Source organism: Bradyrhizobium sp. CCBAU 51745, from assembly GCF_028128715.1.
Taxonomy (GTDB): Bacteria; Pseudomonadota; Alphaproteobacteria; order Rhizobiales; family Xanthobacteraceae; genus Bradyrhizobium; species Bradyrhizobium manausense.
Map to the genome: position 1 here is coordinate 1 of NZ_LBJP01000059.1, position 40,772 is coordinate 40,772.

The 40,772-nt window shown below is 58.9% G+C and carries 43 protein-coding genes; 21 read left to right on the top strand and 22 right to left on the bottom strand.

Annotated elements, in window-relative coordinates; all coding sequences use genetic code 11:
• Positions 1-2,370 precede the first annotated feature (2,370 nt).
• Positions 2,371-5,091, top strand: a complete 2,721-nt coding sequence (locus tag XH98_RS14290; RefSeq protein WP_271618975.1) for a cation-translocating P-type ATPase — start codon at positions 2,371-2,373, stop codon at positions 5,089-5,091.
• Positions 5,092-5,230: 139 nt separating this feature from the next.
• Here the strand turns inward: XH98_RS14290 and XH98_RS14295 are convergent, their stop codons facing one another.
• Positions 5,231-6,316, bottom strand: coding sequence for an SbmA/BacA-like family transporter (locus tag XH98_RS14295; protein ID WP_271618976.1), 1,086 nt, complete (start codon positions 6,314-6,316; stop codon positions 5,231-5,233).
• 185 nt (positions 6,317-6,501) lie between these two features.
• Positions 6,502-7,026, bottom strand: a complete 525-nt coding sequence (locus tag XH98_RS14300) for an Hsp20/alpha crystallin family protein (protein WP_271618977.1) — start codon at positions 7,024-7,026, stop codon at positions 6,502-6,504.
• Positions 7,027-7,242: 216 nt separating this feature from the next.
• Here XH98_RS14300 and XH98_RS14305 point away from each other — a divergent pair, with 216 nt between their 5' ends.
• The gene (locus tag XH98_RS14305; RefSeq protein WP_271618978.1) at positions 7,243-7,434 is read left to right on the top strand and encodes a hypothetical protein; all 192 of its coding nucleotides are present in this window, start codon (positions 7,243-7,245) and stop codon (positions 7,432-7,434) included.
• A 54-nt stretch (positions 7,435-7,488) separates the two neighbouring features.
• Here the strand turns inward: XH98_RS14305 and XH98_RS14310 are convergent, their stop codons facing one another.
• The 5 genes from XH98_RS14310 to XH98_RS14330 all read right to left on the bottom strand — a co-directional run bounded on the left by XH98_RS14310 (position 7,489) and on the right by XH98_RS14330 (position 10,401).
• Complete coding sequence (locus XH98_RS14310; protein ID WP_271618979.1) at positions 7,489-8,025, bottom strand: flavin reductase family protein; 537 nt, start codon at positions 8,023-8,025, stop codon at positions 7,489-7,491.
• Between the two features lie 60 nt (positions 8,026-8,085).
• Complete coding sequence (locus XH98_RS14315; protein ID WP_271618980.1) at positions 8,086-8,493, bottom strand: universal stress protein; 408 nt, start codon at positions 8,491-8,493, stop codon at positions 8,086-8,088.
• Positions 8,494-8,616: 123 nt separating this feature from the next.
• Positions 8,617-9,126, bottom strand: a complete 510-nt coding sequence (locus XH98_RS14320; RefSeq protein ID WP_333931941.1) for a YbhB/YbcL family Raf kinase inhibitor-like protein — start codon at positions 9,124-9,126, stop codon at positions 8,617-8,619.
• Positions 9,075-9,731 (bottom strand): dienelactone hydrolase family protein, encoded by a 657-nt coding sequence (locus tag XH98_RS14325; protein ID WP_271618982.1) that lies wholly within the window; start codon positions 9,729-9,731, stop codon positions 9,075-9,077. Before XH98_RS14325 ends, XH98_RS14320 begins: the two co-directional genes overlap by 52 nt.
• Before the next feature lie 16 nt (positions 9,732-9,747).
• Positions 9,748-10,401 carry a DUF2267 domain-containing protein gene (locus XH98_RS14330; RefSeq protein WP_271618983.1) on the bottom strand — a complete coding sequence of 218 codons (654 nt, stop codon included), beginning with the start codon at positions 10,399-10,401 and terminating at the stop codon, positions 9,748-9,750.
• A gap of 94 nt (positions 10,402-10,495) precedes the next feature.
• On the opposite strand from XH98_RS14330, the gene XH98_RS14335 reads away from it, so the two are divergent.
• Together XH98_RS14335 and XH98_RS14340 are read left to right on the top strand one after the other, a co-directional pair.
• On the top strand, positions 10,496-11,062 hold the full coding sequence (locus XH98_RS14335) for an HPF/RaiA family ribosome-associated protein (RefSeq protein ID WP_271618984.1): 567 nt from the start codon (positions 10,496-10,498) through the stop codon (positions 11,060-11,062).
• A gap of 82 nt (positions 11,063-11,144) precedes the next feature.
• On the top strand, positions 11,145-12,122 hold the full coding sequence (locus tag XH98_RS14340; protein WP_271618985.1) for a ribose-phosphate diphosphokinase: 978 nt from the start codon (positions 11,145-11,147) through the stop codon (positions 12,120-12,122).
• Here XH98_RS14340 and XH98_RS14345 read toward each other — a convergent pair.
• Entirely contained in the window at positions 12,113-13,198 is a 1,086-nt protein-coding gene (locus XH98_RS14345; RefSeq protein WP_271618986.1) for a hypothetical protein, read from the bottom strand. The two genes, XH98_RS14340 and XH98_RS14345, sit on opposite strands and share 10 nt — an antisense overlap.
• Before the next feature lie 103 nt (positions 13,199-13,301).
• Between XH98_RS14345 and XH98_RS14350 the strand changes: the two genes are divergently transcribed.
• Complete coding sequence (locus XH98_RS14350) at positions 13,302-13,967, top strand: phosphoribosyltransferase (RefSeq protein WP_271619011.1); 666 nt, start codon at positions 13,302-13,304, stop codon at positions 13,965-13,967.
• Positions 13,968-14,058: 91 nt separating this feature from the next.
• On the opposite strand, the gene XH98_RS14355 is transcribed toward XH98_RS14350, so the two are convergent.
• On the bottom strand, positions 14,059-14,265 hold the full coding sequence (locus XH98_RS14355; RefSeq protein ID WP_271618987.1) for a hypothetical protein: 207 nt from the start codon (positions 14,263-14,265) through the stop codon (positions 14,059-14,061).
• 409 nt (positions 14,266-14,674) lie between these two features.
• Here XH98_RS14355 and fixJ point away from each other — a divergent pair, with 409 nt between their 5' ends.
• Positions 14,675-15,292 carry a response regulator FixJ gene (gene fixJ / locus XH98_RS14360; RefSeq protein ID WP_271619012.1) on the top strand — a complete coding sequence of 206 codons (618 nt, stop codon included), beginning with the start codon at positions 14,675-14,677 and terminating at the stop codon, positions 15,290-15,292.
• A gap of 257 nt (positions 15,293-15,549) precedes the next feature.
• Here the strand turns inward: fixJ and XH98_RS14365 are convergent, their stop codons facing one another.
• The 3 genes from XH98_RS14365 to XH98_RS14375 form a co-directional block, all read right to left on the bottom strand.
• Entirely contained in the window at positions 15,550-16,017 is a 468-nt protein-coding gene (locus XH98_RS14365) for a hypothetical protein (RefSeq protein ID WP_271618988.1), read from the bottom strand.
• A 124-nt stretch (positions 16,018-16,141) separates the two neighbouring features.
• Positions 16,142-16,453 carry a DUF1476 domain-containing protein gene (locus XH98_RS14370; RefSeq protein WP_271618989.1) on the bottom strand — a complete coding sequence of 104 codons (312 nt, stop codon included), beginning with the start codon at positions 16,451-16,453 and terminating at the stop codon, positions 16,142-16,144.
• A gap of 1,193 nt (positions 16,454-17,646) precedes the next feature.
• On the bottom strand, positions 17,647-17,814 hold the full coding sequence (locus tag XH98_RS14375; RefSeq protein WP_271618990.1) for a hypothetical protein: 168 nt from the start codon (positions 17,812-17,814) through the stop codon (positions 17,647-17,649).
• Positions 17,815-18,349: 535 nt separating this feature from the next.
• On the opposite strand from XH98_RS14375, the gene XH98_RS14380 reads away from it, so the two are divergent.
• The 3 genes from XH98_RS14380 (at position 18,350) to XH98_RS14390 (ending at position 21,402) form a co-directional block, all read left to right on the top strand.
• The gene (locus tag XH98_RS14380; protein WP_271618991.1) at positions 18,350-18,778 is read left to right on the top strand and encodes a universal stress protein; all 429 of its coding nucleotides are present in this window, start codon (positions 18,350-18,352) and stop codon (positions 18,776-18,778) included.
• Positions 18,779-19,249: 471 nt separating this feature from the next.
• The gene (gene polX, locus XH98_RS14385; RefSeq protein ID WP_271618992.1) at positions 19,250-20,962 is read left to right on the top strand and encodes a DNA polymerase/3'-5' exonuclease PolX; all 1,713 of its coding nucleotides are present in this window, start codon (positions 19,250-19,252) and stop codon (positions 20,960-20,962) included.
• A gap of 203 nt (positions 20,963-21,165) precedes the next feature.
• Positions 21,166-21,402: a hypothetical protein gene (locus XH98_RS14390; protein ID WP_271618993.1), complete on the top strand. Its 237-nt coding sequence runs from the start codon at positions 21,166-21,168 to the stop codon at positions 21,400-21,402.
• Positions 21,403-21,439: 37 nt separating this feature from the next.
• Here XH98_RS14390 and XH98_RS14395 read toward each other — a convergent pair whose 3' ends face one another.
• A complete protein-coding gene (locus XH98_RS14395) occupies positions 21,440-22,126 on the bottom strand; it encodes a CBS domain-containing protein (RefSeq protein ID WP_271618994.1) in 687 nt (228 codons plus the stop codon).
• 58 nt (positions 22,127-22,184) lie between these two features.
• On the bottom strand, positions 22,185-23,024 hold the full coding sequence (locus XH98_RS14400; protein ID WP_271618995.1) for a universal stress protein: 840 nt from the start codon (positions 23,022-23,024) through the stop codon (positions 22,185-22,187).
• Between XH98_RS14400 and XH98_RS40905 the strand changes: the two genes are divergently transcribed.
• From XH98_RS40905 to XH98_RS14420, 4 genes are all read left to right on the top strand, one after another.
• The gene (locus tag XH98_RS40905; RefSeq protein ID WP_333931947.1) at positions 23,001-23,720 is read left to right on the top strand and encodes a host attachment family protein; all 720 of its coding nucleotides are present in this window, start codon (positions 23,001-23,003) and stop codon (positions 23,718-23,720) included. The two genes, XH98_RS14400 and XH98_RS40905, sit on opposite strands and share 24 nt — an antisense overlap.
• Positions 23,721-23,752: 32 nt before the next feature.
• Positions 23,753-23,965 carry a hypothetical protein gene (locus XH98_RS14410; RefSeq protein WP_271618996.1) on the top strand — a complete coding sequence of 71 codons (213 nt, stop codon included), beginning with the start codon at positions 23,753-23,755 and terminating at the stop codon, positions 23,963-23,965.
• A gap of 662 nt (positions 23,966-24,627) precedes the next feature.
• Positions 24,628-25,221 carry a nitroreductase family protein gene (locus XH98_RS14415; protein ID WP_271618997.1) on the top strand — a complete coding sequence of 198 codons (594 nt, stop codon included), beginning with the start codon at positions 24,628-24,630 and terminating at the stop codon, positions 25,219-25,221.
• A gap of 124 nt (positions 25,222-25,345) precedes the next feature.
• Positions 25,346-25,831, top strand: coding sequence for a hypothetical protein (locus tag XH98_RS14420; protein ID WP_271618998.1), 486 nt, complete (start codon positions 25,346-25,348; stop codon positions 25,829-25,831).
• A 321-nt stretch (positions 25,832-26,152) separates the two neighbouring features.
• Here XH98_RS14420 and XH98_RS41085 read toward each other — a convergent pair whose 3' ends face one another.
• Both XH98_RS41085 and XH98_RS14425 read right to left on the bottom strand, forming a co-directional pair.
• Positions 26,153-26,410, bottom strand: coding sequence for an ABC transporter permease (locus tag XH98_RS41085; protein ID WP_442868581.1), 258 nt, complete (start codon positions 26,408-26,410; stop codon positions 26,153-26,155).
• Positions 26,292-26,762: an ABC transporter permease gene (locus XH98_RS14425; RefSeq protein ID WP_271618999.1), complete on the bottom strand. Its 471-nt coding sequence runs from the start codon at positions 26,760-26,762 to the stop codon at positions 26,292-26,294. The genes XH98_RS41085 and XH98_RS14425 overlap by 119 nt, the downstream gene beginning before the upstream one ends.
• A gap of 638 nt (positions 26,763-27,400) precedes the next feature.
• On the opposite strand from XH98_RS14425, the gene XH98_RS14430 reads away from it, so the two are divergent.
• Positions 27,401-27,847: a L,D-transpeptidase gene (locus tag XH98_RS14430; protein ID WP_271619000.1), complete on the top strand. Its 447-nt coding sequence runs from the start codon at positions 27,401-27,403 to the stop codon at positions 27,845-27,847.
• A 156-nt stretch (positions 27,848-28,003) separates the two neighbouring features.
• Here the strand turns inward: XH98_RS14430 and XH98_RS14435 are convergent, their stop codons facing one another.
• Positions 28,004-28,156, bottom strand: coding sequence for a hypothetical protein (locus XH98_RS14435; protein ID WP_271619001.1), 153 nt, complete (start codon positions 28,154-28,156; stop codon positions 28,004-28,006).
• A 539-nt stretch (positions 28,157-28,695) separates the two neighbouring features.
• Between XH98_RS14435 and XH98_RS14440 the strand changes: the two genes are divergently transcribed.
• Positions 28,696-28,896 carry a hypothetical protein gene (locus XH98_RS14440; protein ID WP_271619002.1) on the top strand — a complete coding sequence of 67 codons (201 nt, stop codon included), beginning with the start codon at positions 28,696-28,698 and terminating at the stop codon, positions 28,894-28,896.
• A 491-nt stretch (positions 28,897-29,387) separates the two neighbouring features.
• Positions 29,388-31,184, top strand: coding sequence for an NAD(P)/FAD-dependent oxidoreductase (locus tag XH98_RS14445; RefSeq protein WP_271619003.1), 1,797 nt, complete (start codon positions 29,388-29,390; stop codon positions 31,182-31,184).
• 673 nt (positions 31,185-31,857) lie between these two features.
• Here the strand turns inward: XH98_RS14445 and XH98_RS14450 are convergent.
• The gene (locus XH98_RS14450) at positions 31,858-32,190 is read right to left on the bottom strand and encodes a hypothetical protein (RefSeq protein WP_271619004.1); all 333 of its coding nucleotides are present in this window, start codon (positions 32,188-32,190) and stop codon (positions 31,858-31,860) included.
• Positions 32,191-32,251: 61 nt separating this feature from the next.
• On the opposite strand from XH98_RS14450, the gene XH98_RS14455 reads away from it, so the two are divergent.
• The gene (locus XH98_RS14455) at positions 32,252-33,232 is read left to right on the top strand and encodes an ABC transporter substrate-binding protein (RefSeq protein ID WP_271619005.1); all 981 of its coding nucleotides are present in this window, start codon (positions 32,252-32,254) and stop codon (positions 33,230-33,232) included.
• A 616-nt stretch (positions 33,233-33,848) separates the two neighbouring features.
• On the opposite strand, the gene XH98_RS14460 is transcribed toward XH98_RS14455, so the two are convergent.
• Positions 33,849-34,058, bottom strand: a complete 210-nt coding sequence (locus XH98_RS14460) for a hypothetical protein (protein WP_271619006.1) — start codon at positions 34,056-34,058, stop codon at positions 33,849-33,851.
• 183 nt (positions 34,059-34,241) lie between these two features.
• On the opposite strand from XH98_RS14460, the gene XH98_RS14465 reads away from it, so the two are divergent.
• Entirely contained in the window at positions 34,242-34,664 is a 423-nt protein-coding gene (locus XH98_RS14465; RefSeq protein WP_271619007.1) for a hypothetical protein, read from the top strand.
• A 426-nt stretch (positions 34,665-35,090) separates the two neighbouring features.
• On the opposite strand, the gene groL is transcribed toward XH98_RS14465, so the two are convergent.
• The 3 genes from groL to XH98_RS14480 form a co-directional block, all read right to left on the bottom strand.
• Positions 35,091-36,734, bottom strand: coding sequence for a chaperonin GroEL (gene groL / locus XH98_RS14470; protein ID WP_271597297.1), 1,644 nt, complete (start codon positions 36,732-36,734; stop codon positions 35,091-35,093).
• A gap of 80 nt (positions 36,735-36,814) precedes the next feature.
• Positions 36,815-37,129: a co-chaperone GroES gene (locus XH98_RS14475; RefSeq protein ID WP_271597296.1), complete on the bottom strand. Its 315-nt coding sequence runs from the start codon at positions 37,127-37,129 to the stop codon at positions 36,815-36,817.
• Between the two features lie 1,027 nt (positions 37,130-38,156).
• Entirely contained in the window at positions 38,157-38,603 is a 447-nt protein-coding gene (locus XH98_RS14480; protein ID WP_271619008.1) for a hypothetical protein, read from the bottom strand.
• Positions 38,604-38,680: 77 nt separating this feature from the next.
• Between XH98_RS14480 and XH98_RS14485 the strand changes: the two genes are divergently transcribed.
• From XH98_RS14485 to XH98_RS14490, 3 genes are all read left to right on the top strand, one after another.
• Entirely contained in the window at positions 38,681-39,289 is a 609-nt protein-coding gene (locus tag XH98_RS14485; protein ID WP_271619009.1) for a hypothetical protein, read from the top strand.
• 138 nt (positions 39,290-39,427) lie between these two features.
• Positions 39,428-39,724: a helix-turn-helix domain-containing protein gene (locus tag XH98_RS41090; RefSeq protein WP_442868582.1), complete on the top strand. Its 297-nt coding sequence runs from the start codon at positions 39,428-39,430 to the stop codon at positions 39,722-39,724.
• Between the two features lie 96 nt (positions 39,725-39,820).
• Entirely contained in the window at positions 39,821-40,267 is a 447-nt protein-coding gene (locus XH98_RS14490; protein ID WP_271619010.1) for a hypothetical protein, read from the top strand.
• Positions 40,268-40,772: the final 505 nt, after the last annotated feature.

Consider the following 40,772-nt stretch of genomic DNA (forward strand, 5'->3'; position numbering starts at 1 on the left):
GAAGCCGGATATACGTCAGCAGTTGTGATCGTCGATCCTGATCAAGCCGGTCGTTGCAATCGGGCGGGGTCCATATACGTCCACACATGGCCCATCGCGTACATACTGGTCCCTCCGGCTTGGTCCGCTTCTTGTGGGCCAAGCGGACAATCACGCTGCTGCGTCGACTTTCCTTCTCGGCCCCGTACATCCCGATTTCAAGCCGATCATCCAGCGGCGATCTCCTATAGAGCCTTCGCCTCAGCCTACGACGCGCAGATCGTGCACCAGACATCGCGCTCGTTAAGGGACTGGTTACTAGTCACTGTCACCATTTACATATGGGTCGTCGCCATATGCGGCAGCGCATTCTAAGAACGGTCTAATATTTCGACACGCCCGGTTGGCGGTCTCTTTCAGGACAGGCCCAATGTTTAAGGGCTTCGCAGTAGCACTTGTCGCGCTGATTAGCACAGCGCAGGTGGATCACTACCTAACCAACGGTCGGTACACCGACGCGGCTATAGCTATGCTGCGGCAAATCAGGCACGCGTTTGGGTTTTGAGGGCCCATGGATAATTTGAAGCCGGCGACGGAGGGCATCTCCTGGACTGATCTCAACGCGGAGGAGCAACGCGCCATTGCGATATTGGGAGCCGGGCTTTCTATCGAGCTGTGTGACGCCGTTGCTCTCCTGAAATTAAGGCGGCTCGGGTTGATCGTTGGCTCCCATTTGACGGCCACTGCGCACGAGTTGCGGAGGCGCGTTGTTCTAGACGAACTCAGGGCGCGCAATTGCTCTTGAGAGCATAAATAAGGCTCGAATGAAGATGTCAGCAGCTATTGGGCTGATCGTGGAAGGCTACGTTTCTCTCAAGGACCGGAAGGCTCTCGATGAGCTTCGGATAGAGCGCCGGAACTTATCGCAGACCTCAACGCGTGTACTGGGATCGACTGCACAAGTGCTATCCGGCAAATCGAGGAAGACATTGTCGTGATCGAGGCTGGGCTGGCGCGGTTGGATGGCGCAGCGACGAGCTAACCGAGATGGATCGGCGCCCCGCGGCATTCGTGTGCAACAAGCTATGACGATCGCGTCCGGGGCGCCTAATCGAAAGCAACACCCATTCGGAAGTCCCTGTGCCACACAATGCTGAACGGCCGAATTCACGTATAAGTAGTATGGCGATCGCCGCGTTGGTGAGATCGCCCCTGGCTTTGCGTTGCTCGAGAAGCGCGCTTCACACATTGATCCGCTAACGTCATCTTACGCCATCATGCGGAGGGCACGCCCCTACCGCGGAGAGAACCATGGACCCGGCAAGGATGTTCAAGGAGAGCTTGACCTCACGCCCGGAATTAGAGAGCAGCCAGGGTCAAACTGCGACGTCGCCTTGACGACTTCAGCGATTAAGGCCAGCGCTAGCTGATCGTCTATCAGGGGCCGGCGATGTTCAAGGGCGGCAAGCTCTTTGTCGATGCTGATGCACCTATTGCACATCAGGGCGCCGATCTTCCTTCGGCAGTTGGCGCTCTAGCCAATCGGAAATGACTTTGTACTCCCTTTGCATTTTTTCGAGTTCTTCTCTCGTTTCTTTGTGCTGTGTAAGGGCAGCCTGCACTTGGCAATCCCGTTCTAACGCGCGATACATACGATGAGGCATTGAGACTTCCCCGTCACGAAGGGATGCCGCAAGTAAGCACCTCGTTCCGGATTCGGGAACTTACCTATGTGAATCATTCGGAATAATCTTACGGGCGACCATTTGGGTCTCGCGTGGGAAAGGCTCTTGTGTTTTTCTCCCGAGGAACGTGTCGGGCACAGGAAATCGCATGAGGATCTCTCGGGTTTCCCTGACGATCTCTCGAAAGCGTTCTAATTCGTCGATTTCTTGTTTGGACGGACGGCAGATTCCGCACCGTACTAGCATGGCTGCGCTCCCGGGTTGTGCAGGCGGGAGCGCAATCGGTCTCTCAGCCGCCGGCGCCTACGGACAGAGCCGTTGCCGATGATGTTTCAGCTATGCGCCTTTCCGGCCATGATTGCGACCGAATATGACACCGCGACATTCTTTGGGACACTGGGGTTACACCCGCCGGAAATGTCCGTTGAGGGTCCAAACTGCGACGTCGCCGGGAGGGCAGCTATTGGCGCAAACCGTCCATTCGAGCGACCGAACATGTCCCTGTATGGCTCGCCAGCAGGCGTCGCTCCGGCTGAAGTCCGTCCTTCAGTTGACTCGCCAGGACTTGCAGCGGTGCTTGCCCAAGACCCATCCACCGCGAGCGGGGGAGGCAACTCGATGACAATTGACGTGTGTCAAATGCCAAGGGCTCATATCCAGGAGATATTGGCGTCCTAGACGCAACAAACGTTTTGCAAGTGCGCCCATGGCTTCCATTGTCTTCCTGCCCGTCAACGAGGCATTGGCCAGTCTCGGAAGCACGCCACAGGGGCTCGACCTTGAAGAGGCGGGAAGGCGACTCCGCGAAACTGGGCCCAACCGGATCGAACGGCTGAGGCGCACAAGCTGGCCGTTGCGGCTCGTTGGAGAATTCTTCCAGTTTTTCTCGATCATCCTTTGGATCGCCGCTGCGCTCGCCTTCCTTGCCGAAGCCAGTAGCCCGGGCGAGGGCATGGCACGTATCGGCTATGCGATCATACTCGTCATCTTCATCAGCGGCTTCTTCTCATTCTGGCAGGAATATCGAAACGAACAGACGCTTGCCGCGCTCGCCAAGCTCCTTCCGCAGCAAGTGAAGGTCTTGAGGGACGACAGGTTCTTTGCAATCTCGGCGGAAGATCTGGTCGTCGGGGACATCGTTCTGCTCGAAGCGGGAGACAGCGTGCCTGCGGACTGCCGGCTCATCAGCGTCGCCGAATTCAGAATTAACGATGCGACAATTACCGGAGAGTCTCTGCCCAAGATCCGGGTGTCAGAGCCGGACGAGGAGCTTGCACTGTCGCACAGCAAGAACGTCGTGCTGGCCGGCTCTTCCGTGGTCTCGGGCTCCGGTCGCGGTGTCGTGTTCGCGACGGGCGCACACACCGAATTGGGTAAGATCGCCAATCTGACCCAGATCAGCAGCGCTGGCGTCTCCCCGATGCGGCGGGAACTGGCGCGCCTCAGCCATCTAATCGCAGCGCTGGCGATTGCCATCGGCACCTGCTTTTTTGCGGTCGGAGCCGCGATCGGCATCCCATTCTGGCGCGACTTGATCTTCTCGATCGGGATCATTGTCGCCATGGTGCCCGAAGGGTTGTTGCCAACGCTGACATTGGCGCTCGTCCTCGCCGCTCAACGTCTCGCCAACCGAAAGGTTCTAATACGTCACTTGAGCTCCGTGGAGACTCTCGGTTCAGCCACCGTGATTTGCACCGACAAGACCGGCACCCTCACGGAGAACAGGATGAGAGTGCGAGAGATGTTCGTCGGCTTCAAAACCTATCAGGTTACAGAGCGGGACAACAATTCTGCGCTGGCCGAATGCGAACCGGAGTTTTTCACCGCGATGGCACTGACGCACCATTTGCAGGAAATGCAGACCGAGCGGGGCACGGTGTGGGATGGCGATCCGATGGAGCGGGCGTTGGTTGAGGTCGGATGCGAGGCCTTGCCGAAACTCAATTCCTTTCGTCGCATCGACGAGATGGCATTCGACTCCGATCGAATGCGGCACTCGGTAGTTTACGAAACCAGTTCCGAGAAACTGCTGTACTGTAAAGGCGCTCCCGAACTGATCCTCTCGCTTTGTCAGAGCGTCTTTGGCTCGCCGACGGCCACTGCGCTCGATCCTGCACTTCGCCGGCAGATCGTCGCCGCGCAGGAAGCCATGGCCGGCCGAGGTCAGCGGGTGCTCGCCTATGCGATGCAGAACTTACCGGCGGAGACCGACCGCTCCTCGTTCGAACGGAACATGACCTTCCTGGGCCTGGTTGGCCTGGAAGACCCTCCGCGGCCGGATGTGCCCAATGCCATCGCGCGCTGCCGAGAGGCAAGCATCAAAGTCATCATGGTGACGGGAGATCATCCTGACACCGCTCGGTCGATCGGGCGGGAGATTGGGCTTGCCCGATCCCCGTCGGCACGAGTTGTCACAGGCCGGCAGTTGCAGGAGCTCTCCAACGCTGACCTCGGGCTTGCGCTGGATGAGCCGGAGATTATGTTCGCACGCGTCGGTGCGGATCAAAAACTGCGCATTGTCGAGGTCCTCAAGCAGAAGCGCCACATCGTCGCGGTGACCGGCGATGGCATCAATGATGCGCCCGCGCTTAAATCCGCCAACATCGGCATCGCGATGGGCTTGAGCGGGACTGACGTTGCCAAGCAGGCCTCCGATATGATCCTCCTCGACGACAACTTCTCCGGCATCGTTACCGCAATCCAGGAAGGTCGGATGATTTTTCACAACATCCGCAAGTTCCTTGTCTACGTCCTTGTCCACAACGTGGCCGAGCTCGTACCTTTTCTTGCATTTGGACTGTTCCGAATCCCCCTGGCCCTAACGCCGATCCAGGCTCTGTCGATCGATATGGCGACGGATTCGCTCACGGCGCTGGGCCTCGGCGTGGAGTCCGCGAGTCCCTCCATCATGGAGTTGCCTCCGCGAAAACAGACCGAACGCCTGCTCAACCTGCCTCTCGCGGTGCGGGCCTATCTGTTTCTCGGTGTGATCGAGGCGGCGGGCGCCATGGCGGCGTTCTTTATCGTGCTCTGGCTCGGAGCCTGGAAGTGGGGCCAAGCGCTTGCCCCCGACGATCCGCGCTACGTGCAGGCGACGACAGCCTGTCTGAGCGCGATCATCGTTCTGCAGATCGTCAACGTATTTATCTGTCGCAGCTCTGTTCGATCGGTGTTCGCCATGAAACCATTCGACAATCGGCTTATTCTTCTCGGGGTTCTGCTCGAGATCATTTTGTTGGTCTTGTTCAACTATACGGCTGTCGGAAATGCCTTGTTGCAGACCTTACCAGTGCCCGGGGCATTCTGGGCCTTGATCGGGCCAATCGCGGTTTTGATGCTTGTCCTGGAGGAAGCGCGCAAATGGCTAATCCGCAGAAAGCTTGGCATGGCTTTCAATCGGCCCACTCCGTCCTCATGCGAAATGTGATTTCGGCTTACAGCGTTGATCGGCCGAGGAGATGCCTCGACCATCTCGCATCACCCCCGCATGCGCCGTTGGGTTTGGACCTGCGATGCGGCTTGGATGGCCTACGTGTGTCAACTCGGCAGTAGGCCCAGGCAGGCCCTCATGGCCGAGGTACGGGAATCCTGTCCAGCGCAAGTAGGAGCGAAGCGACCCGGTTGGCTGAAGCGGCCCATTCGGCCAATTTGGCGTAGTTGTCCGTGAACCAGTTGAATGCTGTCTGTACGACGACGAATGCGGCCGCCGCTTGGACCACCTCGCCGAGCGTCATCGCGTCAGCAAGAAATTTTGGAAGGCATAGCAGGAGGCCGATAACCGGAGTGATCAGAAGGCCGGAGTAGGTGACCAGGGTCATTCGCATCAGTTGCCAACAATAAATGCGCCAGACGCCAATCACTGCTTTCAACGCCGCCCCAACAGTATGCCGTCCATTCGTTCTAGCGTTGAGTAGAGCTTTCCCTTCGCCGCTCTCGCGAACATGAGTTCCGATCGCTCTCAATTCGGCCTCCGTGCGTTTGTTTTCTTCTATGACTCGCGTCAGTCTACCGGCGGTTAGCCAGATTCCAATCGCGAGCAGTGCCGAATATGCAATCACCGCAAGCACCAGGTATCCGGGAATGGTCAAGACGAATTTGCCAAGCACAATTGTCAGGCTATTCCCGACTGACCAGAGTACTCCAATAAACGTCCCGATCGTGAGCAGCGACTGGAGAAGACCAATCACGAGGTCGACCGGTAAATCGGTTGAAATCTTTCCGTCTTCGGCAATGCGATACTCGGGAGCGTCGTGGTCTCCGGGAATGAGTCTCAGCATGGTGTGGCGATCATCCTGCAGCCAGTAATCGTAGAGCCGACTGCTCAGCCACGCGCGCCAAGAGCGCTGCAGGGTCATGCGCGCCCACACTGAGTACACGGTCAGAGCGACGCTCGCCGCCGCAAGTGGCACAAATCGGAACGCCTGAAACGCGAGCTCCGCCTGATCCTTCCGGCCGATGGCATCGAAGAAATCGCGGTTCCAGAAATTCAGCGCATATTGCGTTAGGAGCTGCAAGATGACGTTGGCCACCAGCGAGATCACCAAAAGCCAAGCTCGCCAAGCCGATGGACCGCGCCAGTATCCGGAAGCGCTTTGCCAGAAGCGCCGCAAGAGCTCTTTCTCTTCCGGAACGAGATATGTCGTTTTCAGCATCTTTGTGCTTGTTGCAATGCCTTTGGCGCGTAACGTCGCGAAGACTTTGGAGTCGTGGTTACTCGACTCGGGCTAGCTCTCATTATTGAAAATTGCCGCGTCCGTTCTGCATGAGGCTTACCGAGAGGCCGATCATGGCGTGCGGAGCCGCTATGCTGCAGCTCCGCGATCGCTTGACTGACAGCTCACGCTGCCTTGACCTCGATTTTCTGTGCGGGCTTCTGCGCTTCCGCAGTCTTCGGGAGCGCGACCTTCAGGACGCCGTTCTTGAACGTGGCCTCGATCTTGCTGGCATCGACGCCCTCGGGCAACGCGAAATACCGTTCGAACGCGCCGTAGCGCCGCTCGGAGACGTAGTAGTCCTTGTTCTTCTCTTCTTTCTCTTCCTTCTTCTCACCTTTGATGGTGAGGCCGCCATTGGCAACGTTCACTTCGATGTTCTTTTCATCGAGGCCCGGCAGCTCGGCAGTGATCTCGTAGCCCTTGTCAGTTTCAGCAACGTCGACCGCCGGCGTGGCGGTGAGCTTGGCCGGCCAGGCGCGCTCAAGTCCAGCGAGAGAGCGGAACGGTTGTCGCAGGAACGATTCGCCGAAGTCCTCGAACAGACGGTCGACCTCTTTCCTCAGTGCTCCGAACGGGCGCCACGTGTCCTCAACGAGCGTCGGAACGCTGGGCTTCTTGGTAACGGGAAGTTTCGTTTCAGTCGCCATGATCAATCTCCTTTGTTGTTAGCGCCCCTTCAATTGGCGGCGCTGCGCGATGACCTGATGGTTCTTCAACGCTGAACTCGCCGACCGCAGGTATTGTCAAAAGAGGCCATGAAATTAGGCCCGAGGAGACGTACCTGTGCGTTGATTTACGTCAACGCGGGCGACATCGCTCACAGACACAAATACGTCGCCTCTGGACACTTCGAGGAGAATGGAATGCCTAAATTGGTCATGATCGCCGCGGCCGCATTGATCATAGCGGTCGGTGCGGCAGCACCCACTAGCGCGGTGGCTGGCTGCTATCGGTTGGGTGAGACCGGCTATCACTGGTATCGTTCCTGCTGGGGCCCTCACTGGATCTATCCCCACCAACGCGTCTGCCGGCACGGGCATTGCTGGTACCGCTGAGCGTCGTTCCCGCGGCGTGGGATGTCTGGGCAACCCTCGTCGTCAATCGCGCGATTACCTCATGTTTGACTTCGCTCTTAGCGTGGCGCCGTCGATGGTGAAGAGCCCGTATCCGCGGTGGTGAAGCGCCTTCGGGTTCTTTTGGGCAGGGTCGATCCATGAGTGCGCCACCTCCAGAATGAATAGATTGTGACGTCGCACCATGCGGGTATCAGCCACATGGCATTCGAGATTGCAGAAGCACTCTTTGATCAGGGGCGCGTGGATCAGCCTCGCGGGCAGAGGGGTCAGGCCGAAGCGCTTGAACTTGTCGTTGGTGCGGCCGGAGCGAATGCCGACTTTGACGACCTTGTCCGCAAGGCCGCGTGAGGGAATTGCAATCACGGCCTCTCCGGTTGAGCGAAGAGCGGCGAAGCTAAAATTGGCTTCGCTAACGACACAGGCGATGAGCGGCGGTTCAAATTCCACCATCATATGCCACGACATGGTCATGACATTTGGACGTCCGCGGCTGGCCGTCGTCAGCAGAACGACAGGGCCGGGCTCGATCAGCTGGTAAACTTTTGAAAGTGCCCGTTGTCGAAAGACCATCCCGACCGCGATCCTTCCGATTAGGCTCAGAGCTCGTTCGACTTCGTCGTAGATCCGGCCCTAGGGGACAACAAAAGGAGCAAGGCTCACAAGCTTTTGGGAGACGCTGCCGAGCAACAAGCCCGCCAACTGGCCGCGTCCGCGCCGACCTACAACAAGCATTCTAGTCGACCGGCTGCTGACGAGATTGATCAGGCATTGGGTCACGTCACCCCAGCATGTCTGAACTTCGATCCGAGACAAACCATGCTCACGCGCGCGGGCTTCCGCCGCCCTCAATGTCTGTCCGGTCAAGGCTTCCAGGAGATCGCCCGCGGTGGCTCCGTTGTGAGGCAGCTGCCGAACCTCTTCTCCCAAGAGGCGATCGGCGACCGTCACGATCAGAAGATCGTAGGCCAGCGCCTTGGCGAGGTCTATTGCCATATCGACGGCACGGCTTCCTCCGCTCGATCCGTCGGTTGCCACCATGACATGATATTGGTCATCCAGGGCTTCCTTAGTTTAGTTAAATAACATTGGTCTGAGTAGACCCGTTCCGTTCTGATCCAGCTCATTGGCCTTCGGATCAGCCGTCGTGACTGAACGTCTGGACTACCTCTGATACCAGCCGACGAGAACAGCTTCGCCCAGCGTAGACTTGCGGGCCTCTCGTTCGACCTCACGGCATGACGGATTTGCCTGGACCCGTACATGATCAGTCGAGAGCGCAAGCAGTCGAAAATGATAGTGGTGGACACCATGTCCGGGCGGAGGACATGGTCCGCAGTAGTCAACCTTTCGGAAATCGTTGGTGGCCTGCTTCTGGCTGGTTTTCTGGGCCGCGCCATCGATGAGGCCAGTTTGGTTGGGCGGAATGTCGTAGACCGCCCAGTGATGCCAGGTACCGCCTGGAGCATCCGGGTCATCGCAGAGAAGGACGTAACTGCGCGTTCCCTGAGGCGCACCTGACCACTCAAGCGGAGGGGACACATTGTCCCCGTCGCATGTGAACCGTCGCGGAATGGCTGATCCATCGGCGAAGGCTTTTGAGAGGAGTCTCATGTGTCCTCCTAACTGGCGGCGCGGACTGATCCCGGAGCTTGCAGATATCGCTCGAACCATCCACCAGCATGCTCGATGACCGCTTCCATGGCGCCGGGCTCGGGAAACAGGTGCGTCGCGCCAGGAACGATTGCGAGCGCCCTGGGGCAACGAAGACGGGCGAGCGCCCCTTCGTTGAGCTCGATAACGCCGAGATCGGAGCCTCCTACGATCAACAGGGTTGGCGCCCGGACAAGCGGCAGGGCCTCGCCGGCCAAATCCGGACGTCCGCCGCGCGAGACCACTGCAGCAATGCTATCGGGGAGACGTGCGGCCGCAGTGAGGGCGGCCGCTGCACCGGTGCTGGCCCCGAACAATCCGACAGGAAGGCTGGCGATGGCCCGCGTCTGGCCCTCGAGCCAATTGACTGCCGCCACCAGCCGCCCAGCCAGCAACCCGACATCGAACACCTTGGAGCGATCCTGCTCCTCCTGTGGCGTGAGAAGGTCGAACAGCAGCGTTGCGAAACCGCGTTCGTTCAGTGCTTCCGCAACCGCAGTATTCCGCGGGCTGAACCGGCTCGAGCCGCTGCCATGCGCGAAGACGATCAGGCCGCGCGGATTGCCAGGGACACACAGTCCTCCCGGGAGTCCAAACGGCGGAATGGAAACGTCATGGGATCGCACGGTTTGCTCCCTTCGGTCAGCCCTGTAGATTTCGCAGCGAGGTCGGCAGGTGGGCCATCAGCTTCCCGAATTCGCCCGGATCGAGCTTTTCCCAGAGGACCTCGTAGACGCCACGAGCTGCCGTGAGCGGATTGATAGGAAAATGAGGAGGAAGCTCTCGGACGATATGCGCCGCAAATTCTTCGAGGTGCCGTTCTTTGGTCGGTGTTGCTGCCATGTGCCAGCCTTCATAATAGATACCGCGCACCATGATCGGCAGCTGAGCCCCTAGCTTGACGGCAACCTCTGGCGGCAGCCGATCGCGCAGCGCATGCAGGACTGCTCGTAATGCGCTGTAGGCCTGATGACGGTCTTCCAGAGCCAGCTGCTCGTCGATTGCCTTGAGCCAAATATTCGCTTCCTGGATCGTATGGTCCAAAGCGGTCACACCCGTTGACGTGCTCATCGTATTGCTCCCGGTCAGAGACAGGCCGTCAATTAATTGCAGCCTTGCGCCGGCCTGCTTTGATGTGCCGCAAACTTCGGCGCGAGCGGGAGCAAAAAGGAACGCCGCCGGAGTTGGGGCGCCCCGGCGGCGGCGGCGGCGGTGGTTGCGTGGTGTGGGTTTGGGGGGATCCACGCAATGGAACAAATGACAGAACAGGCGTTGCGGCTTGTTGACGGAGATCAAGGCCAGTTTGGAGGCATCACGCTGGATTGATTTCGCGCAATGCTGTGGGAGTACGACGTGCTCAGATCGCCCGCCTTATCTGAGGAGCAAGATCATGCAAACTCCGGCTCGAATCGAATTCGAAAACCTGACCCCGTCCTCGGTGCTGCAAGCTTCGATTGACCAGCACATCTCCGAGCTGGAAAAGCGCTACGGTCGAGCGACAGCGGGGCGCGTCATTGTGCGAGGGCCCGGCGATCGTCATAAGGTGGGCGGTCAATATCAGGTGAGCATCCGGCTCGCCCTTCCCGAAGGGCGCGAGGTCGATGTCGGACGGACGCCCAGGGAAGACGAACGGTACGCGGATCTGACCTTTGCGGTGGATGATGCATTCAAGCGCGCGCGACGGCAGTTGCAGGACCAGGTTCGCGTCATGAGCGGTCAGACCAAGGTTCATGAAGAGCAACCGGTTGGGACCGTGCTACGGATCGATTCAAGCGGTGAGTTCGGCTTTCTCGCGGCCGCCGACGGCCACGAGATCTATTTCAATTGCCACAGTGTTCTGGAGAACCGCGCGAACATCGCCGTGGGCGCGCGCGTCAGCTATCACGAGGAGATGGGCGAGAAGGGGCCGCAGGCGAGCACGGTCAGGGTTCTCAGCGGACACAGCATGCGCGTATAGGTGGCTTCAGATGGCGAATTGGTAGCGCGCAACGATGGATAGTAGCTGGATGCCTCGCGGCGTTTTGTCGAGGAGTGATCGAATGCGCCTGTTCGCTCTGCATGGAAGTTCTGAGTTGGGCGGGCAAGTCGCTACCTCATTGGGCTGCAAGCTTGCAGCTCATGAGGAGCGCAGCTTTGAAGACGGCGAACATAAGATCCGTCCGCTCGATACGGTTGCCGGTCACGACGTTTACGTCGTTCACAGCCTTCACGGAGGTCCCGTCGAGAGTCCGAACGACAAGCTTTGCCGTCTGCTCTTTTTCATCGGTGCGTTGAGAGATGCGGGTGCAGCCAACGTGACCGCGGTCGCGCCCTATCTCTGCTATGCGAGAAAGGATCGTCGAACGAAAGAGAACGATCCCGTGACCATACGGTATCTGGCATCTCTATTTGAGGCGGTCGGCACGAGCAGGATCGTCACCCTCGATGTCCATAACGAGGCTGCCTTCGAAAACGCGTTTCGCTGTCCCTCCGTTGCACTCACGACAGCGCCGTTGCTGATCGGAAAGATCAAATCGATGGCGGGCGACAGGCCGATCAGCATCGTCTCGCCCGATCTGGGTGGTGGCAAGCGAGCCGATCTGTTGCGCGAAGCGCTCGAGAAAGCGTTACAGAAACCGGTCGGAAAGGCGTTCGTCGAGAAGCATCGTAGCTCTGGCCGTGTGTCGGGCGACCTTTTTGCCGGTGAGGTGTCTGAGGCGTTTTGCGTGGTTGTTGACGATCTCATCAGCAGCGGCGGAACCCTTGTCCGTGCGGCTAAAGCGACACGGGCGCATGGAGCGAGACAAGTCATCGCGTGCGTGGCCCATGGCCTGTTCATGCCGGGGGCGGAAACAGCGCTCGCCGATGCGTCGATCGACCGCATCATCACCACGGACACTGTTCCGTCGTTCCGGCTGCCTCCGGGGCCGGTGCTTGCAAAGCTTGAAGTGATTTCGGCGGCACCGCTGCTGGCCGATGCCATCCGGCGGCTGCATTGCAACGAGTCTCTGGCCGATCTGTTGATGTATCAAGCCTGACGAGTCCTGCTCGATCCGCGGGCGAGGAGCTGTTCGAGCCGCTTGGCGTCGGCTTCGGCAAGGGCGAGGTAGGCATGCGCGAGGTGCGGCCACTTTTCCGGTGTGCGCGGGTGCGGATCGATCAAATGCGCAATTGAAAGGCGGGCGCGCAGCATCGCCCGGCCGATTCGATAAAACAAGAAGATGCCGCTTGCCGGGTCATCGTGCAGCCTTCGCGCAAGGCGTTGCCGAACCGCATCGCCGAACCAGCGAGCGCCGAGCGCCTCGCATTCCAGGTGCAGAAACGCGATCTCGTCCAAGGCGTCGTTCGCCCGCAAGCGGGAGTTGAACTCGAGACAGTCGATGATTGGGAATGGAGGGCTGAGCCAGATATGCTCAGGTCTCAGGTCGCCGTGGCCATCGACGACGAGCCTTCGGGAAACCCGGTCAGCCAGCAGTCGAGCACCATGTTTGAGAAACCGTCGTTGAATGGACCCGATACGTAAAATCTTGCCACGCGGCAGGTCGAAATGGCCATTTAGCAGCATTTGCCAATCAAGGACGGCAGCTTCGGACAGCGAAGCCAGATAGGTCTGTGGCGCGACCAAGACGCGCGCGGCATGCGCGTAGAAGCCTGCGAAAAGCGCCGCGAGCCGCTCGGCGTCGGCAGAGCGAGCAGTGCCTGTGCGCAGCTTGGCCTCGAGCGTTTCGTCCTCGTTTAGCCTGCGCATCACAACGAGCCAGTCAGCGATCGTCCCGGAGCCGCCGATCGCATACCCTGAGGCACTCTCGGTCAGCGGCACGACACCCAGATAGACGTCGGGCGCAAGCCGCCGGTTGAGGCTGGCTTCCGCCTCGCACGCCGCCTTGCGTCGTGCCGAGGTCGAAAAGTCGAGGTATGGAAAGCGCACCGGCTTCTTGAGCTTGTAGACCCGCGCGCCGTTCATGAAGACCAAGGACATATGGGTCTCGCGTGTCTGGAGGCGGTCGGGAGCGGGGGTGTAGCTCTCGACGCGGCTCAGAAAGGCGATCTTGCGGGCAAGGGAAGAGATGCTGACGTTATCCCTGGTCGAAACTTCGTTCTGGCGATCCAGCATAGCGGTTTATTGCCAAACGAAGGACCGAGACGGTTTGACACCGATCAACGATCAGGAGCGCCACAGAAATAGTCTAGCTCAAAATTCAGGTGGATTCGTCAACATGATGTTTCAAGACAGAGAAGATGCCGGTCGTCAGCTGGCCAGAGCCTTGGTGAAATACAGGAGCCGTCATCCGGTGATCCTGGCACTGCCTCGCGGCGGCGTCCCCGTGGCGGCGGAGGTGGCCGAAAAGTTGGACGCGCCTCTCGACCTGGTTCTGGTGCGCAAGATTGGCGTGCCAATGCAGCCGGAGCTGGCGATGGGCGCGGTGGTGGATGGGGAGCAGCCGGTTATCGTGCGCAACCAGGATGTCATCGAATTGACGGGCGTAAGCGAGCGGACGTTCGACGCGGTTTGCGACGAGGAGCTTGCCGAGATCGAGCGACGCCGCGAACGTTATCTCGGCAACCGTGCTCGATCAGACGCCAGGGGGCAAGTGGCGATCATCGTTGACGACGGGATCGCGACTGGCGCGACAACGCTCGCAGCGATCCGGGCGCTTCGAAAGCGAGAGCCGAAAGAATTGGTTCTTGCCGTACCGGTCGCGCCGCTCGAGACGCTGCAGCGGCTGCATGCGGAAGTGGGTGCGATCGTTTGCCTGGATACGCCGCAGGACTTTGTCGCGATCGGCTACTATTACCGCGATTTTCGTCAGGTTAGCGATAACGAGGTCATCGCAATCTTGAAGCGGTTTCCGGCCAAGAAGATGACGGCATCGGGCTCCTGATCCCCGGGGATTGCCATGGACTCGTCGCCATGCGCGCTTTGACGGAGCTGCATCTTCGTGCGGAGATCACGCCGCGAGGCGTGTCGTCGATTTAGTGCGACATGAAAGTCGGGACTGTCATCGGCCTCAGCATCTCGCGGGTAGCGCCGCGGAAAAGGCCTTCCCGAATCCGGGACTGGCCGTAAGCTTCCATCACCAGCATGCCGAGGCCTTCATCTGCGGCCAGTTGAATTTCGGACCGCTTGGCCGTTAGCTCGATCAGCGTGGGACGGTACCGTATTTCAAGCTGGCGGGCCAATGCTGCAATGCGATATTATGCAAGCGTAGCATTCTACCTTGAGCTAGGCTGATTATTTGGATCATAATTGGGGTATCGCTGCAGAATCTGCGGCCGTACTGAAGTGAGAAATCCGTGACGGGCCTGGTTTCATCACTCGCCAATTCTGCAACCGCCCACGACCAGCGCTTTTGGCGAGGGGCCGGAGGTGCGAGCGTTGGCGGCTGGGATCTCGAGCTTTCTACGAAGCGATTGTTCTGCTCGAACATCGCCCGGAGACAGTTCGGCGTTTCGCGGTCGATTTCCACGAGCTCCATCAGCTGCTCCATCATCGAATGCCATGGCGGCCGTATTTGGGCTGAATCCAATCACGCAGGTAGAGCGGCGTTTCGCTTTACACTATCGGCGGCACCCAGCGAGAGTTTTCCAGATGGCAAGTAGGGGACGTGTCTACGTCATCGACGACGACGACGTCATGCGGGATTCGCTGCATTTCTTGCTCGATTCCGCGGAATTCGAAGTCAGCCTGTTCGAGGCCGCACAGAAATTCCTGGATCAGCTTCCAACCATCGCGTTTGGCTGCGTGGTCTCAGATGTCCGCATGCCGGGCCTCGACGGTATCGAGTTGCTGAAGCAGATCAAGATCAGCCGTGCTATCCTTCCTGTAATCATCATGACCGGCCACGGCGACATCCAGCTCGCGGTCGAGGCGATGAAGCTCGGTGCGGTCGATTTCTTGGAAAAACCATTTGAAGACGACCGCTTGGTTGCTTGGATCGATACAGCGCTGAAACAGGCTGAGGTTGGCGCGCGCGACGAGGCGGTGACACAGGAGATCGTAGCTCGCATGGCCTCCCTCAGCCCACGTGAGCGGCAAGTGATGGACGGATTGGTGGCGGGCCGGTCGAACAAGACCATCGCCCGCGACCACAACATCAGCCCGCGCACGATCGAGGTCTATCGGGCCAACGTGATGACCAAGATGCAAGCCTCTAGCCTTTCAGAACTCGTCCGGCTCGCCATGCAAGCCGGCGTGATGAAGGATTGAGCGGAATTAACGCCCCCCTGGCGGGCTGCAAGATGCTGCGAAGACCACGGCCGCATCCAATCAAGAAATGCCTAACGATGCTGGACGAGCAGCGGTTGCATACCGGCATCTCGTCGGTCACCAGAACCGAACTGCTGTTTGTTCTGTACTTGCGATGACTGTCGAAAGAGGGCTTGAGGATCAACCACCGCTCCATGCGACTATCCCACGGCCCTCACGGACGCTTTCGGACTAAGCGGTATGGCGCACAACCTGCGTCAGGAAATATGCGTGCGGGTTCGTGCGATGATGCCCGCAGCGATTTGCATGGACGCGCCAAGAGCCCAGCCCAAGAACACAGCCATCGCATCGCGAGGGCGCGCAATCTCATCGAGGATGATGCTACTCACCGCAATCACCGCCACAACTGCGGTCAGAAAGGTACCCGATGCACTGAGCAGCTCGACGGCGTCCGCTCCGGACCCAAAACCGCGCAGCGACCGGGCTCGCAGCTTCTCCGGAGCAGGAGGCAGATCGATGCCAAGATAGAAGCCGATCGCACCATAAACCATCATGCCGAGTATCGCGGCGCCGGAGCCAATCAGACTGAAATCGGACCTTGCGATGTGGGCCGCCACGAACAGCCCGCACGAACCACCGGTCAAGGCAAGTCCCGTTCGCTCCACGACATGGGCGAGCCTGCTAAGCAGGGAGCGCATTCTCCAACTTTGGTGGCGTTCAATCATGGCTCAATCCGACCGATCTCTCGCCGGCGCTGATTGAACAAGCGCGCCAGTCTGCAACTCACCAAGTCGCTCAACCCGGGCTAGGTAAAATTCCGGCGCATCATATTGAATGCTCGAGACATCTCTAGACACGTACGGCGGCCTCGGCTTCAGCCAAAAATCGGTCCATGACTCGGCGAACCTCCTGAGCTGAGATGCCGGCGGCGCCGAGATCCGCTGCGATCCGGTCGATCGTCAGGTCAACCGTTGGATTTGCGACGTCGGCCGCCATGATTTCACGGGCGTATGTCTCAACCGCTTCGCCGGACTTGCCTAGGCGCTGTACTGCCCACTGCGCAAGGGACGCTACCGCGCACTCCCGCGCTCTGAATTTAAGTTCTTCGCGATGCGCGAATTCCGCCTCAAATGCGCTCTCGCGATTATCGAACGACGTCATATTCATTTCCCGTATCACAACTATAAAACTAGCTCGCAAACAGTGTCGATCGTTGATTCAGGTCAACACGCTTCATCCTTTGGATGCGGACGTAGCGCTGCAATCGCTCGACGAAACGACGGCAATGGAAGTCCTGCTTCGGGCAGGAGGCCTCGTGCTGTTCGTGCCTCACATTTCCGCGGCTCTCCCAATCCCAAACGCATTGGAATTTGCTGGGACGGCAGCCGTCTTGCCGGGCGTTCGTTCGATCTCGATCAACGAAGTCTAGCTAGCACCCGAAGAAGCAACCGCTCAAACACTCGTCCAACATTTGCGGCGCGTTGGACTGGCGACGACTTGAGCTGACGGCAGAATATTCCGAGATCCAGCCATCCATCCTGTCGTTGGCGGCCAATGAAAATTTCGACATTGCTGGTGATGCGGGCTTATGGGCATTCCGCCTCCGGGAGGGGATGCTTGGCGCTGACACCCGGGAGATGTTGAAGACGATGACCGTACCGACCGTCATGTCGCACTAGCAAGTGCGACTTCGGCGTGGGTGAAAGCATGAACTCCCGTGTGTCGATGGCACGTCGGCAGCCTGCTGCAAACTCGTCTTCGATCGACGCGCTGCGTCAGCAGACGCCGCCTGGAAGGCTCCGCTGGATCAACTAGAGATTCACAGATGTGCCGCGACTCTTGCTCGCCTAGCAGAGACCCTCGTCCACGCTACTCCAACACTTACGGAAGCCTCCCGAACGTCATCGCGGGGGTCTCAGTTCACCGGCGAACCAACCAACTGCATCCGTCTTCATCGGATCCAGGACGACGGATACCACCTCGGCATGTTCGCAGGTCGAGCATTCGAAGGTGCGCTCCTCGTATCCTCTTTTGCCTGGAGAGACGCGAGCCAACCCCATCCGGTGCTTGCACACCGGACACATCGGCCGCTCGTTGATCGACGCAGTCATCCCTTAACCCCGGAACCACATCATACGTGCCGCGCAGCTGCAGCCTGCAAGGAAAATCGCTTTTGACCCGGCCTGGACGAACGACCTCGGTCTCACCGACGCCACTTTGGTCCGGGATCTTCCTTGTATTTCACGCTCAGGCCGATAAGGATTGGATCAGATCGCGGTCACAAGCCTTGCTGAATTGCGCAACCATGTCGAGTGGCAACTTGCCAAGCACTGTTGCGAACGGCACGTCAAAGATTATGTCACCGTCATTATCTGACGTAGAGCACCCAGCTGCGCCAGTCTTCCGCACTCGCCGTCATGATCTGCCTGTTCGCATGCGTCGATCAAGTCATCCACGAACGCGTGGCTTCGATCGAGCAACACGCCACGCGCGTTGAAGTAGTGGAAATAGACGTTTGTCACGTTCCGGCTCCATCAATCAACCGAGTAAAAATAGTCGATAGCAGGAGGCGGAACGTCGGACAAATCCGGTCGGTACCCTAAGGAGACATACGGAAGAAGCGGAGCGGCGTAAAGCCGCCTGGGTCCGGCCGAATCCGTCAACACCCTTAAGCAACCCACCGGAATTTCGAAAGCAGATCTCTTGAGATATGAGAGGACCATCAAGACGCGCCTAAGCAGCGGCAACTTAGCTCAGGAGGCCAGCATGATCTCGACGCTTTCAAGTCCCCTCAGAATACAGAGTACTTCACGCACTCTTGCGCATCGTCCACCCTCGAAGCGGCGATTCATCAAGTTTGAACTTGATCGGTCGCGCGCCTCTCTTCACCGCCATCGGGTTCTTTCAAGCGCTGGACGGGTCGCTGCGTTGTTTCGCCGCGACATTTGAGATCGCTAGAAGCAACCATTTGGCAACTGCTTCAGTTGGGCGCGCGCAACAGATACATCTCAATAACAGCTCTCCCTTCCTAAGGCTCACCAAATCAGGGATGCGTAGATGTTCAAGTCCGTCCTGGCGCCAATCGATCTCGCCGATACCGATCATTTGGCGACGCCCGCTGTCGCTGCTGTAGCAACGCTCGCTAAAATCTGGGGCGGCACGGTCCGCCTGCTCTATGTGCTGCCAACGACACCGGCAATGCTGGCCGAATACGTACCAGCCGATTTCACCACCCAGCAGCGCCAGACTTCTGAGGAAGCCCTCGCCATCGTGGCGCGTGAATCCGGCGTCGAGCCGTCGCGGATTTCGATTGCGGTGCGGCATGGCAGCATCTATCAGGAAATTCTCGAGGAAGCCGTCGCCATCCACGCCGACCTAATCGTGATGACGTCGCATCGGCCGGCAGTGCGCACCTATTTCCTTGGTTCCAACGCCAGCCATGTGGTGCGCTATGCCAGATGCTCGGTGCTCGTGGTCCGGCACTAAACTTCGCCCCCGAGGGACATCCGCAAGATGCGATCCTCATGGTCCGATGCTGATCCAGAAGTTGAAAGATTCGCGCCTTAAGGTTCTTCCGTCGGCTGGCTCCGATTTTAGCAGCGTGCGCCTTTGAGCCATGTAAAATCCTCTCCAAAGTAGCCGGCCGCCAAGCGTGAGCGCAGTCGGCTTGACGGGGGGCTCTGATCGGCCTTGTCTGCAACAGGGGCGTCCGGTGGCCCACCGGCCATCGCTCCAACACGTCCGTGCCAATGCTCGCAAGCAGCTCGAGCGGCTGCCGAAGGGTTCTAAAAGCCTTCAGACCGCTTCGTTCTATCCTGACTACGTGGCGACCCGGCTCCAACAACTGGCGGCTGCTGTCGACTTGAGAACGACCCAGGCCGCTGCGGTTGTTCCTGCTGATCTGCGTCAAAGCGATCGCCCGGTGTGTCCCTAGCTTGTCTGGGCAGGGAGCCGCCTATGCCGGTCCAGAATGCCGAAATCGCCGAGATGTTTGACCAGACCGCCGAGCTCCTGGAGATCAAGGGCGACAACCCTTTCCGTTCCCGCGCCTACCGCAACGCGGCTCGTTTGATCGAGCGCTTGCCAAAGAGCATCACGAGCCTGCTGAAGGCGGGCGAGGATCTCTCAGAATTACCTGGCATCGGCAAGGATCTTGCGGGAAAGATCGCCACCATCGTCGCGACCCACAAATTCGACGTCCTTGATCGGCTCAAGCGCGAGCTGCCGGGTGATCTCGGCGAGATCGCCGCGCTTCCGGGACTCGGTCCCAAGCGGATCAAACTGCTGTACGATAAACTGGGGGTCCGCTCGCTCGAGGATTTGCGGCGTGCGATCCGGTCGGGGCGGCTGCGCGAGCTGAAGGGGTTCGGGACCAAGAGCGAACAGAAACTTGCGGCCGCGCTGGCCAAGCCGAAGGCGGAAAAGCGCTTCAAACTGTCCGAGGCTGAGGCCGAAGCAGAGGCGTTGCTGAATTATCTGGACGGCGCCGACCGGGATCAGATGGCGGTCGCTGGGAGCTATCGTCGCAGGCGCGATACTGTGGGCGATCTCGACATCGTCGTGGCCGCACACGATGGCACGGCCGTTGGCGACAAGCTAACCAGGTACGAGGATGTCGCCAACGTGCTTGCACACGGCACTACCAGAACGACGGTCGTTCTCCGCTCCGGCCTTCAGGTCGATCTGCGCGTCGTTCCAAAGGCGAGCTACGGCGCGGCGCTCATATACTTCACGGGCTCCAAGGCGCACAATATTGTCTTGCGCGGCCTCGCGAACGACCGTGGCTGGAAGCTCAACGAATACGGCCTGTTCGAGGGTCGGCGGCACATCGCCGGCGCGACCGAAGAGGAAATCTACCGCAAGCTTGGCCTCGCATCGATTCCGCCGGAGATGCGGGAGGATCGCGGCGAGATTGCGCTCGCAATGACCGGTAAGCTTCCCAGACTGATTTCGCTTGGAGATATTCGCGGCGATTTGCACGTCCATTCCAACTGGAGCGACGGAACGGCCCCGATTGTGGATATGGCGGTTGCGGCGAAGGCCAGAGGCTATGATTACATCGCCATCACCGACCACAGTCAGCATGTTACGGTGGCCCATGGTCTGGATGCGGCGCGTCTGTCCAGGCAGATCGATGAAATCGACCGGCTGAACGAGAAACTGCACGGCTTCACCGTCCTCAAGGGCGCCGAGGTCGACATCCTCGCCGATGGGCGCCTCGACCTGCCTGACAAGATATTATCCCGGCTCGACATGGTGGTCGCTGCCGTGCACTACAAGTTCGATTTGTCCCGCAAGCTCCAGACCGATCGTATCCTCCGTGCGATGGATAACCGCCACGTGTGCGTCATAGCCCATCCAACAGGAAGGCTCATTGGCGAGCGGGAGCCTTATGAGGTCGACATGGAAGCGGTCATCGCAGCCGCGGCGGATACCGGTTGTTGCCTCGAGCTGAATGCGGACCCCGATCGGTTGGACCTCACGGATATCCACGCCCACGCGGCGAAATCGAGAGGCGTTAAGCTCGCGATCTCGACTGACGCGCATGCAACGGTTGGCTTCACCAACATGCGATTTGGCATCGATCAGGCGCGCCGCAGTTGGCTGGCACCGTCCGATGTGATCAACACGCAGCCGCTATCCAGGTTGCGAGAGTTGCTGAAGCGGTAGCAGGGACCTCTACCTGGCAGGGGCTGTCCCAAGCCGGACATCCCCGAAATCAGATTGGGGCAACCCACAAAGACGCCGCCGGCTTAAATGAAGCGCAGGCGGCGGTTTACCAGCCCCGGGTGGGATAGCAAACTCCCGGTGAAGATTAGTCTCGATGCTTTAGGCAAAGGTTCAAATAGGCTTAGGAATGAGGCGGGCTCAACATGAAGCGCAGAGAATTTACCCTGCCCGAATTGCAGGAAAGGCTGGATGAGCTTGGCGACGGCGCGATTCTTCAGATCGGCCGCCATGACTATGAACGGCTATCCGGCCTGGATGACGCTGCTCTCGGTCGTCTGCGCAATTTCGCTCGCGGTCACCAATGCGTTGCAAGCTTCGCCGATAGCGCCGTTATGTTTCGTAAGCGCATCACCTTGGCGACGGAAGGACCTATCCGCTAACGAGTTGCAGATAGCGTTCAGACCTTGGCCGACGAAGTCAGTAGACAAAAACTGGCTCGTGAATGAGGTGGTCGTTCACCGCGTCCACACCAGGCACGTTTATGGCGACGGCGTTGATCGCCTTTCTCGCCTGCTCGGACTCGACGGTCCCCCATAGATCCACAATTCCGCGCGTGACGACCACGTTGATCTTGTGGGGATGCGCCCATGGCTGCTTCTTGAGTTCTTCCATCAATTTCTGACGGACCGTGGCATCCGACCGCAAAATCTCGAGCTTGGGCCGCGCGCTCGCGATAGCCTGAATGATGTTCGCACGGCTGACGATGCCGACCAGATCGCCCGCTTGGTCGACAATGGGTACTCGCTTGATGCCGTGCGTTTCGAAAAGCTCGGCAATTTCAATCAAAGGCGTCTCGGGTTCGGCCGTCTTGACCTGCCGCGTCATGACGTCCGCAATCGTTCTGGCATGAGATTTGGCATAGTCCGCCGCCATTGCTCGATCTCCGGATAGCATATGCAGCCACCAAGAGTAGGGGCGCTCCGTCCCTGCCTCGACACGATGCATCAAGTCGGCCTCGGTGACGATGCCAACGAGCTTTCCTGCCTTGTCGACCACGGGAACGGCGCTAATGCGCCTCGCAATCATCGTCTTCGCCACGTCCTGTACGGTTGCACTTTCACCGGCCGTGATGACCGGGGACACCATCACGTCTCGCGCCTTCATGGCAACCTCCAACCGAGCCCAATTGCCCGGCGATCGCACCGGGAAGGACATCGTCAATCTAGTGCGACATCAGCGCCGGCACCGTCATCGTCTTCAGCATCTCGCGGGTGACGCCGCCGAAAAGGCCCTCTCTGATCTGGGAATGGCCGTAAGCTCCCATAACCAGCATGTCGAGGCCTTCATCCGCTGCCAAGGACAGGATCAAAGGCTGAATCTCGGACCGTCCTGCCGTCAGCTCCAGCAGGGTCGTCGCGATTTCGGACCGGCCCATGTGTTTCATCAGGCTCAGCGCGGATGCTTCCGCAGGAGAGACCTGGGTCTCATTGATGGAGATGACCACAGCCGCCTCCGCGCGTGACAGGAGTGGCTTCGCATCCCTAAGTGCGCGGGCAGCGTAGCGGCTTCCGTCCCAGCAGATGCCGATGCGCCTGGGCCTGAAGACGCCCTTGAAGATGTGGGGGATCATCAGCGTCGGGCCGCCAGCCTGAAGCAGGATTTGCGTCGAGGTCGCGTTGTCAAAGCTGTCCTGAGCGATGTCCGGCTGCAACGCAACAGTGAGGTCGTAAAGCCTGGCGGCAGCTCCGACGGCGGAGGCCGCCTCGGCCGGCAAGTCCTGAGTCGAGCGACATCCGTACGGGATCTCCGCCTTACGCGCTTCCGTCTCGAAGACGGCAAGTGCGACGGCGCTACGCTCCGTGGCTCGCTCCTGCTCCATCTCGAAGACAGCAGCCACGCCGGTCACAACCCCGTCTGCTGCGAAAGCGATGCCAGGCTGTATGTAGCCAGGGGCTATCGCGTCGAGATGAGCGTGCAGCGACCCCGCCAGTGAAATAGATGCATCGATCACCGGCTGTGGTGGTCGTTCGGTTGGAATATGAACAAGGATGTCTTTGATCATGAAGCTGTTCCCGAACTTCCGAACGAAATTCCAACCGCCGGGCGGAGCTGTGTTGACATGAATCAACCGCCACCGCTGGCATCCGCGACCGGAGAGATGAAGTATGAACCTGCGAAACCACTGCTTGACCTCGGTCAAAAACGTCAAAAAGTATCTGATCTAGGCTGTCACGTCTCCTTGGCATGCGTCATTGGCTCTGACGTAAATACCTGGTGGAACGGCGACACGGAGGCCCTGCTGATGAGCAAGACGATGATCCCGCACAATGCGATCGTTTTTGTTGGCGATGGCCGAAAGGCGCTGTTCTTCCGCAACGAGGGCGACGCAAAGTTCCTGAACTTGAAAGTCGAACGAGCCTTCGAGGATGACAATCCTCCAACCCATCTGCAGGGCAGCGAAGGTCCCGGGCGGGTCAGCAAGGCGGCTCATTCAGGCCAGCGAAGCGCGGTCGAGGCTGTCGACTGGCACGATCTGGAAGAGCATCGGTTTGCACGCATGGTGGCAGACGCTTTCGAGAAACTGGTTCGGCAGCAAAAGGCGAAAGCGATCATCGTCATCGCACCCCCTCGAACGATGGCCGATCTACGCAAAGCTTTCCATCAAGATGTGACACGCTGCATCGTCGCTGAACTACACAAAGACCTGACCAAGCATCCGGTGACGGAAATCGAGAAGCATCTCGTTGAGAGCTTATAGCTCTGCCCGGCGTTCGGCATTAGGAGGCTGCAATGCCCCACTACATCGTCCGCTTTTTCAAGAATGTTATCGGTGACCAGGGGCTGGCGCGTGAGCTATGCCAAGGCACATTCGAGCTTGATGCCTCCAGCGAAACGGAAGCTGACGCATCTGCCAAGCGGAAATTCTGCGGAGCGCGTTCCACACTTGATTGGTCGTTGCACGCAGATCGCGTCGAGACGACGCCAGCAGACTTTCCGTCCTGATCGTGCCCAACCGGGGGCCCCACGCTCGCGACCGAAACCGCGTTTTCGAGCGCTGTTCGCACCACCTTGACCGGGGTCCCACGATGCCGGCCGCAACGAGATCGACATAGGACACGCTTTCGTCATCAACTTCCAGTGACCTTTGAGCTCCGGGCGCCAAATGGTACGAGCTGCAAAACACTACTTCCGCTACAGCCCGGCCTAGTGAAGCTCAGAGCTCACAGTTTCGCTGACAGGCCCGACCTCGACAATGTCCCCGTCGTTGACGTGATCGCGGATTGCCCCGAGCTCGGCTGAATTGATCTCAAGGAGCCACCGCTTCCACTCTCTTGGATGTCCCTCGGGGGCGACCGGCTCGCCACTTGCGGCGTATCTATATTTCGCTAGCGCCTCTGCGGCTCGTTTCATAGCGTCGCCGTCCTTCAAGGTTACAACGCACCTCATATCGTCCCTCGTCTGTAAATAAAAAAACATACCACGGGTACTTTGGTGCACTTTGATTGGGATCAAGGCGAATAAGTCGGCGCGCGCGGTTTCTGATTGCGCCAGGTCAACGAGTAGCGGGGCGACGCGCTCTAGGTATTCATTGGCCCGTTATGCCTTGCCTTCGACCAATCATCGCGTTTGGGCCGCTCGCTTGTCATCACAGGGAGGTGCTGGAAATGCTCGCCGAAACAAAGTTAGATACGATGAGCGCCATCTATCAGCGGCGCGCGGTGCGAAGCTACACTGCTAAGAAAATCGGGAAAGAGACTATAGAGAAACTCCTCGACGCTGCGGTGCATGCGCCAACGGCGGTTCATCGCGAGCCGTGGGCATTTGTCATAATTCAGAACAAGGATCGGTTGCGACAATATTCGGATCTCGCAAAATCCTTGCTGCTCGGCCAGCAGGAGGCAACGTCGTTCTTCCGCGCGGCTGAACCGAAGGCGCTCGCTATGCTTTCCGATCCTAACTTCAACATCTTCTATGACGCCGGCACGCTCGTCGTCATCGGCTGCAAGTCGCGCGGTCCTTTCGTGGAGGCCGACTGCTGGCTTGCAGCAGAAAATCTTATGCTTGCCGCGACCGCAGAAGGGCTTGGCACTTGCTGTATTGGATTCGCCGTCAACATTCTGAATGCTCCTGAGGTCAAACGCGAGCTTGGCATTCCGGAAGGCGGAGCTGCGGTAGCTCCGATCATCATTGGCGTGCCCAGGGGACCGATACCTAGCGGCACAAGAAAGGCGCCAGAAATTCTGTCGTGGGTGGCGTGAATGGGCTGAGCAAGTGACGTGGAGAGCAATAACGTCGAGCCGCGATTGTTGATTTGCGTGCACCCACTGCGCGCCAAGGGACACTTGCGTCGCTAATCTTCAGCTACAAACGGGGAGAGAACCCATGAGCATGCGGATTGACCCCTTCCTTTACTCTATAATTGCGTTGATCAGTTTTGCAGGATCCGCAGCTGCTGATCCTGTGGTTCGGTATGCATGTAATACCGTCGGGACCGCGGCTCCTGAACCGGTAGGCGATCGCGACGGGCATACGATTGTAGCTAATCAGTTCACCTGTGTCGGCATGGGCGGTCTTCTTAAGGGGGCCAACTACACCGCAGTAAATATCACCGAGTTCGATGGCCCGAAAGGAAAGTACTTGCTCGCCGGCGGAGTTCATCGCGGGCAAGGTGGCCTTGTCGTGACCCAGGCCCTGGAAGGTGTTACGATATTCAACATGAAGGATGGCAAGCCTGTCTCGTTTGAAGGAACAGGCAAGGCGATAGTCAAGTTCGCCTCTGGCCCGTTCGCCCAGCTCTCTGGAAAGACACTCAATCTGACGGTTAAGCAGACTGGTTTGAACCGCTGGGACTTGGAGTTCTTTGAGTAAACGGTTGTCTTGGGGGGTCGCTAGAATTTGGCGGCCTTCTCCAGCTCCAAGGCCGCCGCTCTAATTGACTGCGTCAGAGTAAACATCGACGCGACGGATCGTCCCCTCAGAAGAGACAACCGGAGTCAAAGAAGAACTTGGTTCAGACTTTTACCATCGTTTGCGCGAGCAGGTCCGTTCACGTGGAATTTGATGATCGTTGGTATTGGATGATTGTGAGGAGATGTCGAGAAAGCTCGTCGTTCTTAGTTCGAAGTCTCGGAGGGCGCTCAGTTTGAGCTCGCTTAGGATTAGCAGCCGCCACTGAGCGACCCGCCAGGGCTAATATCCCATCCGGCGATACATCCGGGCCGCGATGACGACTAGGATCGCGGTCAATGCGATCAAGACACTGAAATCCACCATGAGCCCATAGTCGCTCGTTCCCGTCTTCAGCATGAGGCTGCGCAGAGCATCGACTTCATAGGTCAAAGGGTTGACGTGTGACACTGCGCGCAACCATTCCGGCATTAATGACAATGTATGGATCGCATTGCTGGCAAAAAAGATCGGCATTGTCAGCACCTGTCCGATACCCATGAACCGTTCGCGCGTCTTGACGATGCAGGCGATGATCAATGAAAGCGGTGGAGAACAGCCCGGAGCCGACGATGATGGCCGCAGCGACGCCGAGCATATTGAGTGGATTAAGAGCGATGCCGACGCCCAGCAGAAGCGACAGGATGTAGACGATAACTGCCTGGGACAGCGCTCGCACACCGGCCGAAATAGCTTTCCCGAGCACCAGAGCCGACCGCGGCGCTGGACTCGCGAGGTAGCGCTGCAATACGCCGAGATCTCGCTCCCAAATGGCAGAAATTCCGTAGAAGATAGCGACGAATAGGGCGCTCTGCGCCAGGATGCCAGCGGCGAGGTAGTCGAGATAGGGCACGTTGCCTGGCGCGACGCATGACGCAACTCCGGAACTGTCGACGATCAACCGAGGCAGGCGGCCCTAAGTTCCCGTCAATGCCGTCGGGCGTCAAGCTCATCCCGAGCCGCCCGCGCAACCTCTCGCGCCGCCTCCAGCGCAACATCGCGCGTCAGCACCTCAGGCCGCAGGCGCCGGCTCGGCAGGTCGTCCCAGTAGAAGTATCGGCTGGGCCTGCCATCGGCGAAGCGCACCTCGAAGCTGCCGCAGTAAGTGCCCGGACGTTGCTGGAGTGCAGCGCGATGACGCGCCGCGCCTTGAACGAGAACGCTGCACGTACGCTGTTCAAACGAACAGCGCCGCCACCTCGGTGAGCTTTGGAAAGCACAAGAATGCCGCCGAGGTTGGGGGGCATCTTCGGCGGCCACTTGGGGGATGCGCACAGGGCGGCCGTACGCGAGATACAATTAACGCGCCGGGCGCGGCCGAGGGAGATCAAGCAGGCAGCCCCGTAATCCACCGGGTGCGCCGGCTTGAGCGAGATCAAAGGTGGCTGATCGCGGTCTGCGAAAAGGTCGCCATCTGATTACGGAAGCGTACTTGCAATCCGCCCGGCAGCCGTTATCGAATGCCGGGCTTTTGCATGGCCCGAAACGCCGATGATCCATTTGGTTACACGATTTGCGACGACTCTGATCGTCGGGCTCTGCATTCTGCTTTCAGTCGCAGCGATTGACGGTGCGCTCGCAGCAATCACCGTTCGAATTCAGCTTTCAAATCAGACGATGAGCGTCACCGTGGATGGCGCCCAATTTGCCACTTGGCCGGTCTCGACCGCGCGGCGCGGTTACCGAACGCCCGTCGGAACTTACACACCCTATTCTCTCGAACGGATGCACTATTCCAAGCTCTACGACTTTACGCCAATGCCATATTCGATCTTCTTTCACGCCGGATACGCGATTCACGGCACCTACGAAGTCCGCAGTCTTGGTCGACCAGTCTCCCACGGCTGTATCAGGTTGAGTCCGAATAACGCCCGCTCTCTCTTCGAATTAATTCAGGCGCAAGGACGGCTGAACACGACAATCGAGATCATCCGTTAAGGGCAGCCGTCGTTTCTGACGCAGCCGGTGGGACAAGCGGTGATGGGGCAGAACAGTGGCTCTTCAGCATTGACCGTTGCTTTGCCCGGTTCTTCGCAGCAAGGCCACTTCGGTTGGGCGCGGTAAGGAATGATGTAAGACTTTGTGCGCAGGTTCTCACCGATGCGGCGGCTTGTCCGCTCGCGGCACCTCTCGCGCCTCTTCCTCGGCGAGCAGCTTGCGGATCGTCTCGCGCTTGTGCTCGTCAGTTTCCTCTTCGAGGAGCTTCTGAAAGCGGCGGATATTCTCGTTGTGAATGTACCGCTCCATGGGACTGCCCTCCCACATGAGTGACGGGACCGGTATCTTAGTCCCATCCGAGAATTAACACATGTTAATTCCCGCAGGTGCGACCCGTACAACTACGGGTGATCCTGCGGCGGAACGCTCGCGTTTGCTGGCGGGAGCCGCTGGTGATTGTGCCACGCCGGCGGCTCCAGCCCTGATGAATTCGCTGTCGGGTGGCGTGACGGCGCGACTGCTGTAGCTGCTGCTCGGCGTCAGACACGCGGGCGCGAAGATTCTGCAGGTCGGAGAGCTGAGACGTGAGCTGTTCTAGACGCTCCTGCAGTAGGGCTGCTCGACCTTGGTGACTACGCATCTCATAGGTCCTGCACACAAATTAGAACCACGCCCCCCAGCCGAGGCAAGCTAGATTTAACATATGTTAATTTCAACTTGGATAGCGGCGGCTTCTTTGATCTAAGTCAAACGGTTGCGCTTCTCGCGCCAAGGCCGGGGCCAAGGCGGAAGCGGGCTAAGGTGTAAGGCATACAGCTGCCACGGGGTTGATGCAGGCTGGTGCCCTCATGTGGGAAGCTGCCGGCTTTCTCGGCATGAGCGAGAAGACCCTTCGTGAGCACGACGACGCGCACAAGACGGTGCAGGAGCTGTTGAGGCTGCAGCCGACTATGACGGTCAGCGGCTGGTTGAAAGGTTCTCCCGCCGCGTCCTACGAAATCGGACGGCAGGCCGCGGAAGTGTTTCGTCGAGCGGGAGTACCCGAGTGACGCAAAATGACGATCGCTTCTGCAACCAAGGACGCCTGCCTCAAGGCGACCGGGCATAAGGACAGTGTGTCCTGCCGCTTCACCCATTGCTATCCGGATGGGCCAGCACCGTATTTCTCGAGGCAAAGGGCGGCACGGCGCACTTGCTGAGCAGTTGTAAATCGGCGCCGAACCACGATCCGTTCGCTATCATCTGAATCAACGATTTAGCGCGCCGATCGGCGCAGGGACCCAACGCCGATTAACACTTCAAGACTATCGCGGATTTCCGCAAGGACAATGGCAAGGCCATGGTGCTATGACATTTCCTGATGACAAACTTTCTGCAAAGCGAAACATGAGCAATCCGCAGATTGACGCAGCGCGGCAAGGTGCCGGTCTTTGATTAGAAGTGCTGTGAAAAAGTTGATCCGCGCGAGTCTGGTTTCGGTCGAAAGTTCGGATAAGCTTGCGACAGTTGCCGAAAGAACAAAAGTCCTTGGGAGGAAATGATGCTCGACACCACGCCTAACGCGCGCATCCAGGCCTTTCTCGACAAATTCGAAGCGGCGCTTGTGGCAGGCGACCTGGACGCCGCCCTAGGGATGTTCGCACCCGAGTGCTACTGGCGCGACCTTGTTGCCTTCACTTGGAATATCAAGACAATGGAAGGTCGCGATCAGATCCGCGAGATGCTCAGCTCCTGCTTGGCGCACGCAAAGCCACGCAATTGGAAAATAGCCGACGGGGAAAACGCTTCTGAAACCGACGGGGTGGCCGAATGCTGGATCTCGTTCGAGACCGAGGTCGCCCGCGGCTACGGTCTAATCCGTCTTCAGAACGGCCAGATTTGGACGCTTTTGACGACGATGGTCGAGCTGAAGGGTTACGAGGAGAAGGCGGGCTTCACCCGGCCGCTTGGCGCCCGCCACGGCGTCAATCCAGGCGCCAAAACCTGGAAAGAATTGCGGGACGAGGAAACCGAGCAGCTCGGCCTCAAAACGCAGCCGTACGTGCTCATTATCGGCGGCGGCCAGGGTGGCATCGCACTCGGCGCGCGGTTGCGCCAGCTTGGCGTGCCCACCATCATCGTCGAGAAGAACGCGCGTCCCGGCGACTCCTGGCGCAACCGCTACAAGTCGCTCTGCCTGCATGACCCGGTCTGGTACGATCATTTGCCCTACATCGACTTTCCGAAGAACTGGCCGGTGTTTTCGCCCAAGGACAAGATCGGCGACTGGCTGGAGATGTACACCAAAGTCATGGAGCTGAACTACTGGACCGGCACCACGGCCAAACACGCTGACTGGAACGACGCCAAAAAGGAATGGACGGTCCTCGTCGAGCGCGATGGCAAGGAGATTACGCTCAAGCCGAAGCAGCTTGTTTTTGCGACCGGCATGTCCGCCAAGCCGAACATGCCGCAATTCAAGGGCATGGATACCTTCAAGGGTGAACAGCACCATTCCTCGCGCCACCCAGGTCCCGATCGCTACAAGGGCAAGAAGGTCGTCGTGATCGGCTCGAACAATTCGGCACATGACATCTGCGCAGCGCTGTACGAGGCTGGCGTCGATGTGACAATGGTGCAACGCTCGACGACACACATCGTGCGCTCGGATTCGCTGATGGCATCCATCGCGGACCTCTATTCAGAGCGCGCGGTCCGCGGTGGCATGACGACAGCCAAGGCCGATCTGATCTTCGCCTCGCTGCCCTACAAGATCCTGCATCAGTTGCAGAAGCCGGTTTATGACAAGATCCGCCAGGATGACGCCGATTTTTATGCAGGGTTGACGAGAGCCGGTTTCCGGCTCGACTTCGGCGACGACGATTCCGGTTTGTTCATGAAGTACCTGCGTCGCGGCTCGGGCTATTACATCGACGTTGGCGCCTCGCAGCTCATCATCGACGGAAAGGTCAAGCTGGTCGCAGGCCAGGTCGAGGAAATCACGCCCAGCGGTGTCAAACTCGACAACGGAAGGGAGCTGCCTGCCGATGTGATCGTCTATGCTACCGGCTACAGTTCAATGAACGGCTTTGTCGCCGACCTGATCAGCCGGGAAATGGCCGACAGGGTCGGCAAGGTCTGGGGACTGGGCTCGAATACGACCAAGGATCCCGGCCCATGGGAAGGCGAGCAGCGCAACATGTGGAAGCCGACACAACAGGAAGGGCTATGGTTCCACGGCGGCAATCTGCACCAGTCGCGTCACTACTCGCAGTTCCTGTCCCTACAGTTGAAAGCTCGCTATGAGGGCATCCCGACCCCCGTCTATGGCCTGCAAGCGGTCCATCACAAGGCATAAGGCTTCGTGGCATACGGTTGTCTTCGCGGTTTGACGTGGCCCATGGCTGCATGGGCCTGGCAAGCTCGTGCGCACTCCGCACTGAAGGTCCTCTGGTCGGCTGCGCTATTTTTAGTGCCTACGTCGCATAGACCCATAGAGTCGGCAATGCGAGGCGGACATCAAAGATCGATGTCGGCCTGTTGTCCAGGTTGAGGTCGGGCTATGGCCGACAAAGTCAAATTGATCTAAATCGCGAGAGAAGGGCAGCTAGGCAGCGCTCGCCTCCGACTCCGTGATCCGTTAGAAATCGCCCACGGAAGCCGCAGCCGAAGTAATGGTGCCCGCCAGCAAGACCGACGGCCTCCTAAATCGAATCAGGTTGAGCAGATTGTGTAAGTCTGCGGTTTGCGCGAGATTTGCCAAACTCGACGAATGGCATTTCGATCAGCCGCCAAGACAACCACGCCATCGGCACCGTATAAACAACGGCCAGAGCGAAAGGGCCGCGGAGGATTGTACCAAGCTCGCGGCGGCCAATGACAATCCAATTGGGTGCAGCAAATAGAAGCTGTACGAAATGCGGCCCGTGAAACGTGCGGCGAAGGTATCCAAGACGGAAAAAAGGCGCGCTTCGCGGGCGTTTGCAACGAGATAGATTAGCGTGCCTGAGCGAGAGTTTCACCCAGGATCGTTAGCGCTGTCTGCTTCCGGAGGCCGCAGACGAAAAAAGGCACGATAGCAGCAACTGTGCCGCCGACGAGGAATTGCCGCAACCGCTCCGGCCGCGGCGCAAATGCAGCAGAACCCCGACCACGAAAGCGTAGAGCGGCGCCAAGTTGGTGACGCCGCCGAGCAGATGGACATACGCTCCCCACCACGAGAGAGAAAATAGGACCGCGCACAGCACAAAGAGAGGGCGGGCACCGTAGCGTTTGTAGGCCAAAAAGCTCGCGAGGATGAGCGGAGATGCAAAACATTCGACCGTCATCGACCACATGACACCGTTGATGTCACTACGGATCATATCCTCGCCGAAAACCGGGAGCCGAGCCATTGCCCGTGGTTTGCCCGGAGACGGACACAGCATGAAACGCCGCCATTTCGTGACGCTTGTGGGAGGGGCGGCATTGATTTGGCCGGCGCTGTCGCTTGGACAACAATTCGCAAGGGTTTGGAAGATCGGGTATCTGGGATTTGGCGAAGCATCAAGCTGGACGAGCGAAGTGGAGGCTTTCCGTGCCGGTCTTCGCGATCTAGGATATGTCGAAGGCAGGAATCTCAGAATTGATTTTCAATGGGCCGAGCGAGTCGATCAAACGTTTGATCTCGCAAAGCAACTCGTCGACAGGACGGTCGACGTCATTTTCGCGCCTGCATCCACCCAGGTAGGGCCTGCCCGGCGCGCAACTGGCACTATTCCCATCGTTTTCGCTCAGCACGCAGACCCGGTCGGGCTTGGAGACGTGACGAGCCTCTCGCGGCCCGGCGGAAACATAACGGGCATGTCCATGCTTCTCACAGAAGTGTCCGTGAAGGAACTGGAGATCTTGAAGGAAATACTTCCCGGTGCCACGCGGGTCGGCTTGCTCTGGAATCCGACCACGCCTTCGCATCCGACCGCTGTTAAGGCGGTTGATCGCGCAGCACAAACGCTCGGAGTTGAGCTCGTCCACGCTTCAGCCAGCAGCGTCTCAGAAGTTCAAGACGCATTTCACACCATGGCACACAATCAATGCAACGGCGTTCTAGTGTTGTCATCGCCTCTATACACCGTGCAAGCTGAACTGTTGGCCGAACTTCAAATGAAGCATCAGTTGCCTGCCATATTTGCAAATAGGGCCAACGTGAAGGCGGGCGGGCTGGTCAGCTACGGGGCGGATCTGGACGATCTATATAGGCGTGCCGCTTCCTACATCGACAAAATCTTTAAGGGGGCTACGCCCGCTGAATTGCCCGTGGAGCAAGCTTCGAAATATTTCATCGTTCTCAACCTGAAGACCGCGAGGGCTCTGGGCGTCAATGTCTTCCCTACGCTGTTGGCCCGCGCCGATGAGGTCATCGAATAGGCACATCCAATTCTCGTGCGAGAGCCAAGTGTCACGGCGCCGGCCGGTGAGGTCCGGTGATCGCGGCAGAGCGGACCAGATTTGCTCAACCTGAGTTCTTCGCATTTTGACCCATCCGCGACATGGGCAGGTTCAGCCGACCAGCTGGCAGTGCCCACTGATGACAGTGCCGTCGCGTTTACATGCCGTCGACGCGGTTGATGAAACCTTGCCAGACAGCGGTCGGGTCGAACAGATGTTGCCAAATGTTGCCGAACGTAAGCGCCGTCTAAGAACAAGTGCGTATCCGTGACGTGGACGGCCAAATTGCTTCCGAATGTCAGAGAGTGCATCGTCCCCTCGTCCAGATTATTAACGGTAACCTGTTCCCCGTTTATGTAGACCGAGTTGCGCTCGCCACCCGTAAGGCCCCGCGCCCAGCATTTCAGATCGATCGTCTCGGCATGTGCAGCCGTTGCAGCTAGCAGCGCTGCGACGATGATGGTTGCTTTCAGCTTCACAGTTATCTCGTCGCTTTGTGACGGCCCTGCCGGGGGGTTCGGACACGGCAGGACATTCGATGACTCTGCCGAAATTTCGGTGTCGCCTTCGAAGGATGTGCAGAGGACTCAGTCGTTCAGAGATGAGCACGCGGCAATAGCCATCCCATGATCTTCTGATAGGGATCGCGACGACTGCGGACGAATGCGTTCTCGTTCTGCTGAGCGGCGGTCCTGGCGAATTCAGAAATCCCCTTTCTAGACTGCCGTTTATCCTTCGGAAGCGTCGCCCATTGTCGAATGATCTTCCGGCGGGCTTCGCGTTGCTTTTCCCTTACGTCAGGCATCGGGACGCTCCTTGAAGAGGATTATTCCGGTCGACCTAGTATTGTTTGGCTCACTAGAACTTCAACGTCCAATCAGGAACTCTTGGCCCCTCTGATCGTGCAGCGCTATACACGGGGGCGAGTCTCATATTGGCTTTGCAGGCCCCGCCGCCCTAGAATTGCGGCGATCGCAGGACGGGCGAAATGCAGTACGTTTGCGACGCGCCGAAGGGCAAGACCTGGTTCCGTATCGAGACGGAAGGTGAAGCGTTGCATGAGTCGCGCCTGATGGGCCACACAGTTGAGCAATATTTCCGCCGCGAACGGGAGAAGGCGGTCCAGTCCTGGCATCCCGAGCGGCCCAACGCGATCGAGCGCGACATCGGCCTCGAGGCCCATATACAGCGAGAGATGCCGCTTTTCCTCACGCTGCGCGACAGCGAGGGCAATGCACTGACTACAGCGATGCTGCCACCGGGCGGCAAGGATCGCGGCGGGTTCCGGATCATCATCGTTGCCGCATCCAATGCCGATCCTTATCCGCAGCAGGACGCGGCCATCGCTGCACTGGGAGCGCATTTCGGTCTCACACTCGATCGCAACCGCTGCTTCCCCTACGGCCGCTAAGGAGCCTGACAAGTATCGCCGCTTGATTGGAGCGATGCCGGCTCATGGCCCGTGTGCGAAGTCCAGACCGGTTCACAGGTGGTCTGGTTGTGGGGGCAGATCTCAAGCGGCTCGCCCAGCGCGCGACCGCCGCGATTGGACTCTTAGCGGAGGCGCGTCGTCCTTGTAAGGTTGGCAATCTGTTTCTATTGGGCGGCGAGTTCGGCCAGGAAGCTGCTATCGCTGTTTCCGGGAATGGAGGCTCCTTGGGATGATTCCGGGCGGCGTCCCCTCGAACTCGGCCGCCTGACATTCGTCGGCGGCGCAGGCTTCGACGCGCTCGCGCAATACGGCGCGCCTGTGTTGGACCCCGGCTGACCGCCAGGAAATCGGAAAGGGCTCGGCATCGCTGCCGAGCCTTGTTATTGTTGAGCTCTTATGTGGGACTTAGAAGTCCATACCCCCCATGCCGCCGCCGCCCGGAGGCATGCCGCCCGCACCAGTATTCTTCTTCGGCACTTCGGCCACCATAGCTTCGGTGGTGATCAGGAGCGCTGCGACGGACGCCGCGTTCTGGATCGCGACTCGAACCACCTTAGTCGGATCGATGATGCCCTTGGAGACCAAGTTGCCGTATTCGCCGGTCTGCGAGTCGAAGCCATAGGCGTACTGATCCTTCTCGAGGATCTTGCCGACGATCACCGAGCCGTCCTCGCCCGCGTTGATTGCGATCTGGCGGGCCGGGTAGGACAACGCCTTGCGCACGATCTCGACCCCGGTCTTTTGGTCGTCATTTTTGGTGCGAATGCCCTTGAGGTGATCGGAGGCACGCAGTAGCGCAACGCCGCCGCCCGGCAGGATGCCTTCTTCAACCGCCGCGCGGGTCGCATGCATCGCATCGTCCACGCGATCCTTGCGCTCCTTGACCTCGACCTCAGTCGCGCCGCCGACGCGGATCACCGCGACGCCGCCGGCGAGCTTGGCGAGACGCTCCTGGAGCTTCTCACGGTCGTAGTCCGAGGTGGTCTCCTCGATCTGCGCCTTGATTTGCGCCACGCGAGCTTCGATGTCGGCCTTCTTGCCGGCGCCGCTGACGATCGTGGTGTTCTCCTTGTCGATCATCACCTTCTTGGCGCGACCGAGCATGTTGAGCGTGACGTTCTCGAGCTTGATGCCGAGGTCTTCCGAGATGGCCTGGCCGCCGGTCAGGATTGCGATGTCCTGGAGCATCGCTTTGCGGCGATCGCCGAAGCCCGGAGCTTTGACAGCAGCGACCTTAAGGCCGCCGCGGAGACGGTTGACGACGAGCGTGGCGAGCGCTTCGCCTTCGACGTCTTCGGCGATAATCACAAGCGGCTTGCCGCTCTGCACCACGGCTTCCAACAAGGGAAGTAGTTCATTCAATTGAGATAGCTTTTTCTCATTGATCAGGACGTAGGCATCATCCATCTCAACGCGCATCTTGTCGGCATTGGTGACGAAGTAGGGCGAGATGTAGCCGCGATCGAACTGCATGCCCTCGACAACTTCGAGTTCGGTCTCGAGCGACTTGGCTTCCTCAACGGTGATGACACCCTCGTTGCCGACCTTCTTCATGGCGTCGGAGATGAACTTGCCGATCTCCGCGTCGCCATTGGCCGAAATCGTGCCGACCTGGGCGATCTCGTCGTTCGAGGTGACCTTCTTGGAGTTCTTCTGCAGGTCGGCAACCACAGCCTCGACCGCGAGGTCGATACCGCGCTTGAGGTCCATCGGGTTCATGCCGGCGGCAACCGACTTGGCGCCTTCACGGACGATCGCGGCCGCGAGCACGGTGGCGGTGGTGGTGCCGTCGCCGGCCGCGTCAGCGGACTTGGAGGCGACTTCGCGCACCATCTGCGCGCCCATGTTCTCGAACTTGTCCTCGAGCTCGATCTCCTTGGCGACGGTGACGCCGTCCTTGGTGATGCGGGGCGCGCCAAACGACTTGTCGAGGACGACGTTGCGGCCCTTTGGGCCGAGCGTCACTTTCACTGCATTGTGGAGGATGTCGACACCGCGTAGCATCCGGTCGCGGGCGTCGACGCCGAATTTCACTTCTTTGGCTGACATGGTGGGTTTCCCTGAGTTTTTGACTTGGTCTCAGCCTTGATGAGGCGACCGGCAGGCACTTGAGCGATGCGAGCGGTGGATTAGGCGGCCTTCTTCTTGGAAGACATCTCGGTGAGAACGCCCATGATGTCACTCTCCTTCATGATCAACAGTTCCTCGGCGTCGATCTTGACCTCGGTGCCCGACCACTTGCCGAACAGCACGCGGTCGCCAACCTTCAGGTCGATCGGAACCAGCTTGCCGGCTTCGTCGCGGCCACCGGGGCCAACGGCGATGACTTCGCCCTGGGAGGGTTTTTCCTTGGCTGTATCGGGAATGATGATGCCGCCAGCGGTCTTCTCTTCCGCGTCGATGCGCTTGACCACGACCCGATCGTGAAGCGGACGGAATTTCATGCTCTCCTCCTATCTTCTAGTCGTTTATATTTTTGAAAAAGCAGTCGAAGCGAGCGAGTGCTAACCGCTCCGAAAATAAGCCGGCCTGGCCGGCATACAAGACAAAGCGACGAAGGATTTCGAAAATCCATCGCCCTCACTGGAGGCTCGTTCAGAGCCACCTAAAGGAGCCATGGAATGAACTCTTGGCCGGCGTCTGGGTTAGCATGTTCAGGTACTATGATGCCGCGTCCAACGGCGGTCTAGATCCCGTCACGGTACGCGGAGAAGTCGGGAAATCCCATCCCTCTCGCCTAGCGAGAGAACCTGAGCCGCAGCAGTCGAGCAACTTTCTTTAGAGATTCTCTCCCTCCGTCGAGAGAACAGCAAAACTACGTGTGCGTCTTGACGCTTCAGTGAGACTGTTTCAGTGAGTAGCTCTGGGAAGGTGCCCGCCTGTCAACCTGTCAACCGTGTCAACCCAAGAATCACCTCAGCTGGCTGGTGAAATTTCGGGGCGCGCTTGTGCCATACCGGGGCCTGGGAGGACCCGCTTCGACCAGGAACATCATGCGGACCTCAGTGTCTACTGGCGACAACAGCCGCTATCGTTCGATTTTAGCCCTGGTCAGAAGGAGTGTACGAGGCGACAGCATCGGCAACCTGCTGGAAGAACAGGCTATAGGTGCCGTGAGCTGCGAAAAATGCTTGCCGAGAGGAAAAGTGTCCCAACGATGCTGGTGACCGAATTTACATCGAGCGGGGTGCCATTAAGCGCGCTGTAGCAAATGACGCCTACGAGCGAAAAGAGGGCCAGCACAAAGCGAATAACAGGCGTCGACGAGAGGTTGCCGAGGCGCTTAGCGAGACTGACCGCGGCGTTCAAAATGAACGGACCCAATAATGCAACAAGAGAGGTGATCATGTTGTTTAGATGAAGGATAATCACACTTAGTAATTATACGCCCTGTCGAGCCTGACGAATGATCCTCTCCACATTGAGGATACCGGGGCAGGTTTTCCCGCCCGTTGATTTGGCGGTGAGGGATTACATGGGTGGAATCGAGCGGGATAGACCACTTGGCTGCAAGGTACTGCGCCGGAGTACCTCAAGGCAATCGCGCCGAGCAGCTCGCGGTATGTCGGACGGCGACAGATTTGAGGTCTCGGCGTTTTCGGTGGCGGCTTTTGCCGTTGTCTTACAGACCGCAGCTTTTTTCGGTTCTTTGCCTGCCATCAAGGCTGCGTCGACGGTCCGTCTACCGATACCCGAGTCGCGCTTCTCGACGTCCCTGATCTGGCGGGCTTCGTGGATTTCTTTTCGGGAGAGGCCGACGTCGGCGGCTGTTGGAGCATTGTTCTCCTTTGAAACTTTGCTCACCCGGTCCCGGCCGGCCGTCTGCACTTCGCCACGCGCCTGCGCCGCATCATACTCGTCAGCAAGGCGCCGCTTCACCTGCGCCTCAATGTCCAGCGCGTCGGCTTGCGCACGCAAGGCGGCGCTAAGACTTAACGCACCGTTAGCGAGACGGAGGTAAGCTTCGGCTCGGCAACCGTTCGGGTCTGCAAGCAATGGAATTTCAAAGTGCGACACCCGCGGTTGTGGTGGCGATCCGCCAGCGTGATCTTCTGAACACCTGGCTGAGGCTCTACTTGCGCAATGAGGACGACCTTCCCGGCATTTCGGGGTACGAACCTGAACGCCTCAAAGAAGAAGCGGACGATCTCGTTTATTACACTATCGAAGCGTCCTGCACGCCGCCCGTGGTCACGATACAGAGCGAAGGCACTCGCATGTCGAGCGCTTATGGCGCGACCGGCAAAGGCCGCCGACTAGACGAGTACGTTGGCCCCCGGTTGGCGGCCTCTGTGATGCCCGTTTATCACCTATGCATCGAGCGGCGTCGGCCGGTATACACCGTCTCTCATCTGAAGGACGGCGAAGGTCGCGAGGTGGAGTACGAGAGGTTGCTTCTGCCATTTGGGCATGGCAGCACGGTGACTGACATCATCGCGTCGCTCAAAACCATCAGCATGGAAGGTCGCTTCGAGCTTCGAGACCTAATGAAGCGCACGGACATTGTAACAGCCCCAGCTGTGCGGGCCGTGATCGACCGCGACCTCGTAAACGCGCGCCCCTATCGCTCGGCCTCGTGGGCCGATGACCTCGTATTCGAGTGATTGGGTGTCTAACCATGGATCAGGACGAAGTGGCCGAGTGGTTTGTGCCGGCGCTCAGGCGAAGCTACGCTCGTCTGGCGGCATTGATGGTACGCCATAATAGATCGCCTGAGCCCAGCCGCTCGCCGGCACCGCCTCGTGTTGAACAACCCAATCGAATTCTGGATAAGTCGCGTCGGCCAGCACCGCCGCGCCCATAACCCCGGACAAGGCCAAAACTTGACGAAAAGTCGCAATTTGCGCCGACCTTGGTCACGGGAAGAGGAGGAGCGATTAATCTCTCTCCTTTGCGACGGAGCCACTGCCGACGAAATCGGAGAACGGCTGGGTCGGACGCGTCAGTCTGTTTACGCTCGCATCCAGCGCTTTCAGAGGCAGCGGGGGCGAGCCAGTAGGACAAGCGGGAAATTCTTCCTGCAGTTGCCGGTTGTTTGATCCACTGCCGCAAGGTCGCGACCACTTTATCGGCCCGACATATAGTCGGCTGACCTTGGCGTGTTTGTCGTGTTGCGACCTCGCGAGGTGATGGGGATGCGGCTCGTACCTGCCCCCAGCAAGCGCGCGGAAGCGGCGATCGCCGCGAACCCGACGAAGTCGGATCGCGCCATCGCGGCCAAGATCGGGGTCGGCAAGGACACGGTTCGGGGTAGCATTGAAAGCGTACGCGGTGCGGCCGGGCCGCTCGCCAAATGCTCCTTGCTCGATAAATTTTTGAAGCCGGTTCATGTTTTAAGGCCCTGTTGGAGTGAATGTTCGCTGGACGAAAGCTCCGCCTTTCGGATCACTTGCGCAAATGTACGAATAGCGCTGTCCGCCGCCGGGCGCGTCGGTATCGATATCGACAATGATCGGTGTCGATTGGCCGCGCCAGTTGGCCAGTTGCTCGGCCGGCATCGGCCGCGTACCAGATTTCACGACCTTGAGGCCCGCGACCTTAGGGAGGGCCCCGTGGCGCTCACAGTGCAACGCACCTTTTGATCTGCTGCTGCGATAACGGACACGGGCACAATATAAACCTGAAAAGCTAGCATAAATGCCGCGGCAACGGCGTGTGGCGTCCGCATACGTCAACTCCCTCGAAGACGGAATTCAACCACCGCCGCGCGGCAAAAGGCAAATGCTCCCCCGGGAGAGAAGGGATGGATTTTTGTGCAACAATCAGTTGGCAGCGTGTCCGTGGGCGTGAGAGCCCGCTCCGGAGCTACAGCTTGATCAGCGTGCTTCATTGGCGTCGGGGGTGACGGCTTAATGTCGGGCGCACTTGGCGGTGCGGCTCCGAACCCTGCTTCTATGGGCGGGGTCGGGCATGCTGTCCTTTAGGGTGCGCCCCCAGGCCCAGGCGCGCTAGCATCCCGCGCCGGTGCGCGAGCATGGGCTTCGAGGGCTCGCCGTCTCTGACCTTCACATAGCTTGCCAGGATTAAGTCGATGGCTTTTGACACTTCTCCCCAGATCGCTATGCGCCGTCCTCCAGAAACTCAACC

Excerpts from the sequence above, each read along its gene's own strand:
- XH98_RS14465 (WP_271619007.1), top strand. The coding sequence starts at position 34,242 with ATGCAGTACGTTTGCGACGCGCCGAAGGGCAAGACCTGGTTCCGTATC.
- XH98_RS40905 (WP_333931947.1), top strand. The coding sequence starts at position 23,001 with ATGAACAAGGATGTCTTTGATCATGAAGCTGTTCCCGAACTTCCGAAC.
- XH98_RS14450 (WP_271619004.1), bottom strand. The coding sequence starts at position 32,190 with ATGATCCGTAGTGACATCAACGGTGTCATGTGGTCGATGACGGTCGAA.
- XH98_RS14340 (WP_271618985.1), top strand. The coding sequence starts at position 11,145 with ATGCGCCTGTTCGCTCTGCATGGAAGTTCTGAGTTGGGCGGGCAAGTC.
- XH98_RS14335 (WP_271618984.1), top strand. The coding sequence starts at position 10,496 with ATGCAAACTCCGGCTCGAATCGAATTCGAAAACCTGACCCCGTCCTCG.
- polX (WP_271618992.1), top strand. The coding sequence starts at position 19,250 with ATGCCGGTCCAGAATGCCGAAATCGCCGAGATGTTTGACCAGACCGCC.
- XH98_RS14410 (WP_271618996.1), top strand. The coding sequence starts at position 23,753 with ATGCCCCACTACATCGTCCGCTTTTTCAAGAATGTTATCGGTGACCAG.
- XH98_RS14490 (WP_271619010.1), top strand. The coding sequence starts at position 39,821 with ATGCGGCTCGTACCTGCCCCCAGCAAGCGCGCGGAAGCGGCGATCGCC.
- XH98_RS14430 (WP_271619000.1), top strand. The coding sequence starts at position 27,401 with ATGATCCATTTGGTTACACGATTTGCGACGACTCTGATCGTCGGGCTC.
- XH98_RS14345 (WP_271618986.1), bottom strand. The coding sequence starts at position 13,198 with ATGCTGGATCGCCAGAACGAAGTTTCGACCAGGGATAACGTCAGCATC.
- XH98_RS14475 (WP_271597296.1), bottom strand. The coding sequence starts at position 37,129 with ATGAAATTCCGTCCGCTTCACGATCGGGTCGTGGTCAAGCGCATCGAC.
- XH98_RS41085 (WP_442868581.1), bottom strand. The coding sequence starts at position 26,410 with ATGGGTATCGGACAGGTGCTGACAATGCCGATCTTTTTTGCCAGCAAT.
- XH98_RS14455 (WP_271619005.1), top strand. The coding sequence starts at position 32,252 with ATGAAACGCCGCCATTTCGTGACGCTTGTGGGAGGGGCGGCATTGATT.
- XH98_RS14300 (WP_271618977.1), bottom strand. The coding sequence starts at position 7,026 with ATGGCGACTGAAACGAAACTTCCCGTTACCAAGAAGCCCAGCGTTCCG.
- XH98_RS14460 (WP_271619006.1), bottom strand. The coding sequence starts at position 34,058 with ATGCCTGACGTAAGGGAAAAGCAACGCGAAGCCCGCCGGAAGATCATT.
- XH98_RS14305 (WP_271618978.1), top strand. The coding sequence starts at position 7,243 with ATGCCTAAATTGGTCATGATCGCCGCGGCCGCATTGATCATAGCGGTC.
- XH98_RS14370 (WP_271618989.1), bottom strand. The coding sequence starts at position 16,453 with ATGACGTCGTTCGATAATCGCGAGAGCGCATTTGAGGCGGAATTCGCG.
- XH98_RS14435 (WP_271619001.1), bottom strand. The coding sequence starts at position 28,156 with ATGGAGCGGTACATTCACAACGAGAATATCCGCCGCTTTCAGAAGCTC.
- XH98_RS14390 (WP_271618993.1), top strand. The coding sequence starts at position 21,166 with ATGAAGCGCAGAGAATTTACCCTGCCCGAATTGCAGGAAAGGCTGGAT.
- XH98_RS14320 (WP_333931941.1), bottom strand. The coding sequence starts at position 9,126 with ATGGTTCGAGCGATATCTGCAAGCTCCGGGATCAGTCCGCGCCGCCAG.
- XH98_RS14310 (WP_271618979.1), bottom strand. The coding sequence starts at position 8,025 with ATGGTCTTTCGACAACGGGCACTTTCAAAAGTTTACCAGCTGATCGAG.
- XH98_RS14315 (WP_271618980.1), bottom strand. The coding sequence starts at position 8,493 with ATGGTGGCAACCGACGGATCGAGCGGAGGAAGCCGTGCCGTCGATATG.
- XH98_RS14440 (WP_271619002.1), top strand. The coding sequence starts at position 28,696 with ATGTGGGAAGCTGCCGGCTTTCTCGGCATGAGCGAGAAGACCCTTCGT.
- XH98_RS14350 (WP_271619011.1), top strand. The coding sequence starts at position 13,302 with ATGATGTTTCAAGACAGAGAAGATGCCGGTCGTCAGCTGGCCAGAGCC.
- XH98_RS14400 (WP_271618995.1), bottom strand. The coding sequence starts at position 23,024 with ATGATCAAAGACATCCTTGTTCATATTCCAACCGAACGACCACCACAG.
- XH98_RS14295 (WP_271618976.1), bottom strand. The coding sequence starts at position 6,316 with ATGCTGAAAACGACATATCTCGTTCCGGAAGAGAAAGAGCTCTTGCGG.
- XH98_RS14380 (WP_271618991.1), top strand. The coding sequence starts at position 18,350 with ATGTTCAAGTCCGTCCTGGCGCCAATCGATCTCGCCGATACCGATCAT.
- XH98_RS14395 (WP_271618994.1), bottom strand. The coding sequence starts at position 22,126 with ATGAAGGCGCGAGACGTGATGGTGTCCCCGGTCATCACGGCCGGTGAA.
- XH98_RS14485 (WP_271619009.1), top strand. The coding sequence starts at position 38,681 with ATGGAATTTCAAAGTGCGACACCCGCGGTTGTGGTGGCGATCCGCCAG.
- XH98_RS14420 (WP_271618998.1), top strand. The coding sequence starts at position 25,346 with ATGAGCATGCGGATTGACCCCTTCCTTTACTCTATAATTGCGTTGATC.
- XH98_RS14290 (WP_271618975.1), top strand. The coding sequence starts at position 2,371 with ATGGCTTCCATTGTCTTCCTGCCCGTCAACGAGGCATTGGCCAGTCTC.
- XH98_RS14445 (WP_271619003.1), top strand. The coding sequence starts at position 29,388 with ATGCTCGACACCACGCCTAACGCGCGCATCCAGGCCTTTCTCGACAAA.
- fixJ (WP_271619012.1), top strand. The coding sequence starts at position 14,675 with ATGGCAAGTAGGGGACGTGTCTACGTCATCGACGACGACGACGTCATG.
- XH98_RS14415 (WP_271618997.1), top strand. The coding sequence starts at position 24,628 with ATGCTCGCCGAAACAAAGTTAGATACGATGAGCGCCATCTATCAGCGG.
- XH98_RS14365 (WP_271618988.1), bottom strand. The coding sequence starts at position 16,017 with ATGATTGAACGCCACCAAAGTTGGAGAATGCGCTCCCTGCTTAGCAGG.
- groL (WP_271597297.1), bottom strand. The coding sequence starts at position 36,734 with ATGTCAGCCAAAGAAGTGAAATTCGGCGTCGACGCCCGCGACCGGATG.